Source organism: Bradyrhizobium sp. Ai1a-2, assembly GCF_000426245.1.
GTDB lineage: Bacteria > Pseudomonadota > Alphaproteobacteria > Rhizobiales > Xanthobacteraceae > Bradyrhizobium.
Map to the genome: position 1 here is coordinate 114,847 of NZ_AUEZ01000002.1, position 57,671 is coordinate 172,517.

Here is a 57,671-nt window from a genome sequence, read left to right on the forward strand (position 1 = left end):
GATACGTCCTCAGCTAGGCATCCCCTTCCCTCGTTCTTTTCGCGGCTCGCCCCAGACGAGGACCAGTCTGCGTTGTTGTGCTCAGTAGCTTTGCAATGGGCGTGCCAGCTCATCCGAGCGACTTGCCAGATGATTTCTGATGACGTGAGCGTGGGATGAGTGACAGTCGCCCCCGCACAGCCATCGGCTTGACGACTGATCGAGACGCAAATTGCGACAGGAATTGCAAAATGAGAATCGCTGTAAAGCAGATGCGCCAGTGTGCACCGCAATGTTTGCGCCGCAGTAGCGATCACTCGCTCGGACGAAGTCCGCCATGCACATGACCGGCGGACACCAAATCCATCGCGAGCAAATGCGCGCCCGCGATGGATCGGATACTCTCTCAGGGAATCAAAACTGCGCGTCCATGAATCTTGCCGGCATTGAGATCGTGCAGCGCGTCGTTTGCATTCGCGAGACGATATTCGGCGGTTGCGAGTTCAACCAAGCCCCGATCTGCAAGCGCCATCAACTCCGTTAGTTCGGCCCAAGTGCCGACCAGGTTGCCGATAATATTTTTCTCGGTAATCACCATGTCGACGGTCGGGACACGGATGTCCTCACCGTAGCCAACAACGTAGTAGCTGCCCATTGGGCGGGTCATCGCCAGCCCCTTGGATGTCGTGCCTTTCTCGCCGACAAAATCGATCACGGCTTCCGCGCCGTTTCCGGCAGTCAATGTCAGAACGGCTGCCACTTCGTTGCCGTCAGCTTTCACCAGATGGTCGGCGCCCGACTTTTCGGCCAGTTTCAGCGACGCTTCGGACTTATCGACCACAATGACGTCGGCCGCACACATCGCCTTGAGACACTGGATTCCGATGTGGCCCAATCCACCTGCACCGATGACGACACAGGATTCGCCTGGCAAAAGGTGACGCGTCGCTTTCTTCACCGCCCGATAGGCCGTGAGGCCCGCATCCGCATAAGGAGCGACATCCTTTGGCGCAAGTGTCTTTGGTAGCGGCACAATATTGCGTTCCGAGGTGCAAAGGAATTCTGCATAGCCGCCGTTGCAATCAAGACCCGGAAATGTACCGGGACCGTGCATGTCGAAGCCTCTGCGGCAGGCGAGACACGTGCCACCCGTGATTTTCGGGTGAACGATGACCGGGTCACCCTTCTTCAGTCCCTCGACTTCCTTGCCAACCTCTTCGATCCAACCGGCATTTTCGTGTCCCATGATGATCGGCAGCAGTTTGTCGCCGGTCGGATCCATATGCGGCTTCCATACGCCTTCGATGATATGAAGGTCAGTCCTGCATACGCCGGCACCGCCGATGCGGACGATGACATCAGTCGATTTGGTCAGCTTCGGATCAGGCGCGTTCTCCTCACTGACCCACTGGTCGTTGGAAAGCTTCTCGTCATACGCTCTCAATACTTGGGCTCTCATGTTGTCCTCCGTCTGCCCAGCGAGCTTTGCGCTCGCCATCGCGGAGGCGCCTCAGCATTTTTCATGCCAGCGGAACTGTTGTTGCAGCGCATCGGCAATCTTCCGAATTGCTTCGGCAGGAGCCATCGCGATGCGTTATCGCCGCCCTCTTTCGCCAAGGGTCAAATGGGTCACCGTTGCCGCGAGATTGACGCCGATCGCGCGCTCGACGGAAAGCGGCTGCAGCACGACGCTTCGGCGCGATCCGCCGATCAGAGCGTTGGCGCCAAGGCCGGGACCAAGCGCAACATTGGCGCTGGCCCCCACATAGCTCCCGCGCATCGTGCCGGGGCCAATCCGCGAGTTCTTGGCAAAGACGGCCCAGGATAGAACGCCACCTCCGGTGACGCCGACGTCAAGACCGACACGCCTGATCCGCCCAGCGTAAATGTAGCGTTGCGACGAACCTCGCCGGTAGAACACGCAACGCAGCGACTGCGTCGATCCAACAACGAATCCGATCCGCGGACTGCTGGCACACAACAGCCGGCCGACCCTGAAGGTCTCGCCTTGCGCGGGCGTTGCCACGGCGGAAATCGAAGCGAAAATACACAAGGCACAAAACAACCGTATCGTCTGCATCTCAGGCCTCGACTTGATCACTGGTGCTGTCAGGCGCGGCCGCGCGGCCTTCTCCGCTGCCCGTCAGTCTCGCTCATGGGACATCCACCGCCGCCGGCTTCCTTCCTCTACTGCTTTCGATCAGTCATCGACGGCTCACGCCACATGAGCGGATCTGGTCCGTCATACCGAGCAATAGGCCGCAAGCGGTTCAATTGGCCGACTGCCGCCCAGCAGGCGCTTGGGTGCGAACCCGCCTGCTGCCGAAATGTGGATGCTGTCCGCCGCGGTGGCGCCAATAGCGATGCTTGTGCGGGTTCATATTTGTATTCGGTGCCGCGCTCTTTTGCGCAGCCGCGCCCTTGTCAGTCGACTGCGCCACCGCCAGGCCTGGCGGCGCCGCGATGGCTGCAGCTACGCCGACGACCAGAGCGCCGAATACGAGTCGGATATTCATGCTCGCCTCCATGTTCCCATCGGCGATAGCCCAAGCGCTGAGGGCGGCAAGAAATGCGGGATGCCGGCCAGCCGATGGATACGACCTTATCGGCACAATTGCTGCTCGCCCATCCGGAATTCTATGTAGGATGTGGCGGCAGAAACTGCGCATCGCCATGCTGCGCTGCGTCAGGTCTCGGGAGGCGGGCCGCATGAACGAAAATACTGCATCCGCCTCCACGAGTCGGGGCGCACCGCAGCCTCCGGTGACCTGTGGCGTTTCCTCCAAGACGCTCCGCGCGCCGAAGCAGCGTAGTTCCCGCCCCCGGAGATCGGGTGATCATCCGATATTGCGCACGGTGGCTAACACCATAGACTCTCCTGTCCCGAGCTCGGCGCGGCCGAGAGGAGGTAAGCCATGTCAAATTATGACCAGAATGCAGTCACTTCCGGTACAGTCGGCAGCGATGCCATCGTGGTCGATGCCGGCCTCCGCAGCTACATGCTGCGCATCTACAACTACATGGCGACAGGTGTTGGCCTCACTGCACTTGTTGCCTGGCTGACCTATCAGTTCACTGGTCCCGCACTGCTGCAGAGCCCGCTGATGTGGATCTTCATCCTGGCGCCACTGGCCCTCGTGTTCTTCATCAGTGCGCGCATCCATACGCTGTCGGCAACGACTGCACGGTGGGTGTTCTTTGTCTATGCGGGCCTGGTCGGCGTGTCGCTCTCGACCTTGCTCCACATCTACACCAGCTCCTCGATCACGCGGGTGTTCTTCATCGCAGCCGCAACGTTCGGGGCGCTCAGCATCTTTGGCTACACCACCAGGCGCGACCTATCCGGACTAGGCACCTTCCTGTTCATGGGGTTGATTGGAATCATCATCGCAGGCCTGGTCAACCTCTTCCTGCACTCGACCGGACTTGACTGGTTGATCTCGATCGTCGGCGTCGGCATCTTTGCCGGCCTGACTGCCTATGATACCCAGCGTATCAAGGCGATGTATGACTCCAGGGATGATGAAGCTTCCGCAGGCCGCAAGTCGGTACTCGCCGCGTTGTCGCTCTACCTCAATTTCATCAACCTGTTCATGATGATGCTGCGCCTTGCGGGCACTCGGCGCTAGCGCGGAAGATGCCGATCGACAGACATTCCCGAGAGCGATATGCTGTTAGTGCCATCACAAGAAAGCTTCCGTCGCAGCGGACGCGTTTCCGCGCATTTTAGTCGTTGTTGCACCTCATTAGCTGCCGTCCTGTTCGCGGCTGGAGTCCAGCGCAGGAATTCAGGAGTTCCAGCCTAATATTGATGCACGTCAATGGTGCTTTTCTACCTGACGATGTATAGTGGACTTGGATATCCGATCGGGTCAGGGAGATCGATCGAGGTAAGGGGCGGCTTTCGGTATCGAGAGCCGTGTGGAAGGCGAGTGCGTGCCGTGAAGCAACATAATGCTCCCACGTGTGGGTCGGATCGAACCACCGCACAGGGATGGTCGGGCATTGGTGCACCAAGCGCAAGCGATCGGCTGTACTGGAAGCTGGCTTCCGACCTTCTCTTCGTGATGCGCCTTACGTGCGAAGGGCGCATTGTCTATGAGGGTATAAACCCGGCATTCGAATCTCTTCTCGGGATCGCGTCCGAAGACATCCGAGGGATGGCCGTTTGCGACTGCATGGATAGGCAGGATGCAAGGTCCATCCATGAGGCGCTTGATGCTTGTCGTGCGAGAGGTGGCGAGGTCCGGATCCGGCATCGGCTCGCCCTCGGAGGATCCGCACGGATGGTCGAGACGATCGTTGCGCCGATCTGCGACCCCCTGACCGGCGGCATTGTCACCTTCATCGGTAGCCATCGGATCGTGGAAGGAGCGTCATCCAAAAACCTGGAAGCGCTTTCTGACGGCAATGCGAACATGAGCGCCACGCTGGTTTCCATTCAGGAAGACATGCAGCAACGCATTGCCTCCGACCTCCACGACTCGACGTGCCAGCATTTGATCGCTACGAGCCTCGGGGTGATGCGACTGCGGAACAGCTTGAGTGAGCCGGCCAAAGCCGAGGGGCTCTGCGACGATATCGATGCGTCGATCGATCAGGCGATCAAGGAAATCCGGGCCTTTGCCTACCTGCTGCACCCGCAAAATCTGACGGTTGCCGGGTTGAAAGCGACAATGGAGAGATATGCGGAAGGGTTCGCGGCGCGCACATCATTGAGAGTCGATGCCAGTATCTCGCCCGAGATCGATCAAGTCCCTTACGAAACACAGCGTTCGCTGCTGCGCGTGGTCCAGGAGGCGCTGACGAATGTCTTTCGTCATGCAAGAGCGACGGAAGTCGAGATCGTGATCGAGACGACCGACACCCACTTCCGGCTGAGGGTCAGCGACAATGGGCGCGGCATGCCGCTCGACCAGGCGCTCGGCGGCGCGATGGCAGGGCCGCCCGGCGTCGGAATTCCCGCGATGAAGGTTAGACTGCAGCAGATCGGAGGCACCCTCGAGATCCGCTCCGGGCCGGGAACGGGGCGGCCCGGCACGACACTATCCGCGGTGTTCCCTCGCGGTCCTGCGACCGAAAAAACGCCGCCGGCCAAAGGTCGTCCGCGCCATCATGGTCCGCGCAAACCGGTCCACTAACAGCTGAACTCGCTTCGCCGATGCCGGCCGAGCCCGCGATGCAACACGAGTGGGAGTTAACCCGCCATGAAGCGCTTTCTTATCGCCGACGATCATGAAGCGGTACGGTCGGGACTGCGAGCGGTTCTGGAACAACGTGCCGACTGGGAAGTCGTTGCTGAAGCCAACGACGGCAGCAAGGCCCTTGCCGCCGCGATCGCGAACCAGCCTCATGTCGCGATCGTCGATTTCTCCATGCCGCGCATGACGGGCGTGGAGGTCGCGCGGCGGATCAGGGAATATCGTCTGCCGACCGAGGTGCTGATCTTCACGGTCCACAACTCCAACCTGCTGGCGCAGGAGGCATTCGAGGCGGGTGCCCGGGCATTCGTGTTGAAATCGGATGCCAACAGGTTGTTGTTGGCGGCGGTTGAGTCGCTTCTCGCGCACAAGCCATTTTGCACCGAAAGCTGTTCGCCTGAATCGAACGAGGTCTCGACCGGAGATCGGGACCGGCTCTCGCCGCGGGAGCGGCTGGTGGTCAAGCTGATCGCGGAGGGCTACAGCAACAAGCGCATCGGCGCCATCCTGAACCTCAGCGTCAAGACCGCCGAAGCGCACCGGGCGGCCGCGATGCGCAAGCTGGACATCCACTCGACGGCAGGCCTGGTTCGCTACGCGGTTCGTGCGCGGCTGCTGGAAGCATGATGCGCTCGGGCGCCGTTGATCCGGCGCTTGAGCTTCCGTTCCAGCTTCTTCTGCCGTGGACCCGGGAGACTCGGCTGGCCTCAGTACATTCCCCGCGAAATCCGAGGGTTTTGCGGGATAACGGCCGGAAAGCCAATCAGTATGATTCTGACCTCGCTGTCGGCTGCAGCTATTGACCGTTCCAGCGTATAGGAACGACGCCATGAAACGCATCCTGATTGCGGATGATCATGAAGTCGTACGTTCCGGACTTCGTGCGATCGTTGAAACGCGCTCCAACTGGATTGTCACTGCCGAAGCGCCCGACGGCGAGCAGGCGATCGCACTGGCGTTGGAAACGAGACCAGACGTCATCATCGCCGACTATTCCATGCCTCTCGTGAACGGACTGGAAGTCAGCCGCCGCGTCAAGGCGCTCCGGCTGCGCTCGGAAGTGTTGATCCTCACCATGCACGAAAATGAGGAGATTCTGACCGAAACCCTCTTGAGCGGGATACGCGGCTTCCTGCTCAAATCGGACGCCAGGAAGCATCTCATCTCGGCAATCGAGGCTCTGCTCGACGGTCGACCTTACTTCACCAGTGTCGTGTTGGAGAAACTGCTGACCGACTACCAGCTTAACAAGCAGAATAAGTCCGGTGCGCTCCTGACATCGCGGGAGCAGAACGTCGTTCAGTTGATTGCAGAGGGACATACCAACAAGGCCATCAGCTCGATCTTGAAGCTTAGCGTGAAAACTGTCGAAACCCATCGGGCTTCGGCCATGCGCAAGCTTGGCATGTCATCGACAGCCGAGCTGGTTCGCTATGCGATTCGCAAGAAGCTGGTTGCGCCCTGATCGCCCTAAAGCACCGGTAGCTCGGGGTTCCGCCGCGAGTATTGCTGGGGCGATGCCGTCGGGATGCTCTGACTCCACCAAGTACCCGCAACGGCGCGCGAGCTGATTATTGACCCGAGTGCGCGCGGCCCCGCCGGTGATGTCGCCCGAATGCCACGCGCGGATTGACGGCGCATGTGGCCATTCGTCCTGACGCCGCGGCCATGCACGCCGCGCGCGTGCGGAACGAGCAATCGCCCGGAATCCCCATAGCTCGAGATTGCAGGCAATAGCGATAGTCCCTCGCCGCTGCGGGACCAGCTTCGGCAATCCAGATCAAGCCGGCCGCAGATAAGAGTGCCATCAGATAGCGCATGAGATCACCTCGTCCATGAGGATATCTCCATAGTGCCTGAGCGGGGCGCGCCTGAAAATCCATGATTTCCGCGGGCGAGCTTGACAAGATTCCCTAGAGCACGCCGATCGGGAGCCTGCTGACCGTTTTGCGGTGCAACGAGCTCGCAGAACTTACACCCGATGTCGGCATTTCTCGTCGCGCCGCAGCCTGACGTTGCGGGTTTTCCCTAAACGAGGGTCAGGTACTAACCCGATTGGTTCGGCGCCCTTAGTTCAGCAACATATCGGCATGCTGAAGTCTAACGAAAACTCCACCGTGCGCACCGCGACATCCATCAGTGATGATGCGGTCCGCCCACTCAGGTTTAGCCGACAACAATAATCGATTCACGTTCTGAGTAGCGCGTCGGGCGACCCGCTCTGGCGAGCTGGTGACACTGCGGAGGAACGTATGGAAGCGGCTCAGGTCCCGGTCGACCTCCTGCATTGGGTGCTGGCGATCTTGCCGATCGTCGCGCTGCTTGTCTTTCTTGTTCCGCTACGCTGGCGCGCTCCGGAAGCGGGACCTATGGCGATGTTCACCGCCGCTATCGTGGCGGTGCTTGCCTTTCGAACGCCGTGGGACACGTTGGCGGTTGCAAGCGCGAAGGGCGTATGGGACGCTGTCTTCATCCTGTATGTGATCTGGCCGGCGCTGCTCCTGTACCAGATCACCAAGCAGGCCGGCGCCTACGACGCGCTGCGGCAAGGCATTGCCAAATTCAGTCGCAACGATCTGTTCATCATTCTGGCGCTGGCTTGGGTGTTTGCCTCGTTCCTGCAGGGCATTGCTGGCTTTGGCGCCCCCGTCGCCGTGGTTGTGCCGCTACTGATCACGGTAGGCGTGAAGCCGATCCATGCCGTAGCCATGGGCGTTCTCGCACATGCCTGGGCAAGGTTCTTCGGCACCCTTGGGGTCGGATGGCTGGCACTGCTGCGAGTCGCCAATGTGGAAGACGTCGTCAGGGCCGCCTATGAGTCGGCATTGCTGATCCTCATACCAACTTATCTGGGCGGCCTCCTTGTCGTGTGGCTCTACGGCAAGGGACCCGCAGTACGCCATGCTTGGCCGCTGGTATTGATCCTCGGCACCATTCTCGGCGTTGGGCAGCTTCTGGCTGCCCTCATCAGCCCCGAACTCTCGACCTTCCTGGCCGCAGCCGTCGCACTTCTCGCGCTTTATCCACTGTCGCGCTGGAAGAAATACGGTGAGCCGATTCCGATTCAGGAGATCCCCGAACGGCCGGGCATGATGGAAACACGGGCAAGCGAACAAAAAGAGATGGCGCCGGTGATGAGCCTCTCAATGTCGTTCCTGCCTTACGTTGTGCTGACGGTTGTGACCCTCGGTGTCTTGCTGATTCCGGCGATCAACGAAGTGATGCGACAGCTTCAGATCGGGCTGCCGTTCCCGGCCGTTCAAACCGGCTTTGGTATCCAGAATGCCGCGGTCGCACGCTATGCGCCGATTACCGTGTTTACGCATCCCGGGATGATGTTGCTGATCACCTCCATCATCGTCTGGCTGGTGTACAGTGCAGGCGGCTACTATCGCGCCTGGGCGCAGCGTCATACGCCCGAAAGCATCTGGTCTGCTCTGCTCGTCGATGCGGTGCCCGCTTCCGTGCCGGTGATCGCGTTCCTGGTGACGAGCCGTATCCTGGATCATAGCGGCCAGGTCTTGACTCTCGCCTACGGTATCGCAGCGGCTTCGCCGCCGCTGGTGTACGCCGGCATCGCGAGCGTCATCGGTGCTCTTGGCGCTTTCATGACGTCCAGCAGCACCGCCTCCTGCGTGCTTTTCGGTGCTGTGCAGAGCAGTGTGGCTCAGCTGCACGGGATGTCCAGAGAGACCATCATTGCCGCGCAAGCGGCCGGTAGTGCCTATGGTAATGCGATTGCTCCCGCCAATGTCGTGTTGGGCACGAGCATCGCCGGTGTAAAAGGCCAAGAGGGAGCGGTTCTGCGTATCACCATGCCTTGGACCGTCCTCGTCGCCGTTCTAACGGGCGCGGCAACGATCGCACTGGTTGTTTTTGCGCGATAAGCGGAGCGCACCATGGATAAGAAGCTAAAGGCAGAGATTTTGGCTTTAGTGCTGCTGCTCGCCGCATTCCCGATCACCAGTTGGGGCACGACAGCGGGCAACTATCTCGTCTGGTGGATCGGCTTCATCAGTCTTGTCGTCGGCGGTTTGGTGCCGGTGATGACGCGCTACATGGATCACTCCGGTGACAAGATCAGGGACGTCGGCATGGAGTTCGACGACCGGACATCCTAGTTCCCGCAAGAGCTACGGTCGTCGCTGTTTGCGACCGCAAAGATCGATACCTTCCGCAGCGGCTTAGCCCACTGCTCAGTGTCAGGAGGCGATCATGAGTCATCCCAACGGTCCCCGCACGGGCCGCCCCCCTACATATGCGCCTCGCGGCGTGGTCTCGACGCCGCATTATCTCGCCAGTTCGGCGGGGCTGAACATACTGCAGCACGGAGGTAGTGCCGTCGACGCCGCTATCGCCGCCAATGCGGTGCTGTGCGTGGTCTACCCGCACATGGCAGGATTGGGAGGCGATGGTTTCTGGTTGATTGCAGAACCGAGCACCGGCCGCGTACATGGGTTGAACGCCAGCGGACCGGCCGCGCGCATGGCAACGCTGGACTATTACCGCCCGCGAAGCAAAGACAACGAAATTCCTGCGCGTGGGCCTCTCAGTGCTCTGACCGTGCCTGGCGCAATCGACGGCTGGCGTTTGGCACACGAACGGTTTGGCCGACTTCCCTGGAGCAAGCTTTTCGACGATGCCATCGTGTATGCCCGCGACGGGATGGTGGTCAGCCGCTCGCTCGCCGATTGGCTGGCGCAGGACGAATTGATTCTGGCGACCTACCCGGCCACTGCGGCCGTCTTTCTACCCGACAAGCGCGTTCCTCGCGAAGGCCGCCGGCTGGCGCAAGGTGACCTTGCCCGTTCACTCCAGCATATCGCCAGCCAAGGCGCGCGGAAGAGCTTCTACGAAGGCGCCATCGCCGAACGTATTTGCTCCGTGCTGCAAGCCCAGGGCTCTCCACTGGCGGCGGATGATTTTGCCGCCTTCCAGGCGGAATGGGTCGAGCCGATCGCAGGCACCTACCGTGGCTATGACGTCTATGAACTACCGCCCAACACTCAGGGATTCACCGCGCTGCAAATCCTCAAGCTGATCGAAGGCTACGATGTGACCGCATGGGGAGACGGCACGGCCGACTACTATCATCACATGGCCGAGGCGGTAAAAATTGCATTTGCCGATCGGGAGGAATGGCTGACGGATCCAAATTTCGTGGACATTCCGGTGCCACGGCTGATCAGCAAGGCATATGCCGACGAGCGTCGTCGTTTGATCGATCCCGAGCGAGCGCTCAATATCCAGGACGTGCCAGCCGGGATCGCTTACGAGCATCCGCACGAGCGGCGAGCGCCTGATGGCGACACGTGTTATTTCTGCGCCGCCGACCGGGACGGAATGGTCGTGTCGCTGATCCAGTCGATCTATCACGACTTTGGCAGCGCCGTGATCGCCGGCGATACCGGCATAATTCTGCAAAATCGCGGCGCGTTCTTTTCTCTCGACGAGAAGCATCCCAATCATCTGCAGCCGGGCAAACGTACATTTCACACATTGATACCCGCACTGCTCGCACGCGACGGTCAGCCTTACCTTGCTTTCGGATCGATGGGTGGCGAAGGCCAGCCGCAATCGCAGGCCGCTTTGCTGACTCGTATCGTCGATTTCGGCTATGACGTGCAGCAGGCGATCGAGGCGCCGCGCTGGTTGATGGGACGCACCTGGGGCACGCGCTCGCGCAACCTGTCCCTCGAAGGCCGCATTTCAGATGAGGTGGCGCGCGAGCTGAAACGGCGCGGACAGCCGGTCCAGATGGTGACCGATTGGAACGACAATCTGGGGCATGCGCAAGCCATCCGGGTCGATCGCGAACAAGGCTTCTTTGAGGGTGGAGCGGACCCGCGAGGCGATGGAGCCGCGCTGGGCTATTGAGACGGCGGCCATCGCCCTGCGCCCTTCAAGGACACCGCATCCGAAGGAGACGTCATTTCGCCCGAAGCAGAACGCTTCGGATATTCGATCAGTCGAGTTGCTTCGGCGCTGCCCAATCAGTGGGAAGCCGCGGCCGCAGACTGCGCATCGCATGGAGCAGCCGCATGGCTCAGATAGTCATTACGTTATCGATCATCTTCGCGGCGATGGTGCTCTTTGCGTGGAATCGGTTTCCTGCGGCGGTGGTCGCGGTCGCTGCGTCGCTCGCGCTGTACTTTACCGGCGTGCTGACGATGAACGAAACCCTTGGCGGGTTTGGCGATCCCGTGGTCATTCTGATCGCGGCCTTGCTCGCCATCGCATCGGGACTGGAAACAGCCGGAGTGGGCGCTTGGGCGGGCCAACTCCTGATGCGGCACACCGGCAGTAACGAAACACTGCGGATCGTCGCCATCATGATCGTTGCCGCTGTCTTCAGCGGATTGATCGGCATGAACGGAGCCGTAGCGGCAATGCTGCCGGTGACCGTGGCCGTTGCGGTCAGGACCGGGATGGCATCGTCCCGGATCATGATTCCGCTCGCATTCGCCTGCCTGACCGGCTCCAAGCTGACTTTGCTGGGCACCCCGGTCAATGTGATCGCGGCCACCCAGGCCGACGAGGGGGGCGTGGAGCATATCGGCTTCTTCGAATGGTCGGTGCTCGGAATTCCGCTCTTGGCCGGAACGATCGTCGCCACGGTGCTGTTTGGGCGGTCGCTGCTGCCGGAACGGCGGAGCCAATCGATTCCTGCCGACTTCAGCGCGCACGCACAAACCCTGGTCGAGCAATACCGACTGGAAGATGGGCTGCATCATTTCCGTGTTCGGCAAACGTCCCCCTACATCGGCAAGACAAAGGGCGAAGTCGACTTGAGCAACTATGCAGGCCTGCAACTGATCGCGCTGCTGGAGGCCGATGGTGCGACCCCACTGCAACGGGCCCAGATCGCAGAAGGCGATTTGATTCTCGCCCGCGGTGAGGCCGAGATGGCCGGACGCCTTGCCGCCGATATGCATCTGGCCGTTCGGGAAGGCAAAGAAGCAGGCTCCGTTGCGGATGTGCTGCTCAGTCGCTCCTCGGGTTTGGCTGAAGTCATCATCCCGATGCGTTCCAAGATGATCGGGCAATCGATGTTTCCCGGGATGACGACCGAGGACGGCGATCTGATGGTTTTGGCGATACAGCGAGGCGGCACCGAAATGGGCCAGGAGCCCGTTGCGTTGCGCGCAGGTGACCATCTCTTGCTGCAGGGAACGTGGAAAGCTCTGGATCAATACCTTTCAGACCCGAAGGTGCTGGTCGTCGATTCTCCCGAAGTCGTGCAGAAGCAGGCTGTGGCGTTGGGGCCAGGCGCACGTGCAGCGATCGCCATCCTGCTGTTGCTGGTCGTCCTGCTCGCCTTCGACATCGCGCCGGCACCGATTGCAGCGGTGATCTGCGCGGCTCTCATGGTTCTCACCGGAGTACTGACGCTTCCCCAATTTTATCGAGGGATCGATTGGAATACATGCATCCTGATCGGAGCGATGATACCGCCCGCGACGGCGATGACCAAGACCGGCGCCGCTGCCCTGATGGGAGATTACGTCGTCACCGCGCTGGGAGCTGCCGGCCCGCATGCTGTGCTGGCGGGAATTTTCATCGTATCGGCGACCATCTCGCAGTTCATTTCCAACACATCGGCAGCGCTGGTCATGATGCCGATCGGTCTTGCCACGGCGTCCGAGTTGGGCGTTTCTGCGCTTCCCCTGATGCTGGGCGTTGCCATGGGGGCCAGCGCATCCTTCCTCACTCCGTTCGCCAATGGAGTAAGCCTGATGGTCTATGGGCCGGGCGGATATCGTTTTGGCGATTTTTGGAGACTCGGCCTTGTTGTCATCGTTTGGGCGTTGATCGTCACTGTGGTCGTCATTCCCCTTTACTGGAAATTCTGAGGCCACGAAGCGGGCGCCCAGGGCTCGAAATCCGCGCGTGCCGATGCCGCGGCAGGCTCAAGTGCACAAGGACTTCAGCTCCGGCGGCGGGGCGCCCTTCCCCTCGAGCATCCCCAACGCTAGCGCGGCCTCCACCCGCACGCTCGGATCCTCATCACCCGCGAGCTGTCGGAGAGGGATGAGGGCTTGTTCGATCCCCGGGAAGGCCGGACCGAGGCGACCGAGGTGCCAGGCCGCCAGGCTGCGGACGAAGGCAAGCTCGTTGCCCAACTCCGCGATGAGGACGGTGACCGACTCTCCACCCGCGGGCGCCATCCGGGCGAGGGCCGCAGCCGCCCAGACGCGCACGAACCCGACAGGGTCCTGAAGGGCCCCGGCGAGGTCGGACATAGCCTCGGGTGCCGCGGGACCGATCTCGCCCAGGGCATATGCGCCGAGGCGGCGCCGGAGCGGATCGCTGCTCGAAAGCTCCCTCACCCAGTCTAGAACGGAAGTCCCTAGGTAAGCGACCTGCGCGCTCATGGTCAGACCCTACTCAAAGCCCCACGCCGAGCCGGCGGTCCAGGTTGAACGCGGCACTTATCAGCCCGATGTGAGTGAATGCCTGCGGGAAATTGCCCAGCGCCTCGCCACGCGGACCCGTCTCCTCGGCGTACAGGCCGAGGTGGTTGGCATAAGTCAGCATCTTCTCGAAGATGAAGCGGGCCTCCTCGGCGCGGCCTGACCGCGCGAGCGCTTCCACCAGCCAGAACGTACACATATTGAACGTCCCTTCGCTCCCGGTCAGGCCGTCGCCGGCCCCTCTGCCGATCTCGTAGCGGTGCACCAGGCTGTCGGAGACCAGCTCCGCCATGGTCCGGTCCAGCGTCCCGCGCATACGGGGGTCTGTCGGCGACAGGAAGAAGACGAGCGGCATGATCAGGTTGGACGCATCCACCGCGTCGGTGGCGAAGTGCTGCACGAAGGTCTGCCGCTCCCTGTTCCAGCCGTGCGTCATGACGGCCTCGTAAATGCGGTCTCGCTCCGCGGCCAGGCGGGCGCGGTCCAGCGGCAGGCTCCGCTTCCGCGCAAGGCGGAGCGCTCGGTCCAGCGCCACCCAGCACTGCACCTTGGAGTAGACGAACTGCTGCTGTCCACCGCGCACCTCCCAGATGCCATCGTCGGCTCGCTCCCAGTTGTTCGCCACCCAGTCGAGCATCTTGCGCAGGTGGCACCAGAAGTCATAGGCGGTCGGCGTCCCGTATTTGTCGTACAGGTAGACGGCGTCCATCAGCTCGCCATAGATGTCCAGCTGAAGCTGCTCGGCAGCGGCGTTGCCGACTCGCACCGGACGCGAGCCGCGGTAGCCGTCGAGGTGGCCGAGGACTTCCTCGGGCAGCTCGTGCCCGCCGTCGATGCGATACATAGTCTGCAACGGGTCGCCCCGGGCGCCCTCGACGGCCCGCTGCTCCAACCAGCACATGAACTGCTCTGCCTCCGACGTCAGCCCGAGGCGCAGGAAGGCGTAATTGGTGAAAGCGGCGTCGCGCACCCAAGTATAGCGATAGTCCCAGTTGCGCACTCCGCCGATCTCTTCCGGCAGCCCGCAGGTCGGTGCCGCCACGATCGCGCCGGTCGGCGCGAACGTCAGCAGCTTCAACACCAGCGCCGAGCGATGGACCATCTCGCGCCAGCGACCCGAATAGTTGCACTTCCTCAACCACTGCCGCCAAAAGGCCAAGGTCTGCGTCAGCGCCTCCGTGCCGACCAGCCGCGCCTCGAGCAGGACCCCGTCATGAACGCCGTGGCCGTTCTCCTCGACGTGGCGGAGGATGAACGTGGTCGTCTCCCCGGGGTTGAGGACAAACTCTGCAGCGACGCCGTCGCCCTGCCGACCAAGCGGGAAGCGGCTGACCAGCGAGACTTTCATGCCTTGCGCCTCGAAGATCGCTCCCCGGCCCTCCAAAATGACTTGGTGGGGCCGGCGGGCGAAGTCGAAAGCCGGCCGGCAGTCAAGGCGGAAGCGGACCGACCCGCGCACCGCGCGCACCACCCGGACGATCTGATGGATCTTTCTGATCTCGCGCGCGCCTTGGACCGGCATGAAGTCCACGACCTCACCGACGCCCTGGTCGCTAAGAAAGCGCGTCACCAGGACGTTGCTGTCAGGCATGTACATCTGTTTGTGCTGCGCCTCGTAGAGACTAGCGATGCGGAACGAGCCCCCTCTCTGGTCGTCGAGGATCGCCGCGAAGACGCTCGGCGAGTCAAAGTGCGGCAGGCAGCACCAGTCGATGGATCCGTCGATGCCGACCAGGGCAACGGTGTGCAGGTCGCCGATGACGCCGTAGGACTCGATCGGCTTGTAGCCCATGATCTCGTCTCCTCCGCTCGCCCGATGCTGATCGAGCCTCACGAAGGGCGTATCGTCAATGCCCTGAGACGGCGAAAAGACATAACGGATATTCACCTTTTTCTGCTCGCAACCTCGCTCGTCTCGTCCGCGGCCCGGTCAGTTGCACCAAGGGAACACGTCAGCATCGCTGTCACACACGTGGTCGGCGCGAAATCTCCGGAACGCTGGAGTGCTTGTCGTTGCCTGGTTGAAGAAGTCGCATTACGCTTTCGACCTTGCTACAGCGAGGCGTGCCGCGATGTCCGCGATAGATATGGCCTAGCCACGACGTGTTCCAAGTTCGTCGACCGTATGCACCGAGAGGCTCGACTGAAGGGGCGAGACCATGAGCGCCGTCCTTCCGATCATTTGCCTTGCAAGGCACGGCGAGACCGCGTGGAGCCTCTCAGGTCAGCATACTGGCCTCACAGATTTGCCTCTCACTGAACGCGGCGAACTGAATGCGCAGAGTTTGGGCCGGCGGTTGCAGGGCTTCACTTTCACGAAAGTGTTAACGAGTCCGCTGAAGCGCGCGACCCGAACGTGCGCGTTGGCCGGGTTCGGAGGTGACGCGGAGACCGACCGCAATCTGGTCGAATGGAACTATGGCCAGTACGAGGGTCTTCGTACCAATGAGATCCACCAGCAGCGTCCGGGCTGGCAATTGTTTCGCGACGGTTGTCCTGGAGGCGAAACACCGGATGAGGTCGGTGCCCGGGCCGATTGCATCGTGGACCGGGTTCGCAACGTCCGGGGCAATGTTCTATTGTTTTCGAGCGGGCATTTTCTCCGGGTTCTAACGGCACGCTGGTTAGGGCTCGATGCAGGCGCCGGCAGATTCTTCACGCTCGATACCGCAAGCCTGAGCATACTTGGGTACGAGCACGATCAGTCGGAACCAGCAATCCGGCTCTGGAACGACGCCCGGCACGTTGAAGATCGGTTGGCGACGACAGGCGGAAGGGGGCAGCCTTAAAAATGGCCGCGCGGCTTCAGCCGCAGGCTGAGCATATTGGGTGGAGCCGAAAGGGTAAGGCCGATGAACCAAGTCGTCTTTCTGGTCGATGTCGACAATACGCTTCTCGATAACGACCGCATCCAGGCCGACATCAAGGCCTACCTCGAGCGCCGGTACGGTGCCTCATCTCGCGATCGGTACTGGGCAATTCTCGAGGAACTGTTCGAAGAACTGGGATATCGAGACTATCTCGGTGCGCTGCAGCGCTACCGCGTCGAGCACCCGCAGGACATGCACCTGTTGTCCATGTCGTCGTTTCTGGTCGATTACCCGTTCGCCAATCGTTTGTATCCCGGATCTCTGGATGTGCTCGAACGACTGCGTCAATGGGGTCCAACCGTCCTTCTCACCGACGGCGACGTCGTCTTTCAACCCCGCAAGGTCGAGCGCTCCGGGCTTTCGGAGGCAGTCAGTTCGCACGTGCTGATCTACATCCACAAGGAACTCGCGCTCGATGATGTCGAAGCCCGCTATCCGGCGCTGCACTATGTTCTGGTGGATGACAAGCCGCGTATCCTTGCCGCTGTCAAGGAGGCTTGGGGCACCCGCGTCACCACCGTCCTTCCCCGACAAGGACAATATGCGCGTGACGCGAACGCCCTCGCCTCTTTCCCCACACCCGACGTGACGGTGGACCGGATCGGAGACCTGCTCGACTTCGATCTGGGTCGCCTGCTTGCGGCAACCCCGCGACTCGAAGCTGTACGGAGGTGAAGCGATGAAGGCAACGCAAAAGCTCCACGAACTCGGACAGAGCATTTGGCTCGACAACATCACTCGCGACCTGCTGACCAGCGGCACTTTGAGGCGTTACATTGCCGACTTGTCGCTTACGGGACTCACGTCGAACCCGACCATCTTCGACCACGCGATCAAGAACAGCTCTCACTATGATTCAGCGATCCGCAGCAAGCTGACGGAGGGAAAGTCGGGCGAGACGCTATTCTTCGAACTCGCAATCGAAGATCTAGCCCAGGCAGCAGACCTGTTTCGCCCGATTTGGGACCGCACCAACGGGGTAGACGGGTGGGTCTCTCTCGAGGTCTCGCCACTTCTCGCGCATGACACGGCCAGCACAATCGCGGCGGCCAAGGAGTTGCATGCGCAGGCGAAACGCCCCAACCTCTTCATCAAGATACCCGGTACACGAGAAGGCTTGCCCGCGATCGAAGAGTCGATCTTTGCCGGTGTGCCCGTGAATGTGACGCTATTGTTCAGCCGGGAGCACTATCTCGCTGCCGCCGAGGCATATCTGCGCGGCATCGAGCGGCGCATTGCAGCCGGTCTAAGTCCAAATGTTGGATCCGTTGCGTCGGTCTTCGTCAGCCGCTGGGATGCCGCCGTAGCGAACGAAGTGCCCGCGCAACTACGCAATCAGCTCGGTATCGCAATCGCGAAACGAACCTACAAGTCAGCCTGCGAAGTGCTCTCCTCGGCCCGTTCGCGGCGCATCTACAACGAGGGTGGGCGGCCACAGCGCCTGTTATGGGCGAGCACGGGAACCAAGGATCCGGCAGCGTCCGACGTTTTATACGTCAAGGCGCTGGCCGCTCCGCTCACGGTGAACACCATGCCCGAAGGCACGGTGAAGGCCCTCGCCGATCACGGCGAGATTGAAGAGATGTTGCCGTTCGATGGCGGCGATTCCGAAGAGGTTCTCGCGCAATTCGCGAAGGCTGGCGTCGATATCGAAGCGCTAGCGGCGACATTGCAGGATGAGGGCGCCAAATCGTTTATCAAATCCTGGAATGAGTTGATGAGTGTCATCTCCGCCAAGACCGAGGTGCTCAAGAAGGCAAGCTAGGTCCCAATCAAGACAAAGGTCTTCCATGAATATACTGGTCATTGACGTGGGCGGCACCCACGTCAAGATCCTTGCCTCCGGCGAAAAACTGAAACGAGAAATTGACTCCGGGCCTGCCCTGACGGCCCGGCAGATGGTATCGAGCGTCAAGAAGCTGGCCGATGGCTGGGACTATAACCTCGTCTCAATCGGTTACCCGGGCCCGGTCGTGCATGACCGGCCCGTCGCGGAACCTCACAACCTGGGAAAAGGGTGGATGGGCTTCAACTTCGCTGCGGCATTCAAACTGCCGACGAAAGTCATCAACGATGCGGCGATGCAGGCGCTCGGCAGCTACCGGAGCGGCAAAATGTTGTTTCTCGGGCTAGGTACGGGACTCGGCTCGGCGATGATCATCGATGGCATCGTGCAGCCGATGGAGCTTGGACACTTACCCTACAAGAAGCGGATCTATGAGGACTATGTCGGCGCCCGCGGGCTCGAGGAATTTGGCAGGAAAGCGTGGCGGAAGCACGTCGAAGATGTCGTTGAATATCTGGTTGCGGCACTCCAACCGGAGGACGTCGTGCTGGGCGGCGGCAACGCCAAACTATTGAAAAAGCTGCCGCCACTGTGCCGGCTTGGGGATAATGCCAACGCATTCAAGGGTGGATTCCGGATGTGGGAAGGTCCGCTAAAGGGAAAGGTCACTCGCTCGCGCAAACAAACTGCGCAAGCCGCCATGGCACGTTAACAGGAGCGATGAATGGCAACGGCCACGAAAACGGTCACCGAGCTTCCCGCCTGGAAGGCCTTGTCCGGCCATTTTCAGAAGATCGACCATCTGCATCTGCGCGAGCTCTTTGCTCAGGACCCCAAACGCGGCGAGCGCTTGACGGTCGAAGCAGCCGGACTCTACGTCGACTATTCAAAGAACCGGATTACGGATGAAACGCTGGCTCTGCTGTTGCAACTGGCCGAACAGTCCGGGCTCCGCGCGCGGATCGATGCGATGTTCGGAGGCGAGAAGATCAACGTTTCCGAAAAGCGGGCCGTCCTGCATGTCGCGCTCCGCGCGCCGAAGGGGCAATCGATCCTGGTTGATGGCGAGGACGTTGTTCCGCAGGTCCATTCGGTGCTCGACCGCATGGCCGATTTTTCCAATCGCGTACGCGGCGGTGCGTGGCGCGGCCACACCGGCAAGCCGATCCGCAACATCGTCAACATCGGCATCGGCGGCTCCGATCTGGGGCCCGTGATGGCCTACGAGGCGCTCAAGCATTACAGCGACCGCGCAATGACGTTCCGGTTCGTCTCCAATGTGGACGGCACCGATTTTGCGGAGGCGATCCGCGATCTCGATCCGGCGGAGACGCTGTTCATCATCTCTTCCAAGACCTTCACAACCCTGGAAACCATGACCAACGCCAGGAGCGCGCGCAACTGGTCGCTCGCGGGACTTGGGGGCGACGAAAAGTCGGTCGCGAAGCATTTCGTCGCGGTGTCCACAAACGCGAAGGAAGTGACGAAGTTCGGCATCGACATCGCCAACATGTTCGGCTTCTGGGATTGGGTCGGCGGACGGTACTCCATGGACTCCGCGATCGGACTCTCGACGATGCTCGCCATCGGTCCAGACCACTTTCGCGCCATGCTCGGCGGCTTCCATGAGATCGACGAGCATTTCCGCACCGCGCCGTTCGAGCGCAACCTGCCGGTACTGATGGGGCTGCTCGCCATCTGGTACAATAACTTCTTTGGCGCGCAGACGGTGGCGGTGCTGCCTTACGAGCAATACCTGAAACGGTTCCCGGCATATCTCCAGCAGTTGACGATGGAGAGCAACGGCAAGCACGTCACGCTCGAGGGCAATCCTCTCAGCTACAACACCGGTCCGATCTACTGGGGTGAGCCTGGGACCAATGGTCAGCATTCGTTCTACCAACTCATTCACCAGGGCACCCGTCTCATTCCCTGCGACTTCATCGCCTTTCACAAGACACTCAACCGACTTGGAGAGCAGCACGACATGTTGCTCGCCAACGTCTTCGCGCAGGGCGAAGCGCTCGCATTCGGCAAGACGGCTGACGAAGTAAGGCAGGAGGGATCGGCCGATTGGCTCGTTCCGCATCGCGTGTTCGAAGGCAACCGGCCGTCCACTACGATTCTGCTGGAACAGCTGACACCCGCGGCGCTCGGAAAGCTCGTCGCGCTGTACGAGCACAACGTCTTCACGCAGGGCGCAATTTGGCAGATCGATTCATTCGACCAATGGGGCGTCGAACTCGGCAAGGTGCTGGCGCAACGCATCATCCCGGAACTCACCAACGAAGCCGAACCCAAATTCGGCCACGACAGCTCGACCAACGCATTGATCCGCCGGCATCGCACGTTCAGGGAGAAGTCGCACTAGACACTTATCTCGACACGCCAGGATTCCTGCGCGCCGGGAGAAATCACTCCGCAGCGTCAAAAAAGAGGAGCCACTCATGCAACTCGGAATGATCGGCCTCGGCCGAATGGGCGCCAATATGGTGCGAAGACTTGTCCGGCATGGTCACCAATGTGTCGTCTTCGACATGTCGCCGAACGCCGTTGCGGAACTTGTGAAGGACAACGCGACGGGAAGCGCCTCGCTAGCGGATTTCGTGGGGAAGCTCGAAAAGCCGCGCGCGATCTGGTTGATGGTTCCGGCGGCAGTCGTGGATAGATCGATCGGTGATCTGCTGCCGTTGCTCGAATCCGGCGACATCCTGATTGACGGCGGCAACTCCTACTACATCGATGACATCAGGCGCTCCAACGAGTTGGCGCAAAAGGGCATCAACTATGTCGATGTCGGCACCAGCGGCGGCGTCTGGGGTCTCGAGCGCGGCTACTGCATGATGATCGGCGGCCCTGACGAGGCAGTGCAGCGGCTGGATCCAATCTTCAAGACCCTTGCTCCCGGTGTCGGCGACATCCCGCGCACCCCGGGACGAGAGCGCGCTCCCGCCGGCACTTCCGAACACGGCTATCTCCACTGCGGGCAGAGCGGCGCCGGTCATTTTGTCAAGATGGTCCACAACGGTATCGAGTACGGGCTGATGGCGGCCTATGCCGAGGGCCTCGGTATCCTGCGCGCAGCGAACATTGGCAAGCAGGCGCACACGGCGGACGCCGAAACAACACCGCTTCGCATTCCCGAGCACTACCAATACGACCTGAAGCTGCCCGACATCGCAGAGGTGTGGCGGCGCGGCAGCGTGATTGCCTCCTGGCTTCTCGATTTGACAGCAACAGCGTTGCTGGAAGATCCGGGCCTTTCCAAATTCGCGGGGCGCGTCTCTGACTCCGGCGAAGGACGCTGGACCATCGCCGCAGCGATCGACGAGGCAGTCCCCGCCCCGGTGCTGACGACGGCGCTTTACGAGCGCTTCAGTTCTCGCGGCGAGGCTGATTTCCAGAACAAGCTGCTTTCGGCGATGCGCTATGAGTTCGGTGGACACCTGGAAAAGGCGGCGCCATGAGCGAACCTAAATCCGATGCATTGGTGTTTTTCGGCGCAACCGGCGATCTCGCCTACAAGAAGATCTTTCCGTCGCTGCAAGCGATGCTGAAACGGGGCCACCTCGATGTGCCCGTCATCGGCGTCGCAAAGGCCGGCTGGACACTCGACCAGCTCAAGGCCCGAGTACGAGATAGCCTCGAAAAGCACGGCGGCCTCGACGCTGCTGCGTTTGACAAGCTAGCCGGTCTTTTGCGTTACGTAGACGGCGACTATGCCGATCCGACCACCTTCGACGCCCTTCGCAAGCAGCTCGGTTCGGCGCAGCGGCCGGCACATTATTTGGCGATCCCACCGGCATTGTTTGCAACAGTAGTGGAACGGCTCGACGCTGCCGATTGCACAAGCGGGGCGCGTGTCATTGTGGAAAAGCCATTCGGCCACGATCTCGCCTCCGCACGCAACCTCAACAGGATTCTGCTCGCCAGGTTCGACGAAGATCACATCTTCCGCATAGACCACTATCTCGGAAAACGACCTGTTCACAACATGGTCTTCTTTCGCTTCGCCAACGCGTTCCTGGAGTCGTTCTGGGACCGCAAGTTCGTGAGCAGCGTGCAGATGACCATGGCGGAGAATTTCGGCGTGCAGGGTCGTGGCGCGTTCTACGATCAAACTGGCGCAATTCGCGACGTGATCCAGAATCATCTGTTTCAGGTGCTGGCCAACCTGGTCATGGAACCGCCAGCCCGATCGGACAGCGAATCCCTGCGTGATGAGAAGGTCAAGGTCCTGAGATCGATTCCGGCAATCGGTGAGAACGAGCTGGTGCGCGGACAGTTTCACGGCTACCGGCAGGAGCCGGGCGTTGCTCCGGACTCGCAGGTGGAGACGTTCGCTGCGCTGCGACTGGAGATCGACTCATGGCGCTGGCAGGGAGTGCCATTTTACATCCGCGCCGGAAAATCGCTTCCCGTGACTTGCACGGAGGTGATCGTACGCCTTCGTGAGGCGCCGCGGATATTTCCCCATAGCGCCGCGATACCTAATTATCTGCGGTTTCGCATCAATCCCGACATGGCCATTGCTCTTGGCACGATGGTGATGGACCAGGACGATCGAGAGGTCGGCGAGCCGGTTGAATTGTTGGCGAGCCGGCGCCCTGGCGCCAACGAGATGGATGCATATGAACGCGTGCTCGGCGACGCCATGAACGGCGACCGGACGCTGTTTGCACGGCAGGACTATGTCGAAGAAGCATGGCGGATCGTCGATCCGGTCTTGAAGAAGGCGACTCCCGTCCACGAATATCAAGCCGGAAGCTGGGGGCCACACGAAGTGGACAAGAATGTCACGCCACCAGGCGGCTGGCACAACCCGACGGCAGCGTAACGCAGAGGGTGAGGAATGTGGATCGAAGTGCTCCTCGATCCCGGCCTTGTTGCTCGATGGCGTCAGCCTATCGCTGACGATGCACGCACACCGGTCGCCGCACACAAGCGGCCTGTAATCGACACCCGCGAGAGGAAATCAGCCATGACAGACGTCGAACTCGACCAGCTCGCGATCAACACCATCCGCACACTGTCGATTGACGCGGTCCAGGCCGCAAACTCCGGCCATCCCGGCACACCAATGGCGCTTGCGCCGCTTGTTTATACGCTCTGGAACCGAGTCATGCGCTTTGATCCGCAAGATCCGATCTGGCCTGGCCGTGATCGCTTCGTGCTGTCGAACGGCCACGCGTCGATGTTGCTGTGGTCGGTGCTTTACCTCACTCGCACGCAGGCCGTGAATGCAGAGTACGAGACGTTGGGCAGGCCGGCTGTTACCCTCGACGATATCCGGCGCTTTCGTCAGTTCGGGAGTCATGCGCCAGGGCATCCCGAATACCACCTGGTATCCGGCGTGGAGACGACCACCGGCCCTCTCGGACAAGGCATTGCGACCAGCGTCGGGATGGCAATTGCGCAGCGCTGGCTCGCTGCGCGCTACAACAAGCCGGAATTTGCTATCTTCGATTACGACATCTATGCCGTGTGCGGCGACGGCTGCCTGATGGAGGGCGTTGGCTCTGAAGCGGCGTCGCTCGCCGGCCACCTTGGCCTCGATAATTTGTGCTGGATCTACGACAATAACCACATCACGATAGAAGGCAGCACGCGGCTCGCGTTCACCGAAGATGTAGCGGTTCGTTTCGCAGGCTATGGCTGGAATATACTTCACGTCGGAGACGCCAACGACATTGCGCGGATTGAACAGGCGCTGGCAACGTTTCGCGATACGAAGGGCCGACCGACGCTGGTGATACTCAACAGCCATATCGGATATGGCTCGCCACACCGCCACGATACGGCCGCGGCGCATGGCGAGCCGCTCGGTGTCGAAGAAGTCAAACTCACCAAACGCGCCTATGGTTGGCCCGAAGACTCGAATTTCCTGGTGCCCGACGGCGTTCTCGAACACTTCGCCGCCGGCGTCGGCGCACGAGGCGCTGAAGCCCATCGCAAATGGCAGGAGCTGTTCGCCGGTTACCGTTCGAAGTATCCGGCATTGGCGACTGAGATCGACCAGATGCAACAGCGCAAGCTGCCGGCGGGCTGGGACCGCAACCTGCCGACATTCCTGGCAGATCCAAAAGGGCTAGCGGGTCGTGAAGCGTCGGGAAAGGTCCTGAACGTTCTGGCGGCGAACGTTCCTTGGTTGATCGGCGGTTCGGCCGATCTAGGTCCATCGACCAAGACGCTGCTGACCTTTGAGGGCGCAGGCGATATTCAGGCCGCCACGCCGGGCGGCAAGAATTTGCATTTCGGCATCCGCGAACACGCGATGGCTGCAATTCTCAACGGTCTGGCACTATCGAAACTGCGGCCGTTCGGCGCGACCTTCCTGATTTTCAGCGACTACGCCAGGCCCGCGATACGACTGGCGGCGCTAATGGAGCTACCGGTGGTGCTTGTTTTTACCCATGATGCCATGGGCGATGGCGAAGATGGCCCAACGCACCAGCCGATCGAGCATCTCGCCTCAATGCGAGCAATGCCAGGTCTGACGCTGTTTCGGCCGGGTGACGCCAACGAAGTGGTCGAGGCCTATCGCTACGTCATGCAGCTTCGTCATCGGCCAGCCTTGTTGGCGCTGTCTCGCCAACCGTTACCGATCCTCGATCGCACCAAGTATGCATCGGCATCCGGGGTGGCGCGAGGCGCCTACGTGCTTGCCGACACCCCTGAGGGCAAGCCAGACGTCATCTTGATTGCCACCGGCAGCGAGTTGAGTCTCGCGGCCGACGCTCATGAGAGACTCAGCCTGGATGGTATCCGCTCGCGCGTGGTCTCGATGCCGTCCTGGGATGTCTTCGAACGCGAGACGCAGGAATATCGCGATGCCGTCCTGCCCCCTGAGGTCACGGCCCGCGTTGCAATCGAGCAGGCGTCCACGTTCGGCTGGGAGCGGTACGTCGGGGGGACTGGCCGAGTCATTGGCATGCACACTTTTGGCGCTTCCGCTCCGCTGAAGGCGTTGCAGCAGGAGTTCGGATTCACCGTCGATCACATCATCGCAACGGTCAAGGCGCTATTGCAGCCCACGAAAGCCGCATAGCATGGACGATGTCGGGCAAACCGATCCACCCCGTTCGGCTGAGCATGCGAGGCTTGGCGACTCCTCGCCCGATACTCCCGGCGACTGGAAAGCGATCGGGCCTTACGTCAGTGAGCGGGCTTGGGGGACCGTGCGTGAAGACTACAGTGCCGATGGACAAGCCTGGCAATATTTCCCCTACGAACACGCGGGCTCGCGCGCCTATCGGTGGAACGAGGACGGTCTTGCCGGCCTTTGCGATCGATCGCAGCGCCTGTGTTTTGCTCTCTCCTTCTGGAATGGACGTGACCCCTTTCTGAAGGAACGGATCTTCGGTCTCAGTGGTCCGGAAGGAAATCACGGCGAGGACGCCAAAGAGTACTGGTGGTATATCGACGCAACACCGACCAGCTCGTGGCTTCGTTGGCGTTACCACTACCCCCAGGCGGAGTTTCCCTACGCGTTACTTCGGCAGGAGAACGCAAGGCGCAACAAGGACGAGCCCGAATTTGAACTGGTGGATACCGGTGTTTTCGAAGGGGACCGTTACTGGCAGATCACGGCGGACTACGCCAAAGCATCACCTGACGACGTATGCATGCGCATCAGCGTTCGAAACGCAGGACCCGATCCGGCGGAGCTTCAGGTGCTTCCGACACTGTGGTTCCGCAACCGCTGGTCCTGGGAGGCTGGTATCGCACGGCCGATTATCCAGGCGACTGCTGAGACTGGCAACGCCGGCGCGATCGCTGAAGAAGAACTGCTGGGCCGCTGGCGCTTCACTGCCGGGACGGATCCGGCCGGAAAGCCGCCGCTGCTGCTGTTCTGTGAAAACGAAACCAATGCCCGGCATCTGTACGGCGGCATCGCTGAGCAGACGCCCTACCCAAAGGACGGCATCAACGACCATGTCGTTCACGGTGCGGCGACTGTAAATCCTGCGAGGCGGGGTACAAAAATGGCCTGCTGGTATCGCCTCAAGATCGCTGCCGGCGAAACCGTCGAGCTCAGGCTTCGCCTGGCACGTGATGGACGCGACCAGGCTGCGATCCTCGGGGCAGACTTCGAGCGGATCCATGCCGACCGGAGGCGCGAAGCTGACGAGTACTATACGGCGCTGACCCCTGACAGCGCGAGTGAGGATGAGGCCGCAGTGATGCGGCAGGCGTTCGCGGGCATGCTGTGGAGCCAGCAGTTCTACCATTACGACGTCGCCCGCTGGCTCGATGGCGACATCATACGTCCGCCCGAGGCACGCGCGTCAGGTCGCAACGCGGACTGGCGCCATCTCAACAACCACGACATCATCGCCATGCCCGACAAATGGGAATATCCATGGTATGCCTCATGGGACCTCGCCTTCCATTGCGTGGTGCTGGCGCACATCGATCCCTCAGCAGCGAAGCATCAAATGCTGCTGCTGGCGCGCGAATGGTACATGCACCCGAACGGCCAGTTGCCGGCGTATGAATGGAATTTCGGAGACGTGAATCCGCCAGTTCAGGCGTGGGCCACGCTTGCAGTGTTCCGGATCGATGGCGGGACCGATTTCGACTTTCTGGCTCGCGCGTTTCAAAAGCTCTTGATCAACTTCACCTGGTGGGTAAATCGAGAAGACGCATGTGGCGACAACGTGTTCGAGGGCGGCTTTCTCGGACTCGACAATATCGGCCCGTTCGACCGTTCGCAGATGCTCCCTGACGGCGATGTCCTGGAGCAGTCGGATGGCACCGCCTGGATGGCCAAGTTCTGTCTCAACATGCTGGAGATGGCACTCCTGCTTGCCAACCATCAACCCAGCTACGAAGACGTCGCGGTAAAGTTCTTCGAGCATTTCGCTCTCATCGCTGCCGCCATGAGCAAGCTCTGGGACGACCAGGACGGCTTTTTCTACGATCGGCTTCGCAAACGCGACGGCTCGACTTTCACGGTGCGCGCGCGTTCCATGGTGGGACTGCTGCCAATCTTTGCGGCGGTCCAGCTCGATGCGGCGCTGTGGGAGCGACTGCCGATGTTCCGCGAGCGCGCGCTGGTACATCGACAACAAGCCTGGTCTTGCACAATTCCTGCACACGCCTCCGACCAACGAACTCCCTCGGCTGATCTCGCTGGTAGGCAAGTCGCGCATGAAGCGGATTGTCGCGTGTATGCTCGATGAGTCGGAATTTCTGTCGCCCTACGGGCTACGATCGCTATCGCGTTACCACCGCGAACATCCGCTCATCGTCAACATGGACGGACACGTCGCTCGTCTCGACTATGAGCCGGGCGAATCTCGGACCGGACTGTTCGGCGGCAATTCGAACTGGCGCGGACCAATCTGGTTTCCGCTTAATTTTCTTGCCATCGAGTCGCTACGACATCTGCATACCAGTTTTGGGGAAGGTTTCACCGTTGAATTGCCGACAGGATCTGGCAAGCAAGCGAGCCTCGAGCAGGTTGCCGAAGAACTGGAGCGCCGACTGCTCAGAGTCTTCCTCCGGGATTCAAACGGCCGCCGACCGGCACTGGGATCGGATGCGCGCTTCCAGCGCGAAGGAGCATGGCGCGATTTATTGCTCTTCTACGAGTACTTTCACGGCGATACCGGCGAAGGACTTGGCGCCTCGCATCAGACCGGATGGACAGCGCTGGCCGGTGCACTGGTGGCCCATCGGCGGTTGCGAAGTGGTCAGAAGTAATAAATGCCTACCCACTCCCCGACATTGCCTTTTGTTCTCGGCCACCTTCTCATCAAGACGATCATAGTCCTTCGTTGCACCGCTGTATCCGAGTGATCGGAGCATTCATTACCGGGGCGAACCTCGGCATTTAGTTCGGGCCGCCTATTACTCTCATGATTCAAATGGCGCGAAAGGCTAGCGCGGTGTCTTGGAAGCTACCGACATCTGCCTCAAGTCGTAATCTCCACAAGATGATCTCTTCCGAAGCGTTCCCAGGGTCCCGACCAGTAAGTGCTTTCTAGACCAGATCATGATCCGATTAGATGGAATCGGATTATGACCTCATCCCTTTATTTGAGCGTGATCTCCGCGCAAGCGCTTTGCGTTTGTCGCGAGGGAAAACCGGTTTTCGCTTTTCCGGATCATGCTCTACGGCGAGCCGGTCTCGGCCAGGCGCTTCTCCTGCTCCGGAGTCAGCGCCGAGCCGACATATTGGAGCGGGCTGCTATCGTCGTAGGTTTGCTCCTCGCCGCTCTTGCGCTTCTCGGTCGGCTTGCCCTCGGACGGAGCAGCGTCATTGCCGTCGCCGCCACCGAAGCCGAGAAACTCGACGATGACGATGGAGGGCTGATCATTCGGCTTGGCCGGCGCGGGCTGGCCGGCCTGCTGGGTGGCGGCAGTTGCGTTGTTGTTGACCGCCGCCAACGCGGTGTTGGGCGGCGGCGTGAAAGCAAGGCCTGTCACGGTACCGGTGGACTGGATGTTGAAGGCGTTGAGCACGACCTGCGCCACCAGCGTGATGTCGTTGCCGCGGATGCCCGCGGCGCCGAGATCGATGGTGCCGCGCGGCGCGACCAGGGTGACGTTGCTTCTGGTCGGATCCTGGCCGGGCAGCGTGACCAGGGCGGCGATGCCGGCGCCGGTGACCAGTCCTTGCGGGTTGATGTAGCAATAGCCCTCGGCAGTGCAGATCTCGCTGACGGCAGGGCTGGAGACATAGGTCTTCGGCCCCGCGCCGGCATTGATGTCGCCATTGGCGACGAACAGGCCGATGTCGCCGCCCTGCTGGGTCATGATGCGGCTCTGGTTGACCAGGATCGAGTCGTCGGCGAAGGCGCGGATGGTGCCGCCGGCGAGGGTCAGGATGCCCTCCTGGTTCGGCTTCAACGTGTCGAGCGAGGTGTGGCCCACGGTGATGCCGCCGCCCGGCCCGATGATGTTGATGTCGCCGCCCATCTGGGTCTCGAGCACGGACGCGGCGATGTTGAGCTTGCCGGTCGCGATCTTCGGCGCGGCGTTGCCGTCGACGCTCAGGCTGTTGTCGGTGTAGCCGTAGCCCGCCGGAAACAAGGTGGAGATTGCCGTATAGGCGCGGGCGTACTGTCCGACATAGGGACTCGACGAATCCTTGTAGTCGCGCCCCACCTGCATGACAAAATCGAGGAAGGCGCGGTTGACGAGCAGGCGCTGCCGCGCCGGCGACAGGCGCTGGAACGTGGCCCAGGCCTGGTCGCGCGGCTGACCGAGGACAGAGGCAATGTCGGTAAGGAAGTCGATGCCATCAGTGCCGGCGTGGGCCGGATCGACGTATTGGCTGATTGCCGTCGCATAGTCGATGCCAGGCTTGACGCCAAACAGGACGTCGATCTCGGCGCCCTGAGCCGGCAGATAGGGCTTGAGGGACATGCCCGAAAACGTGCCGGCGCTGCCGTTGCCGATGGTCGCGATGCCCCATGTCGAAGCCGGTTGACCGGACGGCCTGAACGGCCCCATGTCGCGTCCAGCCTGCAGCACGAAGGTGCCGGGGCCATAGAGCGCATAGGAGCCGCCGACCAGGTCGTTGCCCGCGACGATGCTGGTGATATCGTCCGGGTTGTTGTTCTGGCCTATGAATTGGAATTGGAAATTGAGGTCCGGCGTACCATTGGCGGTGGTCGACAGCTTGCCGTTGGATAGCCCGGCATAGATGTTGTTTCGGGCCTCGATCCGCGCCGGCTTGATCAGCGCCAAGCTCGCGACCCTGTTGGTGGCGGAATCCACGGCATAGATATCCTGGCCGGCTGCGATGATGACCGGCGTGGGATCGTTCGCATGCAGCGCCATGGTCAGTCTGGGCAGAGGCACCCCGAGCGGGCTGATGTAATTGTCAAAGATCGCGGGACCCCCGATATACTGGGTGATCGCCGCGTTGAGGTCGGCCATCGCCAAGCCCGACCCGAGGTCGATGGAGCCGGCGGCGACCATGCTGATGGTCCCGGTATTGTCTCCGGTCTGGGTCGGATACGGCACCAGGTTGGCGTTTCCGACGGTCCTGCCGGTCGTGCCGTCGTTGAAGACAATATTGCCGCTGAGCGCTGCCAGATCGAGCGTAGCGGGCAGCATCAGCCCGATAATGTTGGAACGCACAACGGCGCTGGACGGCTTGGTCGCAAAGAGCCCGCCGCTTGCCGCAGGGACAACCGTCAGCGCCGTCACATCGCCCGTGACGCTGGTCAGTGCAATGCCGCTGCCCGGGCCATAGCTGGTGAACAGGTTGCTCCATATCCGATTATCATTGACGGTCGCGCCGGGCAGATAGGTGTATGGCGTCTGCACCGCGGCGTCGAGCGGCAGCGAAGCGGGGTCGTAGACATTGCCGAGCGTCACCGAGCCGCGGGCGGTCAAGTTGATGAAGCCGTCCTGCACAGCCAGCAACAGCGGCAGCGCGTAGGAGCCTGTGATATTTCCCGTGTTGTCAACCGCAACCCCCTTGGTCGGCTTGCCCTGGTTGAGCGGATTGCTGGTGGTGGCCTGGACTGAGCCTCCGACCCGGATCAGGCCAGCGCCGCGGCCGACCAGGAAATTGCTGCTCAGGAGGTCGCCGCCGGCGGTCACGCTGAGATTGCCGCCGCCATAGTAGGTCGCCTTCGGCGGATTGGCCGCGGTGAAGCCGCCGCCGACCACCAGCGTTTCCGGCAGCGAGGCACCGACGTCGACGATATCGGCGCCCGCCGACAAGGCGATGTTGCCGCCGCCCAGCGCGCCGAAGCCCTGGAAGAAGGTGGCATAGTTGATCCAGGCCGCGGTCTGGCAAGCGACGGAGCCTGCCGCCGCGCAGCCCACAAACGGCGTCGCGCTGCCGTCCGACGCGCCGTAATGGATATACCAGTCGCTCCACATCTGGCCGGTCGCGGCGCCGGCAATGCCGGTCTGCTTGCCGTCGGCATCGATCGGCATCTCGATGCCGATGATCGACCCGCCGGCCGTGACCGTCACCGCGCCACCGTCGATGCCCCAGGCCGGAGTGCTGACTAGGCCGTTCGGATTGTTCGTATAGGCCGTCGGCAGCGTCGGTGCGTTGAAATCCGACGGCGTGGCCGTGGCCGCCCCGGCGGTATAGACCGCTCCTGGCGCCACCTGGTCGAGCAGCTCGACATTGCCGGCGGCCGCAATGGTGATGGAGCCGGTGCCGGTGCGTACCACGGTCGGGATGTTGATCGTCAACGGTTGACCGTTGGCACCTTTTTGCAGGGGGTTCGCATAGGACGTGTGTCCATCGATCGTCACCTTCCCCGTGACGGTCGGCGCCAACGACGACACCGGGATCACCGCGTTGGGATCGACCGATGGCGTGTTGTCCGGCCTGAAGGCGGCGCCGGCGACGAAGTCGTAGGAGAAGCTGCCCTTGCCGCTGAGCGCTGCCGGCATCAGTGCCGTAGCCGCCGTGGTGTTGTAGACTGCTGCGCCCTGATACATCGCCGGATTGTTGGCGATCTGATTGGCTGGGGGCAGCGTCGACGGCGACGGCGGTGGCGTCGGCGCGTAGGTGTCCGAGAAAAGGGTGAGATAGGCCAGCGGCGCGGACGGCGGCGCGACCGCATAGCAAGCGAGGCAGTACGGAGCATCGATACCGGCGACGTTGGCAAGCGTCCGCGGCTTGCCGTTCAACGCCGCGGTCAGCGAGGCTGGCGTTCCAAAGGGAAAGGGAGCCTGATTTCGGAAGTTCGTGTCGATGACGTCAAAGAAATAATTCTGCCATAGCGACACGTAGTCGGCCCCCGCTGGAGCGCCATTGATGTTGTAATAGAGGTAGGGCGTCCCGAGGGCTGGATTATTGGTCGGCGCAACCGGGATCGATACAGGGGGGAGAGGCGAGATGTCCCTGTTGAACTGAACGCCCAGCGCCTTCAGCGCCCTCGGCACGTCTGCATAGGTATAATAGGCGCCCAAACCTCCTGGTGCTCCCAGGGCGGAAGCAGCATTCGTATTCCCCTGCACGATCTCGATCATGTAGGCGTCATACATGCTCGCGTATTTGATATAGAACTGGTTGTACTGATCGATCACCTTTGCGAGCAGCTCCGGATTGCCCGCCAGGGTCGGATCATCGGTAAAGGTGGTTAGGAGCGCTGGCTTCAGCAGATGGAATTGCAGTGAATTGAACAGGGCAACGTTGTCGTCGAGGCTGAAGAACGACGCGTCCACCGGTGGGGAGGTGTCGACGCCGAGGCCCACGATAGCATCGATCGTCGCGCTGTAATACAGCCCGCCCAGCAGCAGCGTTTCATAAGCCCTGTAGGCGTCCGACGCCGTTTCGCCCAGGTACGCATCCGCCGCGGTCGCCCCCGACGACCCGGGATTCGGCAGATAGAAGCCGTCGCTGATGGTGGCGTTGATCTGCACGTTGTTGAGCGCGCGCAGCGTGAGCGTGCCGGGCTCGCCGGCGCCGGTGCGGTAGAAGAGCGTGGTGGTGCCGCCAACGGTGGCACCGGCGCCGAAATTCCAGTTGCTGGCGACGGTGATGTTGCCGTTGTTGATGGTGGAGCTGGGATTGACCAGATCGATCTCGGGCCGCAGGTGCAGCATCGACGACGGGAGCGCCGCCGCGGGCGCGGAGGACCCCGCGATCCGCAGCTTCGCCCCGGCGAAATTCGCGGCCACGGCATTGGTGTCGAACGGCGCGTTGACGAAGCCCAGCAGCGTGTCCTGGTAGAAATTGACATGGGGCATGTAGGCCCCCGGAGCCGGCTTGTCGGGCGTGGAGACCGGATAGACGCCGCCATTGGCAAAGATGATCTGGGTCGGCTTGCCGTTGGTCAGCCTGGCGTCGAAGAAGCCGGCGGGATCGATGACGCCGTCGAAATGCCGATCGAGCTGCTTCCGCTGCTCGGGCGTCAGCGCATTGTAGGCCGCGGCCGTGGTGACAGCACCGCAGCCGCCGACGATCAGGGTGCAGCCATCGGTCGTGCTCCACACCGCATAGGCATTGAGCACGACGCCGTTGCCGCTGGGGTTGCCGGAGGCGTCGGCATTGGTGATGACGGTGCCCTTGAAATCGACATTGACGTTGCCGCTGGTCAGGATCGGCGCGCGGATGATCACCGACCCGCCGGTGTTGTCGATGTTGGCGCCGCCGGGACCGCCGCTGACGTTGAAGATGGCGCCATCGGCAACGGTGATCGTGCCTGATCTCGACACGTTCTGGTAGCCGTAAGTGGCGTTCAAAGTGCCGTCCGGCGCGCCCGTGGTGCCGAGCGTGATGATGCCGCCCTTTTGAACCAAATTCGAGGTGCCGTTACCGTAGGCGGGACTGCGCGGATCGTAAGGCTGATAGGACGCATCGAGCACGGCGCCGCTGTTGATCGTGACCCCGGCTGCGCCATACAGCGCGATCTCGCCGCGCGGCCCGCTTGCATCGATCACGCCGTTCACGGTCACGGTGCCCCTGTCGGACACCAGCAAAACCTTGCTGGAGACCAGGCGATCGACAATGATGTTGTCGCTCACGAGCCGCATCGTGAAGCTGCCGGTGAAGCCGTGGACCTGCGACAGGCTGGGATCGGTCAAACGGTCAGCCTGGAGCGTGAAATCGCCGCCCAGTTCCTTGAAGGCGGCATGTCCGTCGAGCGTGCCGCCAAGGGTCACCTTGTTCGCGGCCAGGATCGACAGCGATCCGGCAAAGCCATCGCCGGCCGCCGCGACGCTCACAGTCGCACCTGGGTTGACGATCACGTTTCCGGCGGGCGACATCAGTCGCACGCTGCCGCCCGGCGCATCCTGGGCAAGATCGAGAACCCTGATGCGCGAACCGGAGGCATCGATGAAAGCCCCGGCGCCGAGCACGACGTCGCCATTGAATGCCGCCAGGCTGACGTTGCCGGACAGTGCCCGAATTGTCGCGTTATCGGTGATCGACGCGGCGGTGACGGCCAACGCGCCGCCGATATTGGTGGCGACGCTGGCGGGCGCGGTCCCCGCCCCGCCAAGGGTCACGCTGCCATTGGCCGCGAGCGATTGGGTGGCGCCACCGTTGACCACCATCACCGGCGCGGACAGATGCATGTTCGCCCCGCCCGAGACCATTACGGTGGGAAGGCTGGAATAGCCGGAGCCGCCATTGGTCAGGCTCAGCCCGGTGATCGCTCCGTTGGACGCCGTCGCCGTGGCCGCAGCACCTGAACCGCCGCCGCCGACAAAGCTCACGGTCGGGTTGACATAGCTGGCACCCGGATCGGTCAGGGAGATGCCGGTGATCGCCGCCAGAGCCTGCGCCGTCGCGCCCGCGCCGCCGCCACCTGAGAAAGAGACCGTGGGAATGCCGGTGAATCCGGACCCCGCGTTGGTGACGGATACGCTGACCACCCCGAGCGACGCGGCGAGACTGGCCCCGCTTCCCGTGGCGCTCGTGACGCTGACCGAGGTGATGGCGCCGGTGAAGCCCGCGCCAGCCCCAGTGATGGTGACGCCGACGATCGCACCGCCCGCATCCACGACGGCCGTACCCGCGAAACCGGTGCCGTTGGGCCCAACGACCGTCACCGGATCTCCGTTGCTGTAGCCGGACCCGCCGGCGGTCACGGCGATGCGTGTCACGCCCAGCGAAGCCGTGGCCTGAGCTCCGGATCCATTGCCTCCGGAGATGGTGACGGTCGGGACGCTGGTGTAACCGGCGCCGCCGCTCGCGAGCGCAACACCGCTGACATTGAGCGTCAGGGCCGCGGTCGCGACCTTCCCGGCACTGAGGCTTCCTGAGCTACTGAACGCAATGGCCTGGCCGGCGTTCAAATTGACCTCGCTAAAGCCGCCGAGCATCTTGGGGCCGACATCTTCGGTGATCGTACCCGAAGCATTCAGCGTCAGCGTACCGCCGGCCCCGGCGATGCCTGTGCCGGTGACGCCGCGGCTGTTGGCGAGATTGATGTTGGTCGCGTTGACCGTGGTATTGCCGCCCTGGCCATAGAGCCCGGCGCTGTCGAAGGTCAGCTTGCCGATCGGGTGCGCGGCATCGCCGATCTGCAGCCCATTGGCGTCATAGAGATTGATCGCCGTCGCGCTGCGAAGGCGGACCGAGACCGCGTCGTTGAAGTTCGCAAGCATTGCTTCGTTCAGCACGATGCCGGACGAGCCGCCGCCGATGTTGATGACCGAACCGGCGATGTCGTAATTCCTGGCGTTCAAAACAGCGTTCGACGCCAGTGTGCCGCTGCCGCTGCTGTCCAGCGTCAGCGCGTTGCCGCCGCCGATGATGGCGCCGGCGCCGACGGAGAACGCACCCAGAGCCGTGGTGCCGCTCGGCGGCGTGCCGGGACCGCCGTACTGACCGGGCACGAAGAACCGCGTGACGTTCACGACCGTGCCGTTGGAGACGCGCAGCAGCGAGCCATCGCCGCTGACGCCCGCGGTGTATCCGGTCAGGTTTCCGTTGCTGTCATACTGCGCGACAGGATCGGCCCCGAAGGTGATGTCGCGATCGGTGCCGACGGGCACCGTGCCAACCGCCTGGATGACGCTGCCCGCATTGACCACGACGCCCCGGTCGCCGGCCTTCGAAACCAGCAACAGCTCCGGCCCGGTCAGCGGATGCGCTGCATCCGTGGCGATCTCGAGGTTGAGCGCAGTGGCGGAGATGTTCTGCACGCCGTTGACGACATTGGCAGTGCCGCCGATCAACACCGAGGACGCGCCCAGATCGCTGATCTGGTCGACGTCGAGCACAAGGTAGCCGGCCGGGCGCGGAAGCGCCCCATTGGCACCGCGCACCGCGACCAGTATCTTGCTGCCGCCGATCTGGACCTGGCCGCCGCCACCGACAAGACCCGGTACGAGAACGCTCACGCCCGGCGCAAACCGGTTGGTGCCGGCGAGATCGAGCGAATTGATGGCGCCGAGCACCAGCACGCCGCCGTCGATCGGCAACGGAGGGGGGGCCTTGCCCGCGGCGAGTTCCTGGTTGCGGAAGAAGCCTGTGCCGGAGGTGATGTCGATCCGCGAATATTGCGACCACACCGCCTGCGACTGCAGTTGGAACATGGCGGTTTGTGACGACCGCGCGCCGGTGAGCGCATTGCCGAGAGTGCCGATGACGTATTGCGAGCCGTCCGGGCCGGTGGAGCTCTTGGCCGCGCTCGGATCGACGTTGCCAGCCACTTGCACGACCCGGTAGGCGCCAGGCAGCGTCGCATACATGCCAGGCAGCAGTGTGTACGTGCCGGCCGGGATGCCGCTGCCGGGCGCGATGGTCACCGACTGGCCCGGCGTGATCGCATTGGGGAAGGCTCCACCGCTTGATGCGCTCGCACCGGAATAATAGGGGGCATAGGCGAAGTTTGGGTCGTAGGCCGCGACGCCGGCCTGATAGGTCGGGACCAGCGCGTAGACCTGCCGCCCGTCGGCATATTGCGGCGTGACGTTGCCGGTCGCGAGGTCCTGCTGGTAGGTCGCAAGCACATTGCGGGATCCGCCGGTGCCGGCCACGAATTCTGTGGCATAGATGTCGCCGCCACCGTTGAGGTCGAGCACGGCGCCAGGCGCGGTCTTCACGTCGGTGCCGAACAGGCTGATGGATTTACTCGGCGGCGCGGCGAGTACCGGCGGTGCGGGGTTGCTTGAGGTGCTGTTTGTGGGAGCGCCCTGGTACCAGGTGGTGCCGTCAACGGTGTAGCCGTCGGGGATGACGAGGCCCGCCGCCGAGACCGACGTCAGGCTGCCTGCGGCCAACGTCACGCTCTTCGTCGCAGTGAACGCGCTCGGGGCAAAGAGACCGCCAATGCCGACGCCGGAAACCGCACTGGCGAACTGGGTCGGGACATCGCTGGCGGTCCGCACGCCCAGGATGATGCTGCCGAGCGGCGCCCAGAGCGTGCCGCCCTGCACAATGGTCTGCGCGCTGAGCAGGATGCCGCCGCCGACCGAGAGCGGCGCCGTCGGCGCGCCGTTCTGCACGATGGTGATGGTGCTGGCGCTGTCGAGCTTGCCGGTCGACATCAGGACGAAGTCGGTGTTGCTGACCGGATAGATCTCGGCCGCCTTGAGCGTCAGGTTGCCTGGCGCGACCAGCGCCCCGCCGGAGGCCGGCCGTCCAGAGCCGTTGCTGCTGGTGACGAAACCATAACTGTCCGGCAGCAGCCGGATAGCGGAGGCGCTGGTGAAGCCGGCGGCGCCGATGTTGTCGAGCGTGATCGCGCCCTGCAGATCGATCCATTGCGCCGAGACATTCAGTGTGCCGTCGGCAAGGATCGGGCTGCTGAAGCTAGCAGCATTCCGGTTCGGGGTCCGTCCGACGATGCGGGCATAGCCGGCGTTCAGGTTCACCGTGGTGCCGCCGATGCCGGGGATGCAATCCGCTCCGCAGGCGGCGGGCCCGAAGGTCGCCGGATTGGCGAGGTTGATGCCCGGCGGCAGCAGCCCTGTGCTTGCCGGCAGCAGCGCGACATGCCCGTTGTCCGCGCGCAAGGTCAGGGCGCCGGGAATTGTCACATCCACCGAGCCGCCAAACACGACGGCGAAGTTGGCGTTCAAGGTCACGGAATCGAAGCCGCTGTTGCTGAGCGTGTCGGCGCCGATGAAAGCCCCGCGCGTGGGCGACGCGCCGAGCGCGGGCAGGTTCGCCGCGACGCGGCCGCCCGGCTCGATGACGATCGCGTCGGGCAGGTTGTCGAGCGTCTCCGGCAGACTTGGGACCGCGCTCGGGATGGCGACATCGCCGATGGTTAGCGTCCCGCCCGTGGCGTGCGCTGCGCCGCCCGCCGCATTGACGCTGCCGGCAAAATAGATGCTGCGGCCCACAAGCTGCAGGCTGCCGCCATTGCTCCACTCCGCCTGCCCTGCCAGACCGTGCGAGACACCCCCCTGCGGCTGCTGGATAAGGTTGCTCTCCGCCGACACAGCCGTGCCCCGCAGATCGAACTGCGCGCCCGGCTGCACGACCACGGTGCGGCCCCCGAGCGTGATGGTACCGCCGCCTAGCACCGTGCCGGTGGAGTAGGCGATGACCCGTGGATCGGGCACGAACACGCCGCCCACATCGAGCAGCGCGCTGGAGCCGATCGAGACGTCGCCGAACACGTTGATGGCGCCCGCCGGCGCAACGATGCTGCCGAGAACGGTGACGTCGCCCAGCGTACGAACACCGCCTACACCAGGGACGGTTGCATTGCCGCCGACCAGACTGACGGTGGCCTGCGGATCGACCACAATGGCGGCGCCGCTGTCGAGCAGAACGCTGGTCCCGTTCAATGTCAGGCTGACCGGCTTGCGCAGTCCGTCGGGCAGAAGCCCTGCGGACGCGAACGCGCGCACCAGCGCGCCGGTCGGGAACTGCACGACGCCGCCCGTGGGCACGGCGGTCGGCTGTTGCAGCACCATCTGCGTGCCGGCCGTGACCGTGGTGCCGCCATAGACGTCATTCAGGATGTACTGCGAGAAACCGCCACTGATGAAGAACGACGATGGCAGGACCAGTTTGCCAGCATTGGCATCCGACACGGCGGAGCCTGCGGCGGGCGAGCCGATCGCTGTGGCCGTCGCGCTCGAAACATATGACGTGACCTCCGCCGTTGCGCCGTCGATGACAACAGTCGGCACCTGCAGCGTCAGCGTGCCGCCGCCGCTGAAGCCCCCCGCATAGATGGTGCCGCCCAGCAGCACGTTGGCCTGGTCGGGGTGGCTGAGGCTGCCGTCGGGCTTGGCGCCGTGTGGAAGAATATTGTAAGGGGAGTTCCCGCCATTGGTAGGGAACGTGCCGGGGAAGCCGCCGACATAGGTCAGCAGCGTCAGGCTGCCGCCCTTGCCAACCGGCAGGCCATCGGAGTCGGTCTTGAGCTTGCCGGTGGTGTCGACATAGCCGCCGCCGGACAGGTCGATGACGCTGCCGGGTGCCAGCATGATGCTTTGGGTGACGTCGGTGAAGAGGCCGTCACCCTGATGCGGCCCATTGCTGGCCGCGAGCGTCGAGATGCTGACGCTGCCGCCGTCGACAAAGGCGCGGCCCTCGAGCTGATCCGACAACAGGCCGGTGTCGTTGACCCAGCGGCCGCGCACGTTGAGCACCGCGTTCGACCCGATCACCAACGCGGGCGTCGGCGGCGACTGCGGCGAATTGGCGGGATAGATGAAGCCGGTGAGGCTGATCTGGCCCGCGGGCGCGCTGAGCGTGCCGTCGATGGTGGCGACGCCGTCCAGCGTGATGCTGCCGCCGGGGCGCACCGACAAGGTGGCATTCGTCGCCATGTCGAGCCGGTGCGCGCCCTTGATCGAGACGGAGCCGAGCGACGCATTCGACAGCACATCGGTGAAGATCGAGAAGGCGCCGTTTGCGAGCACCGGCGTCCAGGTCGACACGTTCGCGAAGCTGAGGCCGCTCAGGCCATACGGATCCGGCCCGGCGACCGCCTGCGACTGCAGCACCACGTTATTCGAATTGCCGGCGCCGGCCGTTGGCTCTGCGAAAGTGATGCTCAGCGACGCACCGGTGGGCAATTGGTCGGCGGCCGCGAGATTCGACGATCCTGCGAGCTCGCGCTGGCGGATGCCAGCGACCGCATTGCCGATGATGGCATTGACGATCGGATTGACGGCGGACACCATGACTGAGCCGGCATCCGCGCCTGCGATGTAGTCCGCCTCGTAGCGCGAGTAGCTGCCGCCGCCGAACGGATTGTAGTAGATTTCGGTTAGCCTCGAATCGACGGTGCCGTTGATCTTGTGCAGGACGGTGAAGCCGTTGGCGAGGCCGAGATAGGCGATGTTGGGATCGGCGCTGCCGATGTCGTAAATGCGCCCGTTGGCGCCGAGCAGGCGTGTGGTGGTGATGATGCCGCCGGTGTACTGCACATAGCCGGCCGAGACATTGATCACCGCGCCCGGTTGCTGCACGACATTCTTGCCTGACGTCGTGAAGCTGCCGCCGGCGGTGAGGATCTGCTCGATGCTCTGGGGGATCAGCCCGATATAGCCGTCCACATTGAGGAGCGGCGAGCCGACGCGCGCGTCGATCAGCACGGTTTTGCCGATCAGGCTCTTGGCGAGCGGCCTGTCGGCCACCTCGGCGGAGGTGACGAGGATGCTGAGCTGGTTGATCGACATCGGCAGCGTCACACCGGCAATGCCGGAGAGATCGATGGTGCTGCCCTTCTCGAGCAGGACCGTGCCGGCAGCGCCGGCCTGGACGCCAGCCCCGGCGCGGATGGCGAGCGCGGCGCCCGGCGCTTTGATCAGCGCGCCGTCGAGGCCGGCGCCGCTGCCTTGAACGTCGACACTGCCCGCGGCCAGGATATCGATCTTCGGTTGGAGGACCGCCTGGAAATACGGAGACGCGCCGATGCTGCCGTTGACGGTGACTGAGGAGTTCGCTGTTGCGGTCGGCAGCGTGCCGCTGGTCTCGTCCGCCAGGATCGCGGTCAGGCTTGACGCTCCGAGCACGATGTTGCCGTTCGTACCGCTCGCGCAGGGGTCCACCTTACAGACCGTGTTCAGGCCGATCGAGCCGGTACGCGTCGTGGCGGTGGTGGCAACGATGCCGCCGAGCTGGTTGATCCCGCCGCCGGAGAGCGTCACCGCGCCATCATTGGAGACGAGCAGGCCGCCGGCCTCGTTGCTCACGAGGCCACCGCCGGCCAGCACCTGCATCGCGGTCTTGGTCCCAACGTAGTTCGACGGCGGCGTGACCAGGGTGACGGAGCTGTCCGAGGCCAGGATGATCTGGCCGTTCTGGGTGGTGATGCTGCCGGCATTGCTGACGCCGCCGTCGGCGAGAAGCGCCACATAGCCGCCGTCGCCGGTGGAGGTGATCTTGCCGGTGGTGTCGATGATGGCACCGGGTTGGACGACGACCTTGCCTTTGTTGCTGCTGCCTTGGTTGAAGATCGTGGCCCCCGAACCGGTGACGCCGGCCGTCTGCGGCACGTCGCTGAGCAGCGAGAACAGCCCGTTCTGCAGGAAGCCCTGGTAATTACTGGCGCTGAGCTTCGACGAGAGATCCAGCGTCGAGGCGATCAGCGTGTGGACGTTGATCTGGCTGGTGCCGCTGAAGATGATGCCGTTCTGGTTGATCAGGTAGACCGCGCCATCCGCCTTGATGGCGCCCATGATCTGGCTCGGTGACGCATTCGATGCGACCCGGTTGAGCGCTGCCCAACTGGCGTTGCCCTGCTGGTTGAAGTTGACGGTCGTGTCCCTGCCGACGTTGAACGACTGCCAGTTCAACACCGCCTGCGACTGCGTCTGCTCGATGTTGACCGTGGTCTGGCCGTTGCTCGTCGTTTGCGTCGGGGTGTTGGCGCCGACCCAGTTGGTGACCGGATTGGCGACGCCGGGCGCAGCGAGGCCGCTGCTCGGCACCAGTCCGCCGATGTTCAGACCGTTCGGGACCGCGCTCGGCGCGCTCGCCGCGAGATTACGCGCCGCGCTCTGCGCCGCCCGCAAGGCCTGAATCGCCTGGGCCGCGCGCGCCATCGACGCTTGCGTGTTCTGCGCTGCCTGTTGCGCCTGCTGGGCTGCGGCCTGCGCCGCAGCGCTCGCCGCCTGCGTGGCTGCGGACGTCGATCCCCACGAACCGAACGGGCGGGCATGGGCCCCCGAACTCACCGCAATCGCGACGGTGCTTGCGCCGACAAGAAGCAAAGCGCGGCGTGAATTCAACCGGGAGCGGAGAAGCGAATGCATGCGAGCGGTACGGCGCCAAGTGGATCCGGGGTGACGGGCGGCAGGAACGGGCATGGAGCTTCTTTCGGGGCTGTGAGGCCAGCGCGGAGCCATCGCTGCGCGTGTCGCCAAACGGGTCTGACTTGCAGACGACGTCTGTCCCCCGAACTCAGTGCAAAAAAATATTTCCGCCCCTGCTGCTTCAAGGCAGGGCGCAAACGAGCCCGCCCGGCGCACACTGCTCAGCTCAAGAGGACAACGCCGCCGGGCAATGCCGTGATGCGCAAGCCGAGGACAGCCTGGAGCTGTCCGATGATACCGTCCAGGCGATCCAGTCGGTAGTGTGCCGAGAACCGGCGCTGGCCAAGCCCGGCCCCGATGAGAATGATACGCCCTCGCCGGTATCGATTAACTTCCGCGATGACAGCGGCGAGCGGCTCGTCCTCGAAATAGAGGTCGCCGGTACGCCAACTCGTCAGGCGGGCGAGATCGGCCATTGCGATGCTGCTGACGCCGCCTTCGCCATAGGTCACCTGCTCCTTGTCGCGGACTGTGACCGTCTGCCCCGCGCGCGTCACCCGCACCGCACCGGTGAAGCAAGCGACGCTGACTTCAGGCCCCACACACCGGACATTGAATTCGGCCGCGTCGGCCCAGATCTGCCCGTCGGCGGCGACGATCTCAATCGGCCGCGCCTGCGTGGTCACCGCCGCTTCGCCGGCGACAAGCTCGATGCGCCCTTCAGCCCGCTGGATGTTGAGGCTGGTCCGCGTGTTCAGCTCGAGCGATGTATGTTCTCCCAGAGCGATCTGCCTCCGCTCACCCGGCGCAGTGCTGTAATCCGCCGTCCATTCACTGACCGAGGGCCAAAGACCAAATGGCGGACGCACCGACGCAACCGCCAAGCCGGCAGTCGAGGCCGCGAGCCCGCCACCGAGAAAGGCACGGCGTGCCATGGTGGCGCGCTCGCGCCGCGCAAAGGGATCGGAGCGCTTGATCGCAGGTTCCTTGGCAACCTTGGACACGGCCGGACCAAAAGCCCGCCACCGGTCATTGGCATAGGCAAATGCCTCCGCATGCGCCGGGCTGAGCGCACACCAGTGTCGCAGCGCGGCGATATCGTCCTGCGTCACCTCATCAAGGGTCATGCGCAGAACCCAGGTCCACGCTTCCGCGCGCAGCCGCTCGGTCTCAGGGGTGGGTACAATGCCACCGGGCGCTACGTGCTCGGGGCGATCGAGGTCGGTCATGGTGTGGGCCTGGGCGACGCGGCGTGGCGCGATCGGTGCAAGTCATAAACGAGATCAGCCACCCGCAAGTTCAGAACGGGCGTCGGATGCAAGTCTGGTCCTGCACACTGGTTGAGGGTTGTGTCTAAGCCACACACGGGGTCCGAGCCAAGCCTTTCGTCCGGGCCGAGGCACGACGGTCGCTGCCCGGTCGTCTCCTTTTCCACTATGACGATTCATGACCGTCGTTGGTGCAGATATTTTTTGGGGCGTCGTCAATACGTCCGTTCGAGGGACGTTTCCTGGCCAGTCTCGCCTCCAGCAGCTCGATGGCGGCACGCAGCTCATAAAACACCGTGCGCCGGGAAATGCCGAGTTGCGCAGCGATAGCCTCATGTGACAGGCCGCGGTGGCGGATCGCGATCAGGACGGTCCGCGCCCGCGGCGGGAGATCGCGAATGGCCTGCTCCACCACGTCGAGATCGATCCGAGCCATGGCCTCTCGCGCCGGGCCCGGCGCGGTATCGGCGATCTCAGCTGCCGCATCGACATTCGACCGGCGGGCACGGCGTCGCTCGGCGCGGCGTCGATCCTTGCCGATATTTCCGGCGATCTGCAGCAAGAACGAAATCGGCCGCTCGACCGGGCCGATCTCGTCATGACGGTGCAGGCGCAGCCACGTCTCGTGCAGGCTCTCACGGGCAAGGTCCTCAGATCCGAGCTGGCGGGTCAGGCGAAAATGCAGATCCTTGTATTGCATCGTCAGGAGATGACGCAGTGCCGTCCATGTGGTCGTCATGGATCGCCCGCCCGCCCCGCCCGTTCGAGCCTCGGCTCCCGTGCTCCTGCACAGCGATACCGTCGTCCAGGGTCAAGCGTGGGAACTAGCTCGAGATTTTCCGGGGTGCGGACCGGCCGTCCAAACGATCCATCGCCGATCCAAATCGTCCAGCGCGACGTCATAACGTCATTACACTCGATGTTCAGGCTCGCGCGCGCCCGGTGCAACCGTTGAAGGCATTGTAGGAATGTCCAAGTCTTGGGATGAGCGTTACCAGCGACATATGACAAATTGGCAACGCATGAGACGAGTCACGGGTCGGGACAGAGGCGCCGAGGTTAGTCCGGACAGGCGCTTGCCGTCCCCGCAGCTTGTTGCTTCAGCGTGAACACGAGGGGCTGCGGCATATCGGGCGGCGGCGCCAGTCCGATGAAGGCGCCGCGCAACCTGTCGATCAACAGCGCGTCACGCGCCGTATCGCCGGAGGTGCCGATCAGCGCGCTGCGGGTCACGGCGCCGTTCGCGCCGACCCACAGTTTCAGGGAAACCGTGTATCGGCCGGGTCGTGTGGCAGAGGTCTGGCAGAGCACATCGAGCACGCCGTGCTGCAAAGCACCGAGCAGCCGCCGGTCGGGGACAGGCGCCGGCCTTTCGGCGGCGCGGCGCAGGTCCAACATGATGACGAAGGTGTCCGGCTCGGTGCGGAGAGCCGCGAGACCAGTGCCGCTGAGCAGCCTTTCCAGCGCCGCAGCCTGTGACATGCGCCCCTCGAGCACAGTCGATTGCCGCCCTGCGACCAGCGCGGTCTCGTACAAAACCTGCGCGCCGCTCACCCGGGCGTAGTGCATCAACGCGGATTTCAATGGCTGCGTGGGAATGGCATAGCTCCGCTCGGCGCCATCGCCGAGCGCGCTTTCCAGTGTGGGGCTACCTGCTCCGCTTGGCAACGCCACCCCAGTTAGCGCCACCGCAGCCATAACGACCATGACGGCCGCATGCAGTATCCGTGGCATCAGCCGCGCCGCGGAGCTTGTCGAGCAAATTGTGAACTCACCGAGCAACCTCATATGGGAAAGACGCAACTCTGGTCGATCAAACTGCGCATTCGCACAATACGCAATCTCCGCGTTGGTCCCGCCGCACAACCGTCGATCGTCACAGTTTCGGATGCAGGCTGCACTCCGATTTCACCGGGCCGAAAATCAATCCTGTTTGTCGAAACTGATGTGTCGACGCTGCCGCTTGGGAGCTGGCCTTTGACAAAGACCTGACCAGAATCGGAATGCATCAATGAGACATCCCTTACGTCGCCAGCTTGGTGGCGAAGCAGAGAATCGAGCCCACGACCCGAACAATCCGGTTCTGGTTCTGCAGCAAGCGGGCGCCCTGCGGCGACGGGCAGGTGAAGACAGCAGTCTGGCCGCGCGACGTCCGACCACAAGAATGTCGCACGAGACCCTTTAGTTCTCGGCGACCGTCTCGCGAAGATATTGGAAAAGAAGGATTGTCGCTTGGTGGGCGCACCAGGGCTCGAACCTGGGACCCGCTGATTAAGAGTCAGCTGCTCTACCAACTGAGCTATGCGCCCGGAACCGGTCCGGAAAACCTTGCGGCGAGGGCCGTCGTTTAGCAAAGCGATCCGGGGATGTCCAGCAAGCTGGATGAGGTTTTCCCGTGCTTTGGACGGATGCCGCGGAATATCAAAAACCGCCGGATTCCGGCGGTTTTCCCGATGGTTAGGCCGATCGCGGGTAGGCGGGCTCAGAGCCGACCCGAGTCGCCCCGGTCAGAGCCGCCGTCGCGGTCGCCCCGGCCGTCGCGGTCGAAGCGGTGGCGGCGCCAGCCCTCACCGCCAAAGCGGCGGTCCATGTGGGTCAGGAGGGTGAGCCGACGCTTCTGGCCGTCGTCGAGCGTCTTGTAGAGCGGATCGGCGGCATCGGCGATCTTCTTCAGCGCGGCGGCGCTGGTCGCCATGTTGTCGGCCCGCTCGCGGAGCCGGGCAACCAGATCCGGCTTCTGCTGCGCGTCCGCGTTTTTCTCGGCCTCCATCCGCGCATTGGCCCGGTCAACCCGCAGCTTGGCGAAATCGCGCACCGCGGCCTCGACCGGCGGCCACAACTTCTCCTGGTCGGCGGTAAGCTTCAGCCCGGCATGCACCGCGGCGATCCGTGCATCGAGGAAGGCCGCGCGGTCTTCCGGGTTCATCCGCATCGGGCCATGCATCCAGTGGTGGTGCTGGGCGTAGGCGGCAGTCGAGCCGGCGATGGCGAGCGCCGCGGCGCCGGCGAGCAGAACTTTCTTCATGCGAACCTCCTTTGAAGGTCGCTTGAGGATGAGACCGCCCTGCCCGGCCCGCAACTTACAGTTTGGACAGGGAGGGTTCCCTTACCAAGATGTAATCCCCTATGGTTAAGCGTTCACAACATGCCGAGCGCGCGCGGCAGCCAGAGCGAGATCTCGGGAACGTAGGTGACGATGCCGAGGAAGATCAGCATCGTCAAAAGCCACGGCCACACGGCGATCGTCAATTCCGTGATGCCCATCTTGGCGATGCCGGAAGCGACATAGAGGTTGAGGCCGACAGGCGGATGGCACATGCCGACCTCCATGTTGACCACCATCAGGATGCCGAGATGCACCGGATGGATCCCAAGCTTGACCGCCACCGGAAACAGGATCGGCGCCATGATCAGCACGATCGAGGATGCCTCCATCACGTTGCCGGCGAGCAGCAGCAGCACGTTGACCACCAACAGGAACATGATCCAGTCGACGCCGGCCGCGGTGATCCATGCCGTGATCTGCTGCGGGATGTTCTCGTTCGCCATCAGGAACGAGAACAGCACGGCGTTGGTGATGATGTAGAGGATCATCGCGCTCATATTGGCCGAGCCGAGCAGCACCTTGGGCACATCCCTCAGCGACATGTCGCGGTAGACGAAGACGGCGATGACGAAGGCATAGACCGCGCTGACGGCGGCCGCTTCCGTCGGCGTGAACATGCCGGTGTAGATGCCGCCGAGCACGATCAGGATCAGCAACAATCCCCAGACGCATTTGCGGAACGCCATGAACCGCTCCGCCCAGCTCGCGCGTGGCAGCCGCGGATAGTCGTTGCGCCAGGCGCGGTAGAACGTCGTCATCCCCAAGAGCGCGGCGAGCATCAGACCGGGGATCACGCCGGCGATGAACATCTGCCCGACGGACGCCGAGGAGACGCGATGGCCGGCCGAATCGAGCGCGATGCTGCCGCCGGTTGCCACGCAATAGATCACCATCACGATCGACGGCGGGATCAGGATGCCGAGCGCGCCCGAGGTCGTGATCACGCCTGCGCCGAAGCGCTTCGGAAACCCATGGGCCACCATCGCCGGCATCATGATCGAGCCGATCGCGATCACGGTCGCCGGTGACGAGCCCGACACCGCCGCAAACAGCGCGCAGGCCATGACGCCGGCAAGCCCCAGCCCGCCATACCAATGTCCGACCATCGAGGTCGCAAATGCGATCATGCGGCGGGCGACGCCGCCATGGGTCAGGAAATTTCCGGCCAGGATAAAGAACGGGATCGCCATGATCTCGAAATTGTCGATGCCGGTGAACAATTTCAGCGCCACCGACTCCGTCGGCACGTTGGTCATGGTGAAAATGAAGGTGAGCACGGTCAGGCCGAGCGCGATCGAGATCGGCATGCCCGTCAGCATCAGGAAAATCAGCAACCCGAAGATGATGAGGCTCGTCATCGCGTCACCTCGCCGGCACCGATCGCGGGCGCATCGACTTCGACGCCCTCGACACGGGCGTGGTCGTGATGCGGAAGCTCGCCGGTGCGGAAATAATGCCAGGCGACCTGCAGGAAGCGGAAGCACATCAAATAGGAACCGAGCGGAATGCAGAGGTAGACGAACCAGGAGGGTATCTCGAGATCAGGCGAGACCTGGTCGGTCTGCATCAGGCCGTAGACGAACTTTGCACCCATGGTGCCGATCACCGCGGTGAAGAAGGCGCCGCAGAGCAGGCCGAACAGCACCACGATGTTGCGCCACGGCGATCTCAATTGGTTGACGACGACGTCGACGCCGACATGGATGCCGGTGCGCACGCCATAGGCTGCGCCGAACTTCGCCATCCACACGAACATGTAGATGCACAGTTCCTGCGCCCAGGACAGGTTGATCGGGAACAGGATCGGGTAAAGCAAGGGAATGCCGATCAGATAGCGATGGCACACCGCCACGAAGATGATGAGAGTCGCGGCCGCCATCAGCGTCGCGATCAATATCTCCTCCAGCCGGTCGAGGATGCGGAGCAGTATCAAGAGTCCCCCCGTCTACAGTGTATCCGTCGTGCGCGGCTCAGGCGCGGAAGGTGTCTTCGCGCAGATCGCCGGGCATCCACAAAGACGTGGATGGCCGGGTCAAGCCCGGCCATGACGGAGAGTGCGCCCCAATCAACACGTCTCAGTTCGTCGCGCCCTTGGTCTCCTTGACGAACTCGTCGATCAGGCCCTGACCGACGCGTTTGGCGACGTCCTTGTAGACCGGCTCCATCGCCTTGCGCATCGCTGCGTCCTGCTCCGGCGTCAGCGCGATGATCTCGCTCTTGCCGGTCTTCTTGATCTCGGCGAGCGCATCGTCGTTTTCCTTCTGCGACTGGCCGTTGCCGTAGGCGGTTGCTTCCTTCATCGCCTTCTCGCACTGCTCGCGGATGTCGGGCGGCAGGCCGTCCCAGAACTTCTTGTTCACGACCACGATGTAGCCGATATAGCCGTGATTGGTGGTGGTGATGTACTTCTGCACCTCGTGCATCTTCTGGGTGTAGATGTTCGACCAGGTGTTCTCCTGACCGTCGACCACGCCGGTCTGCAGCGCCTGATAGACTTCGGAGAACGCCATCACCTGGGGGATCGCACCGAGGTTTCGGAACTGCGCCTCCAGCACCTTCGACGACTGGATCCGGAACTTCAGTCCCTTGTAGTCCGCCGGCTCGATCAGCTTCTTGTTGGCGCTCATCTGCTTGAAGCCGTTGTCCCAGTAAGCCAGGCCGATCATGCCCTTCGGCTCGAGCAATTTCAGGAGCTTGGTGCCGAGCGGACCGTCGGTGACCTTGCGGAGCGTGGCGAGGTCGGGAAGGATGTAGGGCAGATCGAATACCTCGAATTCCTTGACCCCGATCGGGCCGAACTTGGCGTTCGACGGCGCCAGCATCTGCACTGCGCCGAGTTGCAGGGCCTCGAGCTCTTCCTTGTCCTTGTAGAGCTGCGAATTCGGGTAGACTTCGACCTTCACCTTGCCGTTGGTGTATTTCTCGGCGAGTTCCTTGAATTTTTCAGCCGCCTGCCCCTTCGGCGTATTGGTCGCCACGACGTGGCTGAACTTGATGACGATCGGATCGTCCGCCGCCGCCGGCCCGGCAAAAGCAATTGCCACGACCGATGCCGCAGCCAACACCAACTTACGCATGTTTCCTCCCGCTTCGTTGCGGAGCGCGCCAATCATCCGCCCCGAGTTTTTGTATGCCAGTCGAACCAATACAGAGAAGCAGGCCAAATTGCCATTGCCCGTTAGCAGGGTCCGACACCGCCGCATGCTGCGCCGCAAAAATGCGACATCCTGTCCGGGTTGCTCAGGATTGACCATTGTACCGTCACGTCTGCACCGCAGTCAGTCGTCCCGTCGAAAGACGGCCGTAGGATGGGTAGAGCGAAGCGAAACCCATCGCGATGGAGCAAGCCTCACGAATGATGGGTTTCGCTGCGCTCTACCCATCCTACGTGGATTTAAGTAGCGGACGCGAGTTCGCGTTCTCGCGGCGCTTTGCGCCCGAGCTTTGCTTCACTTTCGACCCTCTCGAAATCAGAGGGCGCAGGGAAAGCCGGGTGCTGGTTGCACCCGTGGGCCCCGTGCAACAAAAAGCACGGGGGTAGGACCACAGGTTCAACCGGAGCATTCCGGCTTTCCCTGCGCGATGGTTTACGGCTTATTTCGTGCTCTCCCCGGTGACCGGGCTCTTTTGCCACCGTCATCCACCGTAGCGAACTTAGCGCCAGCGTCGGGGCGCCAGGACCACACGACTTCGCCGTCCGTGATGCGCGTGCTCGTCAGTCACACCCATCGCGTCCACCGCATCTCACCGCAACGTTCGTGACGATCGCGACCCGCCCCTCATCCGCCGTGAGACGCGCGGAGTTAAATCACTGATTTGCCCGACGACGGAAGCGGAATGTTTTTTCTGCGAGGGATGGACAGACTTTTGGTGATTTGCCCGTCGGGTCGTTGTGTCGCACCCAAACTAACCACATCGTCATTGCAAGCGGAGCGACTTGTCCGCCGTAGCTCAACGAGCGAAGGCGGAAGCAATCCATAGCGCCGCAAGCGGAGGCATGGATTGCTTCGCTCCGCTCGCGATGACGGGGGCCGTCATTCACGTCTCACGAGCGCCCGGGTAAATTACCCACCGCCATCTTGCGGTCGGCCCAGGTCTTGAGATCGCCGACTGTCAGCATCTTCAGGAACGGATTGGCATTGACCAGCTTCTCGCGGGTGGTCCGGCCTGTCGCGTCGGCGGCGGCCATGAGCGAAGCGGCGTCGGCGTTTTCGGCTGCGGTCAGCAACGCCACCGCACCTGCCGGTCCGGCAAAATGCACAAGGTAGAGAGAGCCTGGCGTGATCGGCAGGCCGCGCTTGCCCAGCATCGCGGCATTTTGCTCGATCGTGCGCGCAGTGATTTCCCGGGCAAGTCCGGCATCTCGGCGCAGCTCCAACACTTCCTTGTCGCTGCGTCCCTGGACCAGATCGCGTCGATGTCTTCGCACGGCTTCGAGCCATGTGTCGTCGAGAAACTGCGCGGCTCCGGTCGCACTCGAGCGCTTGTTTTTCGCATTCGGGTCGCCGTTCGATTCCGCCGTGACGATGCGCTCGACCAGCGCCGTGATCGCGGCCTGATCGATCGATATGTCCTTCAACGGAACGTCGCGAAACCAGAACAGGCTAGCCATGATGGCCAAGGCAATCGCTGTCGCGAGCACGATGGCAATCGCTTCCACCGACCACCACGGCCGCGCCGGCACAATGATCCGTCGCTCATCCGGGGCAAGCGGCCTGATCTCATCAGCACGGCTTGCCGGCTTCGAAATGGGCATGGGCTCGGGCACGGATTTGGGCACCGACTTGGGCATAGACCTGGGCATGGGATGCCGCGGCGTGCCGTCACCCACGCCTTCGAAGGCAAAGGATTGTTGCGCTAGGTTTGACATCCCAGTGGCAGGCTCAATGCTTTAAACAGGCCGTCAAAGGCGCCGGGCTCACAGGACTTCGCCTCGACCGCCGGCTTTGAACGCGTGGTCTTCGCCGCTTCCTTGGCGATGTGGCGCTTGGGCGGATCCTTAGGCAGATGCTTGGCCAGATCCTTGGACGAATCCTTGGGTGAATCCTTGGCCAGGTTCCTGGTCAGGTCTTTGGGCCGAGGTTTCGGCAGCACGACAGCAGCAGGCTTTTCGGCCGCAACGACGCGCGCGGGCTCCTCGACAATGGTCGCAGATTCCTGTGCGGCGACGACGGCGGGTTGAACCGGCGGCACGATCGGTTCGGGCGAGAAAATCTGCTGAGCCGATGCCTGCTGTTGCGCGTGCGGCAATTCGAGCCGGTCCGCCGCCGTCAGCGTATCGCCAGAGGCGGCAAAGGCCAGGGTTGTTTGAACAAACCGCGCATCGACAGGCTTCGTCACGCGCGGCGGAGTCTGGCTCTCCATCACCGCAAGCGTACCGAGGCCAACAAGGATGAGAACCGCCCTCATCTGATCTCGCGTTTCGGAGCAAAATCGTCGATCGCGCCCGGCGGAACACGATCCCGGACAGCGGAGATCAAGGCTAGGTTTCAATGAGGCGGCTTGGCGGCGGAAGCGAACACCTCAGAGCAACAACCGGAAAAGATCAGGGATTAAGGTTAACGTTGAAGCGATATTCTTCGCTCGCAGGAGGCGATCTGCGACGTTTGGGATGCCTTGCCTTTGCCATCTCCGCGCTGCTTGACTCACATCGAAGCCCTCGCCGGCGACGCGGCACAAACCCTTTTGTGCCGCGGCCCAGACCCTTGCAACGAGGCATGAGCGATACCGCGCCTCACGGCACTGGAGTTGCCGAGGCGCGTTGTCCTATTACGTACCGGGCGTTTTGATGACGAGCTTTATGTTCAAGAGGTTGACGCCCTTGAACGGGTTTGGCGCGCTTTCGATAGTACCCGTGCCCGTAGCGTTCGCATACGCACCCGTGCCCGAGAGGACCGTATATTCGCCCGTCGACTTTCCGTCCTTGACTGCGCCGGTATAACGCGCCGTGATCGAGCCGTCCTCGAACGTGTAGGTGCTGTAGCCGAAAAAGGATCCCGAGCCTTTGAGCATGTCTGAGGAATTGACGAACTCTTTCACTCCGATACGGCCGTCCTTGAAGACGGCGACGCCGAACAATTTGCCGGACGCGATCGTCTGGCCTTCGATGTTTGCTGCCTCCGTTACTTTGAAATCGATCGGCTTCGTGACGAGCTTGAACTCAAGCACCTGCTCACCAGCGAGAGCATTCGAAGCCGCGGCGGCGGCAAGCGCGGCTGACAAAAAATAGGAAGCGGAGCGCATTCGCATGGTTTCCCCTCCAAAATAAACGAAAAATAACGTCACGCTTTTGCGGGACGTCAATTTCTAGCACAACCACAGGGAGAAATGGGCCAGTGGTCCTGACGTGGATCTTTGTTTCCTGAAAGCGAAGCCCTCGCCGGCCCGGGCCCTTCAGCCTCGCAGGCTGGGCAAAGGCGCGGCAGCGCCGTGCCCACCTTCCGCACTCTGCTCGCGATGGTGGGCGCGCTTCCGCCTTCGCTCTTCGAGCTCCGGTGGACAAGTCGCTTTGCCCACCCCACGAATTCTGGGAGGTCATCACGCAAGGATCTCAGGCCTGCCGCTCACTCCGGCAGGCCCGCTTTGCGCAAGCCCTCGGCAATGCGCTGAAACTCGGCAAGGAAGATGACATTGTCGGACCACCCGTTGCCATCCTGCAACCAAAGGGCAACCGTGTAATTCGGTCTGAGCCGACGGAGCTCTGCGACAGCGGCTTGAGCTTCACGCTCGTGTCCAGTCAGCGCACTGGCGGCGGCGAGGTCCGCATAGGCAATCCAGAAGGGCCTTACCGCGATGGATCGGCGGCACCAATTGATCGCTTCTTCATATTGCCCCAGATGGATGTGTGCATGGCCGATGTAAAAGTACCAGGTGCCCAACAGCGGATCACGCGGACTGAGCTGAATTGCCATCTGAAGCGGACCAAATGCCTCCGCGGAACGGCCGACGCGGATCTTGGCGGCACCGAGTGAGCCATGGGCCGGGGCGAGGCTGGGATTGATCGCGATTGCCTCCTCGTACTCACCGACCGCGGCTTCAACGTTCCGACCTCTGGCCCGCTGGATTTCTCCCCTCACAAAATGCGCCATGGCGTCACTGGGAAACTTTGACAGGACCTGGCCCACAGCGCTCTCGGCACGCTGCAGCTGGTCCGCCGGCGTGTCGCTCCAGCGGTAATTGACCTCCATTGCCAGAGCATCTGCCAGGCCCACCAGCGCCTTGGGGAAGCCGGAATCGATCTGAAGCGCGCGCTCGAACAGGGCGCGCGACTGCGCCAACTGCTCGCGCGAATAGGGTTGGTTCAGCACGGCCCACCCGCGCATCGTAAGATCGACTGCGTCCGGCCTGTTCGGTCGCGCAACCTCCGCGTCGCGGCTCTCCTGGTTGATCAGTTCGAGGTCAAGCCGCCGGGCCAGCCGTCCTGTGATGATATCCTGAAGTTGCATCGACCTGGACCAGTCGCCGTCGACACGCTCCGACCAGACCTCGGCGCCGGTCCGGGCATCGATCAGCCGGGCATTGATCCGAACCATCGTCTCCGTCCTGCGAAGACTGCCGTCGAGAACGTAACGAACGCCGAGTTCGCGGCCAGCGCGCTTTGGATCGACGTTCTTGTAGGCACGGGCCGTATTGGGTGCGATCACGAAACTGTCCTGGATCCGTGAGAGATCGGCGCTCAGATCGTCAGTGATGCCTTCCGCAAAGTAATCCTGCTCGGGCTCATTGCTTAAATTGGTGAATGGCAGAACGACAATGGACAAGCGATGTTCCGGCGGCTGCGGCTCGCCTCGACGATACCAATAAGCCGCACCGCCGCCGGCCATGAGAAGGACCAGTGCTGTCATCAGGGCCGTTCGTACGTGCTGTGCACCAAGCATCCGCTGCAGGCGCAGCGGCAAGCGACCAATCGGAGACGACACCTTCGGCGGCGTGTCCGGCGACGGGGACCGTGAGCTCGCCGCTGTATCGTTCGGCCCTATTCGATAGACGCGCACCGGCCGGGCTATATTCTTGAGCTGCTGCTCGCCGGTGTCCTCCAAGGGAATATCGAATTTACCCCGCGCATCCTCCTCTACGCGCGCGGACACACAGACGCCTCCTGGTTCGGCGAGCGCCTGCAAGCGTGCCGCCACGTTGACGCCATCACCGAAGATGTCACCTCTCTCGATGACGACGTCTCCCTGATGAATACCGATCCGAAACTCGATGCGCTTGTCCTGGGGCACCGCTGCATTTCGCTCGGCCATGCAGCGTTGGACCTCAACGGCACAGCGGAGGGCGTCGATTACGCTTGCGAACTCGGCCAGCAGGCCGTCCCCGGTGGTCTTGACGATACGGCCGCGATGCTCTGCAATCCTGGGGGCCACAAGCTCACGGTGGAGGAGCTTGAACTGGGCAAGGGTGCCCTCCTCGTCGGCGCCGATCAGACGGCTATAACCCGCGACGTCTGTAGCCAGGATCGCCGCGAGCCTACGTCGGACTCGCTCCCGCTCCACGCCCAGTCCTCCTCAGGAGGTACCTGCTGGAGATTACCACAAGTTCCCGGCCCCGCGATATCGGCTTTCCGCGGCTCATGAAGGTCGAGCGGACATGGTCGGAGTATGCGAACGCATTCGAGCATTTTCGGTTGTGATTGAATCACCACCGAAGCTCTAGCCTCGCAGGGTGGGCAAAGCGCAGGGTGCCCACCATCTGACGGCGTGCTCGGAATGGTGGGCACGCTGCGCTTTGCCCACCCTACGATTTCGCTCTTTCATTCCGGGGCGATGCCAAGCATCGAGCCCGGAATGACGGCGGTGTGCGTGGCCGAAGGAATGGCGGATTACGCTTTGCGCATTCGCTCTTCGAGCGAGGACGCAAAGCTAATCCGCCCTACTGCCTTCAGCCCGCGACTGCGGCCGGGATGTCGCGCTGGCGCTTCATGACGATCTTGTTGAGGGCGCCGAGATAGGCCTTCGCCGAAGCCACCAGGGTGTCGGGATCGGCGGCGCGGGCGGTCATCGAGCGGCCGTCCTGGGTGAGGCGCACCGAGACTTCGGCTTGCGCGTCGGTGCCTTCGGTCACGGCGTGCACCTGGTAGAGCTCGAGCTTCGCATCGTGCGGCACCAGCCGCTTGATGCAGTTGAAGACGGCGTCGACCGGGCCGTTGCCCTCGGCTTCCTCGATCCGGGTCTGGCCGTCGACATCCAGCTTCATGGTCGCGCGCTGCGGGCCATGGGTGCCGGCGATGACGGTCAGCGAGGTCAGCTTGATGCGGTCGTACGCGGCTGCGATCTCCTCGTCGAGCAGCGCCTCGATGTCCTCGTCGTAGATGTCCTTCTTGCGGTCGGCGAGCGCCTTCATCCGCGCGAACGCATCTTCCAGCTGGTTCGGGCCCAGTTTGTAGCCCATCTCCTCCAGCTTATGGACGAAGGCATGGCGGCCGGAATGCTTGCCGAGCACCAGCGAGGACTGCTTCAACCCGACCATTTCGGGCCGCATGATCTCGTAGGTGGAGGCATCCTTCAGCACGCCGTCCTGGTGGATGCCGCTCTCATGCGCGAACGCGTTACGGCCGACGATCGCCTTGTTGTACTGCACCGGGAACGACGTCGCCGCCGACACCAGCTTGGAGGCGCGGGTCAATTGCGTGGTGTCGATCTTATTCCAGTACGGAAACTTGTCGTTGCGCACATTGATCGCCATCACGATCTCTTCGAGCGCGGCGTTGCCGGCACGCTCGCCGATGCCGTTGACGGTGCACTCGACCTGACGCGCGCCGCCGACGACGCCGGCCAGCGAGTTCGCCACGGCCATGCCGAGGTCGTTATGGCAGTGGACCGAGAAGATCGCCTTGTCGGAGTTCGGAACGCGCTCGATCAGCGTGCGCATGAAGTGGGTGTATTCGTCCGGCGTCGTGTAGCCGACGGTGTCGGGGATGTTCACCGTGGTGGCGCCGGCCTTGATCACGGCCTCCACGATGCGGCAGAGAAAATCCATCTCGCTGCGGGTGCCGTCCTCGGCCGACCATTCGACGTCGTCGATCTGATTGCGGGCGCGGGTGACGTTGGCGATCGAGGTTTCGATCACCTGCTCCGGCGTCATGTTCAGCTTCACGCGCATATGCAGCGGCGAGGTCGCGATGACCGTGTGGACGCGGCCGCGCTTGGCGAATTTCACCGCCTCGGCGCAGCGGTCGATGTCCTTTGGATGCGCCCGCGACAGACCGGCGATGACCGCATTCTTGGAGCGGCGGGCGATCTCACTGACTGCCTGGAAGTCGCCTTCTGACGTGATCGGGAAGCCGGCCTCGATGACGTCGACGCCCATGTCGTCGAGCAGCTCGGCAACCTCGAGCTTTTCCTCGAACGTCATGGTGGCGCCGGGGCACTGCTCGCCATCACGCAGCGTGGTGTCGAAAATGATTACGCGGTCCTTCTCGGACTTGTTGGCGGTGGTCATCTGCAAAGTTCCTTTGGGTCGGTCGCGCTATCTTATCACTGAGCGCTGAAGGGTTTCTGGTGTTCTCACGCAACCCCTGAGTGCCCAGGCGCAAATGCCCAGACGGCCCTCAGGGGCCGATAAGAAGCAGAAGCCCGCCAAGGAGGGTCGGCAGCGACGCAGCCGGAATCGCAGGGACAGCCTTTGCCGTTCCCGTCAGAATTCCATCGTTTTCGCTGCGAATCAGCATTGCCGGTACCCTTCGGAGGCCAAAATCCTCGGTCAAAACCGTTGACGGTTGGTTGCCGGGGCCACCTCCGGCGCTGTTTCTAAACGAAGAGAGCGGCTGGCCGCAACGGTAAAAAGATGGTCAGTGGAACTGACCTAATTGCCGCGAGGCATAGAATGCCGGCGTCGTAGGATGGGTAGAGCGAAGCGAAACCCATCATCGCTCCACAATGCCCAAGGTTGATGGGTTTCGCTTCGCTCTACCCATCCTACGGGAGTGCCCCGGAATGACGGCGCAGAGCTACTTCGCCTTCTTCCCCGCCTTGCCCTTGCCTTCCGCCAGCAGCGCCTCGCGGACGCGCTTGAATTCGCTGCGCTCGGAGTTGTCGACCTTCGGGAAATGCAGATCGAGCTTGTCGAGCGCGCTGACGATGGTGGAGCCGATCACCACGCGGGCGAACCATTTGTGGTCGGCCGGCACGACGTACCAGGGCGCGGCGCGGGTTGCGGTATGGCGGATCATGTCCTGGTAGGCGGCCATGTAGCGCGGCCACAGCGCGCGCTCGTTGACGTCGGCCATCGAGAACTTCCAGTTCTTCGATGGCTCCTCCAGCCGCTCCAGGAAGCGCGCGCGCTGTTCCTGCCTCGAGACATTGAGGAAGAATTTCAGGACCACGATGCCGTTGCGCGCGAGGTAGCGCTCGATCGCGGAAATATCCTCGAAGCGTTCGCGCCAGATGTTCTTGGTCACCAGCCGCTGCGGCAGCTTCTCCTTGGCGAGGATTTCGGA

Annotated in this window: 38 protein-coding genes and 1 tRNA gene (1 of these 39 running past the window's edge); 18 read left to right on the forward strand and 21 right to left on the reverse strand. The window is 62.6% G+C overall.

All coding sequences use genetic code 11. The features are described from left to right. Positions 1–385 precede the first annotated feature (385 nt). From K288_RS0102075 to K288_RS0102085, 3 genes are all read right to left on the reverse strand, one after another. Complete coding sequence (locus tag K288_RS0102075) at positions 386–1,438, reverse strand: NAD(P)-dependent alcohol dehydrogenase (protein ID WP_027578084.1); 1,053 nt, start codon at positions 1,436–1,438, stop codon at positions 386–388. A gap of 135 nt (positions 1,439–1,573) precedes the next feature. Then, positions 1,574–2,005: a DUF992 domain-containing protein gene (locus K288_RS0102080; RefSeq protein WP_051334304.1), complete on the reverse strand. Its 432-nt coding sequence runs from the start codon at positions 2,003–2,005 to the stop codon at positions 1,574–1,576. A 244-nt stretch (positions 2,006–2,249) separates the two neighbouring features. Further along, positions 2,250–2,495 (reverse strand): hypothetical protein, encoded by a 246-nt coding sequence (locus K288_RS0102085; RefSeq protein ID WP_027578086.1) that lies wholly within the window; start codon positions 2,493–2,495, stop codon positions 2,250–2,252. 399 nt (positions 2,496–2,894) lie between these two features. Between K288_RS0102085 and K288_RS0102090 the strand changes: the two genes are divergently transcribed. The 4 genes from K288_RS0102090 (at position 2,895) to K288_RS0102105 (ending at position 6,645) form a co-directional block, all read left to right on the forward strand. Continuing rightward, positions 2,895–3,608: a Bax inhibitor-1/YccA family protein gene (locus K288_RS0102090; RefSeq protein ID WP_027578087.1), complete on the forward strand. Its 714-nt coding sequence runs from the start codon at positions 2,895–2,897 to the stop codon at positions 3,606–3,608. Positions 3,609–3,911: 303 nt separating this feature from the next. Next, positions 3,912–5,120, forward strand: a complete 1,209-nt coding sequence (locus K288_RS44390; RefSeq protein ID WP_244443033.1) for a PAS domain-containing sensor histidine kinase — start codon at positions 3,912–3,914, stop codon at positions 5,118–5,120. A gap of 66 nt (positions 5,121–5,186) precedes the next feature. Then, positions 5,187–5,807 carry a response regulator transcription factor gene (locus K288_RS0102100; RefSeq protein WP_027578088.1) on the forward strand — a complete coding sequence of 207 codons (621 nt, stop codon included), beginning with the start codon at positions 5,187–5,189 and terminating at the stop codon, positions 5,805–5,807. Between the two features lie 202 nt (positions 5,808–6,009). Further along, positions 6,010–6,645, forward strand: a complete 636-nt coding sequence (locus K288_RS0102105) for a response regulator transcription factor (RefSeq protein WP_027578089.1) — start codon at positions 6,010–6,012, stop codon at positions 6,643–6,645. A gap of 106 nt (positions 6,646–6,751) precedes the next feature. Here the strand turns inward: K288_RS0102105 and K288_RS50315 are convergent, their stop codons facing one another. Continuing rightward, the gene (locus K288_RS50315) at positions 6,752–7,063 is read right to left on the reverse strand and encodes a DUF3551 domain-containing protein (RefSeq protein WP_343207720.1); all 312 of its coding nucleotides are present in this window, start codon (positions 7,061–7,063) and stop codon (positions 6,752–6,754) included. Positions 7,064–7,432: 369 nt separating this feature from the next. On the opposite strand from K288_RS50315, the gene K288_RS0102110 reads away from it, so the two are divergent. The 4 genes from K288_RS0102110 (at position 7,433) to K288_RS0102125 (ending at position 13,033) form a co-directional block, all read left to right on the forward strand. Continuing rightward, the gene (locus tag K288_RS0102110) at positions 7,433–9,067 is read left to right on the forward strand and encodes an L-lactate permease (RefSeq protein ID WP_027578090.1); all 1,635 of its coding nucleotides are present in this window, start codon (positions 7,433–7,435) and stop codon (positions 9,065–9,067) included. Positions 9,068–9,079: 12 nt separating this feature from the next. Further along, the gene (locus tag K288_RS0102115; protein WP_027578091.1) at positions 9,080–9,301 is read left to right on the forward strand and encodes a hypothetical protein; all 222 of its coding nucleotides are present in this window, start codon (positions 9,080–9,082) and stop codon (positions 9,299–9,301) included. A gap of 94 nt (positions 9,302–9,395) precedes the next feature. Further along, entirely contained in the window at positions 9,396–11,057 is a 1,662-nt protein-coding gene (ggt, locus tag K288_RS0102120; RefSeq protein WP_027578092.1) for a gamma-glutamyltransferase, read from the forward strand. Positions 11,058–11,176: 119 nt separating this feature from the next. Then, entirely contained in the window at positions 11,177–13,033 is a 1,857-nt protein-coding gene (locus tag K288_RS0102125; RefSeq protein ID WP_343207722.1) for an SLC13 family permease, read from the forward strand. Between the two features lie 57 nt (positions 13,034–13,090). Here the strand turns inward: K288_RS0102125 and K288_RS0102130 are convergent, their stop codons facing one another. Both K288_RS0102130 and K288_RS0102135 read right to left on the reverse strand, forming a co-directional pair. Further along, positions 13,091–13,555 carry a HEAT repeat domain-containing protein gene (locus K288_RS0102130; RefSeq protein ID WP_027578094.1) on the reverse strand — a complete coding sequence of 155 codons (465 nt, stop codon included), beginning with the start codon at positions 13,553–13,555 and terminating at the stop codon, positions 13,091–13,093. 13 nt (positions 13,556–13,568) lie between these two features. Next, on the reverse strand, positions 13,569–15,482 hold the full coding sequence (locus tag K288_RS0102135) for a glycoside hydrolase family 15 protein (protein WP_244443034.1): 1,914 nt from the start codon (positions 15,480–15,482) through the stop codon (positions 13,569–13,571). A gap of 271 nt (positions 15,483–15,753) precedes the next feature. On the opposite strand from K288_RS0102135, the gene K288_RS44395 reads away from it, so the two are divergent. The 10 genes from K288_RS44395 (at position 15,754) to K288_RS54010 (ending at position 27,958) form a co-directional block, all read left to right on the forward strand. Beyond that, entirely contained in the window at positions 15,754–16,383 is a 630-nt protein-coding gene (locus K288_RS44395) for a histidine phosphatase family protein (RefSeq protein ID WP_051334306.1), read from the forward strand. Between the two features lie 63 nt (positions 16,384–16,446). Further along, positions 16,447–17,139, forward strand: a complete 693-nt coding sequence (locus K288_RS0102145; protein ID WP_043159203.1) for an HAD family hydrolase — start codon at positions 16,447–16,449, stop codon at positions 17,137–17,139. A gap of 4 nt (positions 17,140–17,143) precedes the next feature. Beyond that, positions 17,144–18,229 (forward strand): transaldolase, encoded by a 1,086-nt coding sequence (gene tal, locus K288_RS0102150; RefSeq protein WP_027578097.1) that lies wholly within the window; start codon positions 17,144–17,146, stop codon positions 18,227–18,229. Between the two features lie 25 nt (positions 18,230–18,254). Beyond that, the gene (locus K288_RS44400; protein ID WP_051334307.1) at positions 18,255–18,962 is read left to right on the forward strand and encodes an ROK family protein; all 708 of its coding nucleotides are present in this window, start codon (positions 18,255–18,257) and stop codon (positions 18,960–18,962) included. Between the two features lie 12 nt (positions 18,963–18,974). Next, complete coding sequence (pgi, locus tag K288_RS0102160; protein ID WP_027578098.1) at positions 18,975–20,621, forward strand: glucose-6-phosphate isomerase; 1,647 nt, start codon at positions 18,975–18,977, stop codon at positions 20,619–20,621. A gap of 76 nt (positions 20,622–20,697) precedes the next feature. After that, entirely contained in the window at positions 20,698–21,717 is a 1,020-nt protein-coding gene (gene gnd, locus K288_RS0102165) for a phosphogluconate dehydrogenase (NAD(+)-dependent, decarboxylating) (RefSeq protein ID WP_027578099.1), read from the forward strand. Then, positions 21,714–23,087, forward strand: a complete 1,374-nt coding sequence (gene zwf / locus K288_RS0102170) for a glucose-6-phosphate dehydrogenase (RefSeq protein ID WP_027578100.1) — start codon at positions 21,714–21,716, stop codon at positions 23,085–23,087. Before gnd ends, zwf begins: the two co-directional genes overlap by 4 nt. A 144-nt stretch (positions 23,088–23,231) precedes the next feature. After that, positions 23,232–25,298, forward strand: a complete 2,067-nt coding sequence (gene tkt, locus K288_RS0102175) for a transketolase (RefSeq protein WP_027578101.1) — start codon at positions 23,232–23,234, stop codon at positions 25,296–25,298. A 1-nt stretch (position 25,299) separates the two neighbouring features. Beyond that, entirely contained in the window at positions 25,300–27,435 is a 2,136-nt protein-coding gene (locus K288_RS44405) for a glucosidase (protein WP_210164424.1), read from the forward strand. After that, positions 27,404–27,958 carry a hypothetical protein gene (locus K288_RS54010; RefSeq protein ID WP_201449634.1) on the forward strand — a complete coding sequence of 185 codons (555 nt, stop codon included), beginning with the start codon at positions 27,404–27,406 and terminating at the stop codon, positions 27,956–27,958. The genes K288_RS44405 and K288_RS54010 overlap by 32 nt, the downstream gene beginning before the upstream one ends. 411 nt (positions 27,959–28,369) lie before the next feature. Here K288_RS54010 and K288_RS0102185 read toward each other — a convergent pair whose 3' ends face one another. The 15 genes from K288_RS0102185 to K288_RS0102265 all read right to left on the reverse strand — a co-directional run. After that, positions 28,370–41,782, reverse strand: a complete 13,413-nt coding sequence (locus K288_RS0102185; protein ID WP_160168912.1) for a filamentous haemagglutinin family protein — start codon at positions 41,780–41,782, stop codon at positions 28,370–28,372. A 299-nt stretch (positions 41,783–42,081) separates the two neighbouring features. Continuing rightward, on the reverse strand, positions 42,082–43,089 hold the full coding sequence (locus K288_RS0102190; RefSeq protein WP_051334308.1) for a FecR domain-containing protein: 1,008 nt from the start codon (positions 43,087–43,089) through the stop codon (positions 42,082–42,084). A gap of 205 nt (positions 43,090–43,294) precedes the next feature. After that, entirely contained in the window at positions 43,295–43,867 is a 573-nt protein-coding gene (locus K288_RS44410) for a sigma-70 family RNA polymerase sigma factor (RefSeq protein WP_051334309.1), read from the reverse strand. Between the two features lie 320 nt (positions 43,868–44,187). Then, positions 44,188–44,862 carry an STN domain-containing protein gene (locus K288_RS44415; protein WP_152535346.1) on the reverse strand — a complete coding sequence of 225 codons (675 nt, stop codon included), beginning with the start codon at positions 44,860–44,862 and terminating at the stop codon, positions 44,188–44,190. Between the two features lie 499 nt (positions 44,863–45,361). Then, positions 45,362–45,437 (reverse strand) — tRNA-Lys (locus tag K288_RS0102210). Positions 45,438–45,610: 173 nt separating this feature from the next. Beyond that, positions 45,611–46,153 (reverse strand): Spy/CpxP family protein refolding chaperone, encoded by a 543-nt coding sequence (locus tag K288_RS0102215; RefSeq protein ID WP_084799452.1) that lies wholly within the window; start codon positions 46,151–46,153, stop codon positions 45,611–45,613. Between the two features lie 113 nt (positions 46,154–46,266). Beyond that, the gene (locus K288_RS0102220; protein ID WP_027578106.1) at positions 46,267–47,592 is read right to left on the reverse strand and encodes a TRAP transporter large permease subunit; all 1,326 of its coding nucleotides are present in this window, start codon (positions 47,590–47,592) and stop codon (positions 46,267–46,269) included. Further along, positions 47,589–48,164, reverse strand: coding sequence for a TRAP transporter small permease (locus K288_RS0102225; RefSeq protein WP_027578107.1), 576 nt, complete (start codon positions 48,162–48,164; stop codon positions 47,589–47,591). Before K288_RS0102225 ends, K288_RS0102220 begins: the two co-directional genes overlap by 4 nt. A gap of 145 nt (positions 48,165–48,309) precedes the next feature. Continuing rightward, complete coding sequence (locus tag K288_RS0102230) at positions 48,310–49,311, reverse strand: TRAP transporter substrate-binding protein (protein ID WP_027578108.1); 1,002 nt, start codon at positions 49,309–49,311, stop codon at positions 48,310–48,312. A 968-nt stretch (positions 49,312–50,279) separates the two neighbouring features. Continuing rightward, a complete protein-coding gene (locus K288_RS44420) occupies positions 50,280–50,990 on the reverse strand; it encodes a lytic transglycosylase domain-containing protein (protein ID WP_244443035.1) in 711 nt (236 codons plus the stop codon). 101 nt (positions 50,991–51,091) lie between these two features. Then, entirely contained in the window at positions 51,092–51,574 is a 483-nt protein-coding gene (locus tag K288_RS0102240) for a hypothetical protein (protein WP_152535347.1), read from the reverse strand. A 429-nt stretch (positions 51,575–52,003) separates the two neighbouring features. After that, complete coding sequence (locus K288_RS0102245; protein ID WP_244443036.1) at positions 52,004–52,477, reverse strand: hypothetical protein; 474 nt, start codon at positions 52,475–52,477, stop codon at positions 52,004–52,006. Between the two features lie 320 nt (positions 52,478–52,797). After that, positions 52,798–54,729 carry a tetratricopeptide repeat protein gene (locus K288_RS0102250; RefSeq protein WP_027578111.1) on the reverse strand — a complete coding sequence of 644 codons (1,932 nt, stop codon included), beginning with the start codon at positions 54,727–54,729 and terminating at the stop codon, positions 52,798–52,800. A gap of 385 nt (positions 54,730–55,114) precedes the next feature. Continuing rightward, the gene (locus tag K288_RS0102255; RefSeq protein WP_027578112.1) at positions 55,115–56,674 is read right to left on the reverse strand and encodes a 2-isopropylmalate synthase; all 1,560 of its coding nucleotides are present in this window, start codon (positions 56,672–56,674) and stop codon (positions 55,115–55,117) included. A gap of 508 nt (positions 56,675–57,182) precedes the next feature. Then, positions 57,183–57,671 carry the 3' portion of a polyphosphate kinase 2 family protein gene (locus K288_RS0102265; protein ID WP_027578113.1) on the reverse strand. It continues 441 nt past the right edge of the window, so the window shows 489 of its 930 coding nt (coding positions 442–930); the start codon falls outside the window, past its right edge; it ends in the stop codon at positions 57,183–57,185.

What these genes read in the sequence shown, in the direction of transcription:
- ggt (WP_027578092.1), top strand. Translation starts at nt 9,396, where the DNA reads ATGAGTCATCCCAACGGTCCCCGCACGGGCCGCCCCCCTACATATGCG.
- K288_RS44405 (WP_210164424.1), top strand. Translation starts at nt 25,300, where the DNA reads ATGGACGATGTCGGGCAAACCGATCCACCCCGTTCGGCTGAGCATGCG.
- zwf (WP_027578100.1), top strand. Translation starts at nt 21,714, where the DNA reads ATGAGCGAACCTAAATCCGATGCATTGGTGTTTTTCGGCGCAACCGGC.
- K288_RS0102100 (WP_027578088.1), top strand. Translation starts at nt 5,187, where the DNA reads ATGAAGCGCTTTCTTATCGCCGACGATCATGAAGCGGTACGGTCGGGA.
- K288_RS44410 (WP_051334309.1), bottom strand. Translation starts at nt 43,867, where the DNA reads ATGACGACCACATGGACGGCACTGCGTCATCTCCTGACGATGCAATAC.
- tal (WP_027578097.1), top strand. Translation starts at nt 17,144, where the DNA reads ATGAAGGCAACGCAAAAGCTCCACGAACTCGGACAGAGCATTTGGCTC.
- pgi (WP_027578098.1), top strand. Translation starts at nt 18,975, where the DNA reads ATGGCAACGGCCACGAAAACGGTCACCGAGCTTCCCGCCTGGAAGGCC.
- K288_RS0102110 (WP_027578090.1), top strand. Translation starts at nt 7,433, where the DNA reads ATGGAAGCGGCTCAGGTCCCGGTCGACCTCCTGCATTGGGTGCTGGCG.
- K288_RS44415 (WP_152535346.1), bottom strand. Translation starts at nt 44,862, where the DNA reads ATGCCACGGATACTGCATGCGGCCGTCATGGTCGTTATGGCTGCGGTG.
- K288_RS0102145 (WP_043159203.1), top strand. Translation starts at nt 16,447, where the DNA reads ATGAACCAAGTCGTCTTTCTGGTCGATGTCGACAATACGCTTCTCGAT.
- K288_RS50315 (WP_343207720.1), bottom strand. Translation starts at nt 7,063, where the DNA reads ATGGATTTTCAGGCGCGCCCCGCTCAGGCACTATGGAGATATCCTCAT.
- K288_RS0102105 (WP_027578089.1), top strand. Translation starts at nt 6,010, where the DNA reads ATGAAACGCATCCTGATTGCGGATGATCATGAAGTCGTACGTTCCGGA.
- gnd (WP_027578099.1), top strand. Translation starts at nt 20,698, where the DNA reads ATGCAACTCGGAATGATCGGCCTCGGCCGAATGGGCGCCAATATGGTG.
- K288_RS44400 (WP_051334307.1), top strand. Translation starts at nt 18,255, where the DNA reads ATGAATATACTGGTCATTGACGTGGGCGGCACCCACGTCAAGATCCTT.
- K288_RS0102075 (WP_027578084.1), bottom strand. Translation starts at nt 1,438, where the DNA reads ATGAGAGCCCAAGTATTGAGAGCGTATGACGAGAAGCTTTCCAACGAC.
- K288_RS0102130 (WP_027578094.1), bottom strand. Translation starts at nt 13,555, where the DNA reads ATGAGCGCGCAGGTCGCTTACCTAGGGACTTCCGTTCTAGACTGGGTG.
- K288_RS0102220 (WP_027578106.1), bottom strand. Translation starts at nt 47,592, where the DNA reads ATGACGAGCCTCATCATCTTCGGGTTGCTGATTTTCCTGATGCTGACG.
- K288_RS0102245 (WP_244443036.1), bottom strand. Translation starts at nt 52,477, where the DNA reads ATGCGCTCCGCTTCCTATTTTTTGTCAGCCGCGCTTGCCGCCGCCGCG.
- K288_RS44395 (WP_051334306.1), top strand. Translation starts at nt 15,754, where the DNA reads ATGAGCGCCGTCCTTCCGATCATTTGCCTTGCAAGGCACGGCGAGACC.
- K288_RS0102230 (WP_027578108.1), bottom strand. Translation starts at nt 49,311, where the DNA reads ATGCGTAAGTTGGTGTTGGCTGCGGCATCGGTCGTGGCAATTGCTTTT.
- K288_RS0102090 (WP_027578087.1), top strand. Translation starts at nt 2,895, where the DNA reads ATGTCAAATTATGACCAGAATGCAGTCACTTCCGGTACAGTCGGCAGC.
- K288_RS54010 (WP_201449634.1), top strand. Translation starts at nt 27,404, where the DNA reads ATGAAGCGGATTGTCGCGTGTATGCTCGATGAGTCGGAATTTCTGTCG.
- K288_RS44420 (WP_244443035.1), bottom strand. Translation starts at nt 50,990, where the DNA reads ATGCCCATTTCGAAGCCGGCAAGCCGTGCTGATGAGATCAGGCCGCTT.
- K288_RS0102115 (WP_027578091.1), top strand. Translation starts at nt 9,080, where the DNA reads ATGGATAAGAAGCTAAAGGCAGAGATTTTGGCTTTAGTGCTGCTGCTC.
- K288_RS0102085 (WP_027578086.1), bottom strand. Translation starts at nt 2,495, where the DNA reads ATGAATATCCGACTCGTATTCGGCGCTCTGGTCGTCGGCGTAGCTGCA.
- K288_RS0102215 (WP_084799452.1), bottom strand. Translation starts at nt 46,153, where the DNA reads ATGAAGAAAGTTCTGCTCGCCGGCGCCGCGGCGCTCGCCATCGCCGGC.
- K288_RS0102190 (WP_051334308.1), bottom strand. Translation starts at nt 43,089, where the DNA reads ATGACCGACCTCGATCGCCCCGAGCACGTAGCGCCCGGTGGCATTGTA.
- tkt (WP_027578101.1), top strand. Translation starts at nt 23,232, where the DNA reads ATGACAGACGTCGAACTCGACCAGCTCGCGATCAACACCATCCGCACA.
- K288_RS0102255 (WP_027578112.1), bottom strand. Translation starts at nt 56,674, where the DNA reads ATGACCACCGCCAACAAGTCCGAGAAGGACCGCGTAATCATTTTCGAC.